Source organism: Streptomyces sp. NPDC102490, from assembly GCF_044765285.1.
GTDB lineage: Bacteria > Actinomycetota > Actinomycetes > Streptomycetales > Streptomycetaceae > Streptomyces.
In genome coordinates, this window is the sequence record NZ_JBIWJU010000014.1 from 230687 (window position 1) to 286958 (window position 56272).

The following is a 56272-nucleotide window of genomic DNA, read 5'->3' on the forward strand; positions in this document are numbered from 1 at the left end:
CGGACATGGCCAGCACCTCGGCGTGCACCTGGGAGGGCGGCAGGCCGCGCACCAGTTCCTGGGCGATGCCCAGTTCCCGCCAGCCGTCGCCGCGGCCCTGGGCCTGCACCAGCAGGGAGCGCTGGGTCCAGAACCAGGCGGCGCGCTGCGGGTCCCGGCCGCCCGCGCCCGCGCCGGCGCCGGTGTCCTGTTCGTCCAGCAGGCGCAGCGCCCGCTTGGTGATCTTCATGGCGCGCTCGCGCTCGCCGCACAGCCGCCCGGCGACGGCGGCCTCGGCCATCAGGTCCAGGTAGCGCAGGGGTGTGGTGGCGGGGTCGCAGCCGCAGGGCGGGTAGACCTCGGTGTAGTCCACGGGGCGCAGGGTGGCGCGTACGTCGTCGGGGACGGAGTCCCACAGCTCCATCGCGCGCTCGAGGAGTCGCAGTTGCTCGGAGTAGGCGTGCCGGCGGCGGGCCTCGACGGAGGCGTCCAGGACGGCGGGCAGGGCCTTGGCCGGGGCGTGGGCGTGGTACCAGTAGCTGGCCAGGCGCATCACGCGCTCGGCGGCGGGCACCAGCGTGGGATCGGCGTCCAGCGCCTCCGCGTACCGCCGGTTGAGGCGGGAGCGTTCGCCGGGGAGCAGGTCGTCGCCGACGGCCTCGCGGACCAGGGAGTGGCGGAAGCGGTAGCCGTCGCCGTCGGGCGCGGGGAGCAGGATGTTGGCGTTCACCGCGGAGCGCAGCGCCTCGATGAGGTCGTCCTCGGCGAGCCCGGCGACGGCGGCGAGCAGCCGGTACTCGACGGTGGAGCCGCCCTCGGCGACGATCCGGGCGACTCGCTGGGCGCTCTCGGGCAGGGCTTCGACGCGCACCAGCAGCAGGTCGCGCAGGGAGTCGGTGAGGCCGGTGCAGCTGCCCTCGTGGGCGGCGACGGCGAGTTCCTCGACGAAGAACGCGTTGCCGTCGGAGCGCTCGAAGATCGCGTCGACCTGGAGCGGGTCGGGTTCGTGGGCGAGGATCCCGGCGATCTGGCGGCCCACCTCGTCGCGGGTGAAGCGGCCGAGTTCGAGGCGGCGGACGGTGCGCAGCCGGTCCAGCTCGGCGAGCAGGGGCCGCAGCGGGTGGCGGCGGTGGATGTCGTCGGATCGGTAGGTGGCCAGGACGACGAGGCGGCCGGTGCGCAGGGTGCGGAAGAGGTAGGCGATCAGGTGGCGGGTGGAGGCGTCGGCCCAGTGCAGGTCCTCCAGGACGAGGACGACGGTGTGCCGGGCGGCGACGCGCTCCAGCAGGCGGGCGGTGAGTTCGAAGAGCCGGGCCATGCTCTCCTCGTCGTGCCGGCCGGTGCCGGGTCCGGGGGCGGCGCCCTCGCCCAGTTCGGGCAGCAGCCGGGCCAGCTCCTCCTCCTGTCCGGCGGCCGCGGCGGCCAGTTCCCCGGGCAGGTGGCGGCGCAGGGCGCGCAGCGCGGTGGAGAAGGGGGCGAAGGGCAGCCCGTCGGCACCGATCTCCACGCAGCCGCCCAGTGCGACGACGGCGCCCCGCCGGTCCGCCGCGGCGGCGAACTCCTCGACGAGGCGGGTCTTGCCGACGCCGGCCTCGCCGCCGAGCAGCAGGGCCTGCGGCTCTCCCCCGGTGGCGGACGCGCGGGCGAGCGCCTCGTTCAACGTGTCCAGTTCGCCGGTGCGGCCGACGAACACGGGACTGACGGACCTGGTCTCCACGGACCCGAGCATCGCACGCGGGTACGACAGCGGGTCACCGGTTTTCGGCAGGCGGACGGCGGCGGGAACGACGGCGGGGAGGGAGGCCGTGCGGCCTCCCTCCCCGGCTCCCCCGTTCACGCGGCCCGGGCGAACCGGGGCCGGCGCTGCCGCGGCGTATGGCTCTCCGCCTCGGCGGCGCCGTGCCGGGCCTGGCGGCGGGCGGCGCGCCGGGCCAGGATCGCCTCGCGGGCCAGCCGGGCCTCGTCGGCGCGGCGGATCAGTTCGGCGGAGCGGTATCGCTGGATCTCGTACTCGTACATGGTGTGCCCCTCGGTTCCTGTTCGGTTTCGGCTTCGCTCGGTTGCGATGCCTCAACCTTCGTCTCCCAGGGGGGTGGGCCACATCGGGTAAGTTCCGCATCTTCGGCCCCGCGGGGGGCCTTAGACGCGCGGGAGGGGTCTTAGGCCGCGCGCCACAGGCGGGCGACGGCCCTAAGACCCCTCGGACGTGCCCGGTCAGCCGGCGGAGGGCAGCCCCAGCAGGACGTCGGTGTACTTCAGGACGGCCAGCAGCAGGCCGATGACGCCGAGGGCGACGCCCGCCCAGGCGACCGACTTGATCCACGGGGCCTGCGGGCGGCCGGGCGCGCCGAACGCGGGGCGGGCCAGCACGACGACGCCGACGATCAGCGCGACCAGGGCGAAGATGCCGCCCCACATCGCGGTGGCCTGCCAGGCGTTGCCGTAGCCCTTCTCGATCAGCGTGCCGACGTTCGACGAGGAGGAGGTCTGCAGCTGGCCCATCAGCGACTCGCGCGCGGAGGCCACGGTGCCGACCCAGCTGCCGGTCAGGGAGACGATGCCGAGACCGGCGGAGACGACGGCGCCCGCGCCCTGGCCGACGCCGGTGGGGCCCGCCCCGGTCCGCTCGGCGGCGTCCGTATCCTCGTCCGTCGCCGCGTCGGCGCCCTGCGGTGTGTCGGTCTCGGCCGTCCCGGGGGCCTCGGCCGCCTTGGTGACCTCGGTGGACCCGGCGGCCTCGGTCGCCTCGGTCGCCCCGTCCGTCTTGTGCTCGTCGGTCTTCACGCCGGTCTCGTCCACTGTCTTCGTTCCCATGCCTCGCACCGTACGGACGCTGTCTGAGAGGTCCCTTAATGATCCTTGTGAGCGGCACGCGCGCGTGCCTCGCGTGCCGCACGCCACTCGGGTGCGAGCACCGCCCACACCTCCATGTCCTGGCGCGTGCCCCGGTGGGGGAAGCTCTCGCGCAGCACGCCCTCCCGCATCATGCCGAGTCGCCGCGCGGCGTTGACACTCGGGGTGTTCGCCGAGGAGGCGTACCACTCCACGCGGTGCATGCCGCGCTCGTCGAAGGCCCAGTCGATCAGCACGCGTGCGCCGCGGGTGACCAGGCCGCGCCCCGTGGCGGCGGGCTCCAGCCAGCAGCCGATCTCGCAGACGCCGGTGGCGGCGTCGAAGACCCGGTAGAGCAGGCCGCCGACCAGCCGGCCGTCCAGCCACAGCCCGTGCAGGAAGCCGCTGTCGGCGGCGTGCCGGTCGGCGTAGGTCTGGAGCACCTCGCGCGCCGAGTCGACGTCGGTGGCCTTCGCCCCGAACGGGATGTGCTCGGTGATGAAGTCCCGGCCCCGGTCCAGGTGGGCCAGGAACTCCTCGGCGTGCCAGGTCTCCAGGGGGCGCAGTTCGGCTCCGTCACCCAGTGGTATCGCGTACATCCCGCTGTCGTTCCTCCTCCGCGAGGACGTCCGCCACCCCGGCGTCCGTCACCGCGGCCAGCCTCTCATGGGCGGCCCGGCACTCGGGCGGCTCGATGCTGATGCGGGGCAGGACGGCGTCCAGGCGGCGCGGCAGCCACCAGTTGGCGCGGCCGAGCAGGTGCATCAGGGCGGGCACCAGGAGGGTGCGCAGCACGAAGGCGTCCAGGGCGACGGCGGCGGCGAGCGCGATGCCGAACATGGCGATCACCCGGTCGCCGCTGAGGACGAAGGCGAGGAAGACCGAGATCATGATGACGGCGGCGGAGTTGATCACGCGGCCGGTCTCGGCGAGTCCGACCCGGACGGCGCGGCGGTTGTCGCCGGTCTCCAGCCACTCCTCGTACATCCGGCTGACGAGGAAGACCTGGTAGTCCATGGAGAGCCCGAAGAGCACCGAGACCATGATCACGGGCAGGAAGGGTTCGATCGGTCCGGCGCTGCCGAGGCCGAGCAGTTCGCTCCCCCAGCCCCACTGGAAGATCGCCACCACCACGCCGAAGGCGGCGGCCACCGCGGCCACGTTCATGGCGGCGGCCTTGAGGGGGATGCCGACGGAGCGGAAGGCCAGCAGGAGCAGCAGGCAGCCGAGCCCGATGACGACGCCGACGAAGAGGGGCAGCTTGCCGACGATGACGCCGGCGAAGTCGTCGTAGCCGGCCGTCACGCCGCCCACGTGCACGTCGAGCGCGGTACCGGCCTCGGCGCGCGGCAGCACCTCGTCGCGCAGCCGTTCGACCAGGTCGCTGGTCTGCCGGGACTGCGGCGCCGACTCGGGTACGACGGTGAGGTACGCGGCGTCGCCGCCGGAGTTGTACATCACCGGTGTCACCGAGGAGACGCCCTCGGTGGTGCGCAGGGTGGCGTCGAGGTTGTCCAGGGCGAGGCGGTCCTCGGCGCCGCGGACCTCGGTGACCAGGGTGAGCGGGCCGTTGACGCCGGGTCCGAAGCCGTCGGCGAGGAGGTCGTAGGCCTGGCGGGTGGTGGTGCCCTTGGGGTCGTTGCCCTGGTCGGAGGTGCCCAGGCGCAGGCCGAGGGTGGGCAGGGCGATGACGGTGATGACGACGAGGGCGAGCGCGCCGAGCAGTTTCGGGTGGCGCTCGACGAAGGCCGACCAGCGGGCGGCGAACCCGGTCGGCACCTCGGGCTCGGGACCGTGCTCGGCGAGCCGGCGCCGCTCGCGCCGGTTCAGGGCGCGCGGGCCGATGTACGACAGCAGGGCCGGCAGCAGCGTCACGGAGGCCGCGACGGTGAGGAGCACGGTCAGCGAGGCGGCGACGGCGACGCCGTTGAGGAAGCTCAGCCGGAGGATCAGCATGCCCAGCAGGGCGATGCACACGGTGGCGCCGGCGAAGACGACTGCGCGTCCGGTGGTCGCCACGGCGTCGGCCGCGGCGTCCGCCACGGACAGGCCCCGTTTCAGTCCGCGCCGGTGTCTGGTGACGATGAACAGGGCGTAGTCGATGCCGACGCCGAGTCCGATGAGGGTGCCCAGCATGGGGGCGAAGTCGGCGACGGTCATGGCGTGGCCGAGGAGGGTGATGCCGGCGTAGGCGGTGCCGACGGAGACCAGCGCGGTGGCGATGGGCAGCAGCGCCGCGGCGACGGAGCCGAAGGCGAAGAACAGGACGACGGCGGCCACGGCCACGCCGACGGCCTCGGCGAGGTGGCCGCCGCCGGTCTCGGTGAGCGCTATGGCGCCGCCGCCCAGTTCGATCCGGAGTCCGTCGGTCTCGGCCGCCTCGACGGTGTCGACCACGGCCCGCGCCTGGCCCGCGTCGATGTCCTGGGGTGCGGCCTCGAAGGTGACGGTGGCGTACGCGGTGTCGGCGTTCTCGCTGATCAGGGGCGAGTCGCGGTCGTGGTACGGGTTGGTGACCGCGGCCACCCCGGGCAGGTCGGCGACCCGGTCAAGGGTGCGGGTCATGGCCTGTTCGACGTCGGCGGCGCGGACGGTGCCGGTCGTGGTGTGCCAGACGATCGTGTCGCTGTCGCCGCCGAGGTCGGGGAAGCGGGATTCGAGCAGCCGGGAGGCGCGGTCGGAGCCGGTGCCGGGGATGCCGTAGTCGTTGGAGTACGCGGAGCCGGTGAGCGTGGCGGCGGTGGCCACGCCGCCGAGGGCGAGCAGCCAGAGCAGGACGGCTACGAGGCGACGTCGAACACACCAGCGTGCGAGGGCTGCCACGAACGTGCTCCCAGGGGTGTCTGATTGTGGATCTTTGACCGGGAAGACCCGAAAAGCCGGGAACACCGGGAACAGACGTCCATGGTGTGAATCGCCCGCAAAGAACGCATGAGCAATGCGGGATCACTCTTGCAGGCAGAAATGATCCTTTGCGGACTTAGTGGCCTTATTCACAACAACGGCCCTGGGGGGACGCGCCGCGGTCGGCGTGTCCCCCCAGGGCTCGTGGTGCGCGCGGGTGTCAGCCCTCGGTGACGCCCAGCTTCTCCAGGATCAGCTCCTTGACGCGGGCCGCGTCCGCCTGGCCCCGGGTCGCCTTCATGACCGCGCCGACCAGGGCGCCGGCCGCGGCGACCTTGCCGCCGCGGATCTTGTCCGCGACGCCCGGGTTGCCGGCGATGGCCTCGTCGACGGCGGCGGTCAGCGCGCCCTCGTCGGAAACGACCTTCAGGCCGCGCCGGTCGACGACCTCGTCCGGCGAGCCCTCACCGGCGAGGACGCCCAGGATGACCTGGCGGGCCAGCTTGTCGTTCAGCTCGCCCTTGGTGACCAGTTCGGCGACGCGGGCGACCTGGACCGGCGTGATCGCCAGCTCGTCGAGCGTCTTGCCCGACTCGTTGGCGCTGCGGGCCAGCTCGCCCATCCACCACTTGCGGGCGGAGGCCGCGTCGGCGCCGGCGTCGATCGTGGCGACGATCGGGTCCAGGGCTCCGGCGTTGAGGATGGACTGCATGTCGTTGCCGGAGATGCCCCACTCCTCGCGGAGCCGGTTGCGGCGCACCAGCGGCAGCTCGGGCAGGGCGGACCGGATCTCCTCGACCCACTCGCGGGACGGGGCGACGGGCACCAGGTCGGGCTCCGGGAAGTACCGGTAGTCCTCGGCCTCCTCCTTCACGCGGCCCGAGGTGGTGGACCCCGTGTCCTCGTGGAAGTGGCGGGTCTCCTGGATGATCGTGCCGCCGTCGTTCAGCACGGCGGCGTGCCGCTGGATCTCGAAGCGGGCGGCCCGCTCGACGGAGCGCAGCGAGTTGACGTTCTTGGTCTCGCTGCGGGTGCCGAACTTCTCCCGGCCGTGCGGACGCAGCGACAGGTTCACGTCGCAGCGCATCTGGCCCATCTCCATGCGGGCCTCGGACACGCCGAGGGCGCGGATGAGTTCGCGCAGCTCGCGGACGTAGGCCCGCGCGACCTCCGGCGCCCGCTCGCCCGCACCCTCGATCGGCTTGGTGACGATCTCGATGAGCGGGATGCCGGCCCGGTTGTAGTCGAGGAGGGAGTGCGAGGCGCCGTGGATGCGGCCCGTGGCACCGCCGACGTGCAGCGACTTGCCGGTGTCCTCCTCCATGTGGGCGCGCTCGATCTGGACGCGGAAGGTCTCCCCGTCCTCCAGCTGCACGTCGAGGTAGCCGTCGAAGGCGATGGGCTCGTCGTACTGGGAGGTCTGGAAGTTCTTCGGCATGTCCGGATAGAAGTAGTTCTTCCGGGCGAAGCGGCACCACTCGGCGATCTCGCAGTTCAGCGCGAGACCGATCTTGATCGCCGACTCGACGCCGGTCGCGTTGACGACCGGGAGCGCGCCGGGCATGCCGAGGCAGACGGGGCAGGTCTGGGTGTTCGGGTCGGCACCCAGTGCGGTCGAACAGCCGCAGAACATCTTGGTGCGGGTGCCGAGTTCGACATGGACCTCGAGGCCCATGACGGGGTCGTACGACGCGAGTGCGTCCTCGTACGACACCAGGTCGGTCGTGGTGGTCACGGTGAAACTTCCCTCTCAGCCCAGCAGGACGTCGTCGTCGCCGAGACGCTTCAGCTCGCGGTACAGGATGGCGAGGTTGGTGACGACGGCGGCGCCGGTGACGACGGCGTCGAGCAGCCGCAGCGTGTCGCTCTCGCCCCGGGCCTTCTTGATCTGCTTGTAGACCCCGACGGCGCCGAACGCCGACGTGGCCATCGAGACGTACAGACCGGACTTGGACTTCTTGAAGCCCTTGGCCTTGGTCAGTGCACTCACAGCGACGGTGCCTCCTCGATCAGCGGGTGGCCCCACTTTTCCACGAAGGCGGCCTCGACGGCGGCGCCGACCTGGTAGAGCCGGTCGTCCTTCATGGCGGGGGCGATGATCTGCAGACCCACCGGCAGGTTGTCCTCGGGCGCGAGGCCGCAGGGCAGCGACATGGCCGCGTTGCCCGCCAGGTTGGTGGGGATGGTGCACAGGTCGGCCAGGTACATCGCCATCGGGTCGTCGGCACGCTCGCCGATCGCGAAGGCGGTGGTGGGGGTCGTCGGGGAGACGATCACGTCGACCTGCTCGAAGGCCCGCTCGAACTCCTGCTTGATGAGGGTGCGGACCTTCTGGGCGCTGCCGTAGTACGCGTCGTAGTACCCGCTCGACAGGGCGTACGTGCCGAGCATGATGCGGCGCTTGACCTCGGGGCCGAAGCCGGCCTCGCGGGTCAGGGAGGTGACCTCCTCGGCGGAGTGCGTGCCGTCGTCGCCGACGCGCGCGCCGTAGCGCAGGCCGTCGAAGCGGGCGAGGTTGGAGGAGCACTCGGACGGGGCGATCAGGTAGTACGCGGAGAGCGCGAGGTCGAAGGACGGGCAGTCCAGCTCGACGATCTCGGCGCCCAGCGACTTCAGCAGCTCGACGGACTCGTCGAAGCGCTGGACGACACCGGCCTGGTAGCCCTCGCCGCGGAACTGCTTGACGACGCCGACGCGCATGCCGTCGACGCTGCCGTTGCGGGCCGCCTCGACGACGGCGGGGACCGGGGCGTCGATGGAGGTGGAGTCCATCGGGTCGTGTCCGGCGATCACCTCGTGCAGCAGGGCCGCGTCCAGGACCGTGCGGGCGCAGGGGCCGCCCTGGTCGAGGGAGGAGGAGAAGGCCACCATGCCGTAGCGGGAGACGCCGCCGTACGTCGGCTTGACGCCGACCGTGCCGGTGACGGACGCGGGCTGGCGGATGGAGCCGCCGGTGTCGGTGCCGATGGCGAGCGGGGCCTCGAAGGAGGCGAGGGCCGCGGAGGAGCCGCCGCCGGAGCCGCCGGGGATCTTGGTGAGGTCCCAGGGGTTGCCGGTCGGGCCGTAGGCGCTGTTCTCGGTGGAGGACCCCATGGCGAACTCGTCCATGTTGGTCTTGCCGAGGATGACGACGTCGGCGTCCTTGAGGCGCTTGGTGACCGTCGCGTCGTACGGCGGGATCCAGCCCTCCAGGATCTTCGAGCCGACGGTGGTGGGGATGCCCTCGGTGGTGAAGATGTCCTTGAGCGCGAGGGGGACACCGGCCAGCGGGCCGAGCCGCTCGCCGCGCTCGCGCTTGGCGTCGACGGCGCGGGCCTGGGCCAGCGCGCCCTCGCGGTCCACGTGCAGGAAGGCGTGCACCTTCTCGTCGACGGCCTCGATGCGGGCCAGGTGGGCCTCGGTGACCTGGACGGCGGTCAGCTCGCCGGAGGCGATCTTCGCGGCGATCTCGGCCGCGGTGAGCTTGATGATGTCGCTCATGGCTTACTCCTCCCCCAGGATCTGCGGCACCTTGAAACGCTGCTGCTCCTGGGCCGGGGCGCCGGAGAGCGCCTGCTCGGGCGTGAGCGACGGACGGACCTCGTCCGGCCGCATGACGTTCGTCAGCGGGAGCGGGTGCGAGGTCGGCGGTACGTCTTGGTCGGCGACCTCGCTGACGCGGGCGACCGCGCCGATGATGTCGTCCAGCTGTCCCGCGAAGTGCTCGAGCTCTTCGGGCTTCAGCTCCAGACGCGCCAGCCGGGCGAGGTGGGCGACCTCCTCGCGCGTGATGCCAGGCATGCAGCGTTCCTCTGGGTGAGTGTGTGGTCCCAACGGGTTTGGCCCAATCCTATGGGGCCGGGCCCCGTGGCCGTTAAACGGTTTCCCCCGGGGCGTCCGCGCGGCGCCGCGCGTCCCATGCGGTACTGCGCAGGAAGTGGTTGTCGTACAGCTCCTGGACCTCCAGCAGGCTCTCCCGGGTGGCCTCGCCGAGGGCGATGCGCCGGAGGTGGCGGAAGTACTCGAAGCGCTCGACGCCCGGGGTGAGGACGATGAGCAGGTCGGCGTCGGCGCCCGGCACGGCGGCGAAGGCGTGCGGCTTGCTTGGCGGGACGACGACGAGGTCGCCGGGGCCCGCGGTGAGGACCTCGTCGCCGGAGAGGATGTCGGCGGCGCCGTCGAGCAGGAAGAACATCTCCGCGGAGTTGTCGTGCCAGTGCGGTGCGGCGCCGTCGGCGCCCGCGGTGAGGGTGACGCGCTGGGTGGACAGGGCGCCGCCGGTGGCGCTGCTGTCGGCCAGCAGGCGCACGGTGGTGGGCGCGCGGCCGACGACTTCGACCTCGGCCTCGCGGACGACCACGGACTCGTCGAACTTCGGAACGAACAGCGACATTCTCGAACCCCCTGGGACGGTACGGCGGACGGGCGCTCAGACCGCGAAGAGCAGGCCGGCACTGATCAGGACAACGATCGCGGTGGCGAAGTGGATCCCGAAGGCCACGGCCTTCGTACCCCCGTGGCGCAGCACTATGAGCGTGTCGGCGAGCGGCACGAGGGCGACGCAGAGCATGAACCACGCCTCGGGGCGGGCGCCGGCGAAGGCCAGCAGCGCCAGTCCCACCACGCCGAGCGTGCCGTCCCTGACGCCCTTGATCGTCAGGTAGGCGCCGGCGTCGCCGCCGGGGTCGGCCGGGACGCCGTAGCCCGTGGCGGCCGGGCCGGGCTGGAACAGGAAGCGGTACCCGAGGAACAGGCAGAACAGGTTGAGCACGATGGCCAGGCTGTACGCGGTCACGGTCACGACGACTCCTTGCTAGCAGCGCTAGGGACGAGAGTGACACTAGCAGAGCGGCGGCAGAATGGCTAGCACTGCTAGAAACGCGGTCATGATGACCCAGCCGGACGCAACGGGACCGGGTGGAGCCAGAACGGGCCAGGCCGGACGGGACGGGCCGGGCGGACGGGAAGGGCGCGGCGCCGGACCGCCGGGCGGACCGGTGGGTGGCGGGGCGCGCCATCGGGGTCGGTGACAGAGCGTGGCGCCAGCGGTGGGTGGGTGCGTGCCGCAGGCGGTGGGTGGCAGAGCGCGCCACCGGGGTGGGTGGGGGCGCGTGCCGCAGGCGGTGGGAGGGGCGCGTGCCACCGGCGGTGGGTGGCCGCGTGCCGCAGGCGGTGGGTGGCGGGGCGCGCCACCGGGGTCGGTGGAGGCGTGCCGCCGGCGGTGGGTGGCCGCGTGCCGCAGGGGTGGGTGGCGAGGCGTGCCGCCGGCGGTGGGTGGGGCGCGTGTCGCAGGGGGTTCAGGTCACTCGTCGGTCGCTGCTGCGGGCAGGGCCGCGGCGGTTCGGACCCAGCCGCAGGAGCCGCGGGCGAGCAGCCAGGCGGTGGTCTCCTCCGGGGGCATCGCGGCCGCGACCAGCCAGCCCTGTACGGCGTCGCAGCCGAGGTCCCTCAGGCGCTCCCAGGTCTCGTCGTCCTCCACGCCCTCGGCGACGACGAGCAGGCCGAGCGAGTGGGCGAGGTCGACGGTGCAGCGCACGATCTCGGCGTCCTCGTTGTCGATGGCCAGCCGGGCCACGAAGGAGCGGTCGATCTTCAGCTCGCTGACGGGGAGCCTGCGCAGGTGGACGAGGGAGGAGTAGCCGGTGCCGAAGTCGTCCAGGGACATCTTGACGCCGTGTCCGGTCAGCGCGTTGAGGGTGTCGGCCGCCCGCTGCGGGTCCTCCAGGAGGACGTGCTCCGTGATCTCGAGTTGGAGCGCTCCCGCGGGGACTCCGTGCCGGGCGAGCCGGGCGGCCACCGAGCCCGCGAAGCCGGGGGTGTGGACGTCGCGCGGGGAGACGTTGACCGCGACCGGCACGAACAGCCCCTGGGTGCGCCACCGGGCGACCTGGGCGAGCGCCGTCTCCAGCACGTACTCGGTGAGGTGGGGCATCAGCCCGGAGGACTCGGCGATGGCTATGAACTCGTCCGGCGGCACCTTGCCCCGCTCGGGGTGCACCCAGCGCACCAGCGCCTCCAGGCCCGCGACCTGGCCGTCGAAGCGGACCTTGGGCTGGTAGTGCAGCTGGACCTCGTGGGCGTCCAGGGCCCGGCGCAGATCGCCGAGGAGGCCGAGCCGGTCCGGGGTGTTGGAGTCCCGCTTGGACTCGTAGACCTCCACGCCGGTGCGGTCCCGCTTCGCCTGGTACATCGCCACGTCGGCGCGGCGCAGCAGCCCCTCGGCATCCAGCGCGTGGTCGGGGAAGACCGCGACGCCGGCGCTGGCCTCCAGGACCAGCGTGAGTCCGTCCAGGTCCATCGGGGAACTGAGCTCGGCCACCAGGCCCCGGGCGATCCGGGTCGCCGACGTGGTGGAGTCGGCGACGGGCAGTAAGACGGCGAACTCGTCACCGCCGAGCCGCGCGGCCTCCGCCCCGCGCGGCAGGGCCTGCCGCAGCCGGTCGGCGGTCTGCAACAGCAGCCGGTCGCCGGCGAGGTGTCCGAGGGTGTCGTTGACCGAGCGGAAACGGTCGAGGTCGATCAGCATCAGGGCGGCGCGGGCGCCGATGCGCTCGGCGTCGTCCAGCGCGGCCCAGGTGCGCTCCAGCAGCCACTGCCGGTTGGGCAGTCCGGTGAGCGGGTCGCGCAGCTGCTCCTCGGCGCGGGCGCGGGCGATCCACAGCGTGGAGTCGAGGGCGATGAGCGGAATGGCGAACAGCGGCAGCAGCAACGGCTTGGCGACGGCGACGACGCAGACCAGCGGGGCGATGCCGAGCAGGGCGACCGCGAGCAGTCCGTGCCTGACCAGGGCGGTGCGGGCGACGGTGGGCAGACCGGGGCGCGGGGTCTGGAGATACCACAGCAGGGCGCGGGTGACGGCGAGGTAGGCGACGGCGACGAGCACCACCTTGGGCGCCGCGTACACCCCCCAGGTGGCGGGGTCCCAGGGACGCTCCACCGACGGCAGCGAGCCGCTGACGCCGAGGATCAGGGCGCCCGCGGTGATGCCGAGGATGTCCACCGCGCCGTGCAGGACGCCCTGCCGCCAGCGGCCCCGGCGGGCTATGCCGACCAGGACGACGACGGTGAGGCTGACCATGCCGGCCGGGACCCAGCCGTACAGCAGCAGGACGGCGAGGGTGAGGGCGGCGCCCGAACCGGTGCCGCCCCACCAGCGGGAGCGGCCGAGCATGACCAGGTGGCCGACGACGATGCCGGCCAGCACGGCCAGGGACCAGCCGACCGTGCCGGCCGGGAAGAGGGCGTGTCCGTCGCTGAACGCCTGGTAGAAACCGGCGCCCAGGACGAAGGCGGCGGTCGCGACGATCGTGGCGGGCAACGCGGGCCAGGACAGGTGCCGTTCGCCGTCCGGGTCGGCCGGGCCGTGGAGGGGTCCGGGGGTGTGGCCGGCGGCCTGCGGCACCCGGGTGCCCGTCGCGGGATGCGGGACGCCACCCTCGCGTTGCCCGAGCCACCGGCTCACGTGCCACGCGTCCGCCATGCGACGCAGGCTCAGCCGTGAGCCCGCGGCGGCGCTCTCGGTCGGTTCCATTCCCGTCCCTCTCACAGCCGGCGGTGCCCACGCCACGCGGCCCCCGCCTCGACCACCTTCAACGGCTCCGCGTGGGAGACCCCTCCCCCTGTCACTCGGGGCAGGGGGGTGCCCCGACCGCAGCTGGGCACGGCGGGCGCACACCTCAACAGTAGGCCGCGGAAGGCTTCCAGGGGCACTGGTCGTCGACGGTTGCCCGAATGCCACCCGGCCACCCGTATGCATCTGATATGCGCCGATCGGGTGGCCTTCAACCGCTATTCCTCAGCCGAAAGCGCGACATCCGCCGCCGCTTCGGGTCCTTGTTCGAGCAGCACGCTGAAACCGTCCTCGTTCAGAACCGGCACTTTCAGTTGCATCGCCTTGTCGTACTTCGAACCGGGGTTGTCACCGACCACGACGAACGACGTCTTCTTGGACACCGATCCGGTCACTTTGGCGCCGCGGCTCTGCAGGGCGTCCTTGGCGCCGTCCCGGGTGAAGTTCTCCAGGGTGCCGGTGACGACGACGGTGAGTCCTTCGAGCGGGCGCGGCCCTTCGTCCTCCCCCGTCGAGCGGTCCTCCAGAGAGACCCCGGCCGCCTTCCACTTGCGCACGATCTCGCGGTGCCAGTCCACGGCGAACCACTCCTTGACGGCGGTGGCGATGGTGCCGCCCACGCCGTCCGTGCTCGCCAGCTCCTCCTCGGTGGCCTGCTCGATGCGGTCGATGGAGCGGAACTCCCGGGCGAGGGCCTGGGCGGCGACCGGTCCGACGTACCGGATGGAGAGGCCGTTGAGGAAGCGGGCCAGCGGGCGGGTCTTGGCCTCCTCGATGTGCTGGAGCAGCGCGAGGGTGTTCTTCTTCGGCTCGCCCTCCTTGTTGGCGAAGACCGTGGCGATCTTCTCCTCGCCGGTCTTGGGGTCGCGCTTGGGCAGCCCGCTGTCGGGGTCGAGGACGTACGCCTTGATGGGCAGCAGCTTCTCGACGGTGAGGTCGAACAGGTCGCCCTCGTCCACCAGCGGCGGCTCGGAGGGCTCCAGCGGCCCGGTCAGCGCGGCCGCCACGACCCCGCCGAAGTGCTCGATGTCCAGGCACTCCCGGCCCGCGAGGTAGGCGACCCGCTCGCGCAACTGGGCCGGGCAGGCACGGGCGTTGGGGCAGCGGAGGTCGATGTCGCCCTCCTTCATCGCCTTGAGCGGCGTCTGGCACTCGGGGCACTGGGCCGGCATCACGAACTCCCGCTCGCTGCCGTCCCTCAGATCGGCGACCGGCCCCAGGATCTCCGGGATCACGTCACCGGCCTTGCGCAGCACCACGGTGTCGCCGATGAGCACGCCCTTGGCCTTGACGACCTCCTGGTTGTGCAGGGTGGCGAACTCCACCTCGCTGCCGGCCACCGTCACCGGCTCGACCTGCGCGTACGGCGTGACGCGGCCGGTGCGGCCGACGCCCACCTTGATGTCGACGAGCTTGGTGTTGACCTCCTCCGGCGCGTACTTGTAGGCGATGGCCCAGCGGGGCGCGCGGGCCGTGGAGCCGAGCCGGCCCTGGAGGCGGATCTCGTCGAGCTTGACGACGACTCCGTCGATCTCGTGCGCGACGGAGTGCCGGTTCTCGCCGTAGTACGCGATGAAGTCCCGGACGCCGTCCAGGCCGTCGACCACCCGGTTGTGCGGGGAGGTGGGCAGGCCCCAGGTCTTCAGCAGGTCGTACGCCTGGGAGAGGCGGGTCAGGCCCGAGTACCCCTCCAGGGTGCCGATGCCGTGGACCACCATGTGCAGCGGGCGGGAGGCGGTGACCCGCGGGTCCTTCTGGCGCAGCGAACCGGCCGCGGCGTTGCGCGCGTTGGCGAAGGGCTTGTCCCCCGCCTCGTTCAACCGGGCGTTGAGCTCCTGGAACTTCTCCATCGGGAAGTAGACCTCGCCCCGGATCTCCACGAGGTCGGGGACCTTGTCGCCCGCCAGGCGCTCGGGGATCTCGGCGATGGTGCGGACGTTGGGGGTGATGTCCTCGCCGGTGCGGCCGTCGCCGCGGGTGGCGGCCCGGACGAGCCGGCCGCGCTCGTAGGTCAGGTTGACGGCGAGTCCGTCGACCTTCAGCTCGCACAGGAAGTGGTACTCCTGCTCGCCCAGCTCCCGGGCGATGCGCTCGAACCAGGCGGCCAGCTCGTCGTCGTTGAAGGTGTTGTCCAGGGAGAGCATCCGGGTGGGGTGCTCCACGGCCGTGAACTCGGTCGCGTAGGACCCGGCGACCTTCTGGGTCGGCGACTCGGGGGTGCGCAGCTCTGGATACCGCTCCTCCAGCTCCTCCAGGGTGCGCAGCAGCCGGTCGAACTCCGCGTCGCTGACGACGGGCGCGTCGTTCACGTAGTACCGGAAGCGGTGCTCCTCGATCTGCTCGGCGAGCCGCGCGTGCCGCTCGCGCGCCTCGGCGGGCACGCTCGTCGTCTCCGCCTGCTCGTCGCCCTGCTTGTCGCCGGCCACCGTATGGTCCTCCCGTTACTCTGGGTTGTCCGCGAGAGATCTTGCCGCCCGGACGCAGTGGGCGAGCGCGCGCCGGGCGTAGTCCGGGGAGGCACCCGCGAGTCCGCACGCCGGAGTGACGGTGACCGCCTCCGCGAGCAGCTCCGGACGCAGCCCCAGCCTGCGCCACAGCGTTCTGACACCCATGACGCTACCGGCAGGGTCTGACAACGCGGTGTCCGTGCCCGGCACGACACCGGCGAAGAGCCGGGTGCCGCCTTCGACGGCCTCGCCGATCGCGTCGTCGTCACGCTCGGTGAGGAGCGAGAAGTCGAAGGAGACGCCCGCGACGCCCGCCCGCCGCAGCAGGGCGAACGGCACGTCCGGCGCGCAGGAGTGGACCACGACGGGCCCGCCGTCGTGCGCCCCGGCGACCTCGCGCAGGGCCGCCTCCACGACCTGGCGGTCGACGGCGCGGTGGGTGCGGTAGCCGCTGGCGCTGCGCACCTGGCCGCGCAGGACGGCGGTGAGGGAGGGTTCGTCGAGCTGGAGCACGGGCCGGGCGCCGGGCACCCGGCGGCGCAGCTCGGCCAGGTGCAGGCGCAGGCCCTCGGCGAGCGAGGCGGCGAGGTCGCGGCAGGCGCCGGGGTCGGAGAGGACCGCCTCGCCGCCCCGCAGTTCCAGGGCGGCGGCGAGGGTCCACGGGCCGACGGCCTGAACCTTGAGCGGGCCCTCGTAGCCCTGGGTGAACTCCTCCAGGGCGTCGAGATCCTCCCGCAGCCAGGCCCGGGCCCGCTTGGTGTCCCGCCCCGGCCGGTCGCCGAGCCGCCAGCCGCTGGGCTCCACGCGCGCGTACAGCTCGACGAGCATGCCGGCGGTGCGGCCGATCATGTCGGCGCCGGGGCCGCGGGCGGGCAGCTCGGGGAGGAAGGGGAAGTCCTCGAAGCTGCCGGTGGCGGTCTTGGCGGCCTCGCGGGTGTCGTGGCCCGGGAGGCTGCCGATGCCGGTGGCGGGACCGAAGCGCGGGCTGGTCTGGCTGTTGTCGCTCACCCGGCCAGCCTAAGCCGCCGTCATCGCCCCGGGCGCACCGTCAGGTCGTTGACCTCCGCGTCCCTGGGGAGGTCCAGGGCCATCAGGATCGTGGTGGCGACGGATTCGGAGTCGATCCACTTGCCGGGGTCGTACTCCTTGCCCTCCTGCTGGTGGACCTTGGCCTGCATCGGGCTGGCGGTGCGGCCGGGGTAGACCGAGGTGACGCGGACGCCGTTCGCGTGCTCCTCCTGGCGCAGGGCGTCGGCGAGGGCCTTCAGGCCGTGCTTGGAGGCGCCGTACGCGGCCCAGCCGGCGTGGGCGTTGAGTCCGGAGCCGGAGTTGACGAAGAGCACCTGGCCCTGGGCGACGCGGAGCTGGGGCAGCAGCAGGCGGGTCAGCTCGGCGGGGGCGACCAGGTTGACGTTCAGCTGGTTGAGCCAGCTCTTCGGGGTCAGGTCGCCGACCGCGCCGAGGTCGACGACCCCGGCGATGTGCAGCAGCGAGTCCACCCGCTCGGGCAGGCTCTGGTGGGAGAGGGCCCAGGACAGCTTGCCCGGCTCGGCGAGGTCTCCGACCAGGGTCTTCGCGCCGGGGAGCGCGGCGGCCAGTTCCTTGGCGCGGCCCGCGTCGCGCGCGTGCAGCACGATCTGGTCGCCGCGTTCGTGCAGGCGGCGGGCGACGGCCGCGCCGATGCCGGAGCCCGCTCCGGTGATCACATGTGTAGCCATGCCCGTCATGCTCGCACCACCGGCGTCCTACTCGATGCCCTGGCTCTCCTCCAGGTAGGCGAGCGCGCCGACCGGCTCCTCGGCGAAGAACACCAGCTCGGTGAGGGGGCGGGGCAGGAAGCCCTCGTCCTCCATGCGGCGGAACTGCTCCTTGAGGCCGTCGTAGAAGCCCGCGGTGTTGAGCAGGACGACCGGCATGTCGGTGTGCCCGTGCTTCTTCAGCTCCAGGATCTCGGTGGCCTCGTCGAGCGTCCCGGTGCCGCCCACCATGATGACCACGGCGTCGGCCTTCTCCAGCAGCAGCCGCTTGCGCTCGGCCAGGTCCTTCGCGATCACCATCTCGTCGGCGCCCTGGCGTGCCTTGGCCGCGAGGAAGTCCACCGAGACCCCGAGCAGCCGTCCGCCGGCCTCCTGCACGCCGTCGGCGACCACCTTCATCAGGCCGACGTCGGAGCCGCCCCAGACGAGGGTGTGCCCGCCCTTTCCGAGCAGTTCGGCGAACTCCTCGGCGGGGCCCGTGTAGCGCTCGTCGAGGTCGGCGGCGGAGAGGAAGACGCAGATTCTCATGGCGTCCACCGTACGGCCCGGCCCCGAGGGGAAGAATCCTGCCGCCCGGGACGCTGTAGCGACGTGACGCAGACCACTGCCAACAGGAGGACGACCGTGACCAAGGGACTCAAGGGACACGTCATCACCGTCGAGCCGAGCGACCGCCACGTGCGCGGGGTGCACGGCGGGCAGGTGCTGGCGGAGAGCGACGGGGCGCTGGTCCTGCACGAGACGGGCTGTCCGGACCGGTACTACATCCCGCCCCGGGACGTACGCCTCGACCTGCTGACGCCGTCCGACACGCAGACGCACTGCCCCTTCAAGGGCGACGCGTCCTACTGGTCGCTGCCGGACGCGGCGGACCTGGTCTGGGCGTACCCGGACCCGAAGCCGGAGGTCGCGGAGATCAAGGACCACTTCTGTTTCTACGAAGTCGAGGTGTCCTGAGCGATGAGTTCCGTTCCGTGCGGCAGTCTGCTCAGGCATGGAGAAGACGACTGTTTCGCGTGACGGCACCCGTATCGCCTACGAACGCTCCGGGCGGGGACCGGCGGTCGTGCTCGTCAGTGGCGCCATGTCGACGGGTGCCACCACGGCGCCGCTGGCCGCCGAGCTGTCGGGCCGTTTCGACGTCACCGTGTACGACCGCCGGGGGCGCGGCGAGAGCGGCGACACGGCGCCCTACGCGGTGGAACGCGAGATCGAGGACCTGGCGGCGCTGATCGAGGCGGTGGGCGGCGAGGCGTCGCTGTTCGGCATGTCCTCGGGCGGCGCGCTGGTGCTCCGGGCGGCGGCGAGCGGTCTGCCGGTGCGCCGCGCCGCCGTGTACGAGGTGCCGTACGCCGCGGACGAGGCCGCCGCGCGGGCCGCGGCCGCGTACACCGAGCGGCTGACCGAGGTGCTGGGGCAGGGCCGGCGCGGGGACGCGGTGGAGCTGTTCCTGCGGCACACCGGGCTGGGTGAGGAGATGATCCAGGGTGCCCGGCAGTCCCCCATGTGGGCCGGGATGGAGTCGGTGGCGCCGAGCCTGGCGTACGACGACGCCGTGCTGGGCGACAGCCGGGTGCCCACGTCGGTGATCGCGTCGATCCCCGCTCCCCTGCTGGTCCTCGCGGGCGGCGCGAGCGACGCGTGGTGGCACGAGACCGCCCGTGCGATCGCTCAGGCGGCGCCCGAGGGCCGGTACGGCACCGTGGCCGGGCAGACCCACAGGGTGGAGCCGGGCGTCCTGGCGCCGGTGCTGACGGAGTTCCTCGCCGGGTGAGCCGACGGCGTGGCGGCCGCCGGCACCGTCGCCGGCGTGCGCCCCGGCGGGCGGCTCAGGCCGCGCCGGCCGTCGCGCGCGTGGTGGACGCGATCGTCGCCGAGCCCACCACGCGGGTGCCGTCGTACAGCACGATCGCCTGGCCGGGGGCGACGCCGCGGACGGGCTCGGTGAAGGCCACCTCCAGGGTGCCGTCGACCAGTTCGGCCCGTACCTCGGTCTCGCCGCCGTGCGCGCGGAGCTGGGCGGTGTAGGTGCCGGGGCCGGTGGGGGCGGCGCCGCACCAGCGGGGCTTGATCGCGCGGAGGGCGTCGACGTCGAGCGCCTCGGCCGGGCCGACCGTCACGGTGTTGTCCACCGGGGAGATGTCCAGCACGTAGCGCGGCTTGCCGTCGGGGGCCGGGGTGCCGATCCTGAGGCCCTTGCGCTGGCCGATGGTGTAGCCGTACGCGCCCTCGTGGGTGCCGAGCCGGTTGCCCGCCTCGTCGACGATGTCGCCCTCCGCCTTGCCGAGACGGTCCGCCAGGAAGCCCTGGGTGTCGCCGTCGGCGATGAAGCAGATGTCGTGCGAGTCGGGCTTCTTGGCGACCGCGAGGCCCCTGCGCTCGGCCTCCGCGCGGATCTCGTCCTTGGTGGTGACCGTGTCGCCGAGCGGGAACATCGCGTGGGCGAGCTGCCGGTCGTCGAGCACCCCGAGGACGTAGCTCTGGTCCTTGGCCATGTCGGAGGCGCGGTGCAGCTCGCGGACGCCGTCCTCGCGGAGGATCACCTTCGCGTAGTGGCCGGTGCAGACGGCGTCGAAGCCCAGCGCGAGGGCCTTGTCGAGGAGGGCGGCGAACTTGATCTTCTCGTTGCAGCGCAGGCACGGGTTGGGGGTGCGGCCGGCCTCGTACTCGGCGACGAAGTCCTCGACCACGTCCTCCCGGAAGCGGTCGGCGAGGTCCCACACGTAGAACGGGATGCCGATGACGTCGGCGGCGCGGCGGGCGTCGCGCGAGTCCTCGATGGTGCAACAGCCCCGGGCGCCGGTGCGGAAGGACTGCGGGTTCGCGGAGAGCGCGAGGTGGACGCCGGTCACGTCGTGCCCCGCCTCGGCCGCGCGGGCGGCGGCGACGGCGGAGTCGACTCCGCCCGACATGGCGGCGAGGACGCGGAGGGGACGGGTGCGCTGCGGAGTGTCAGTCATAGCCCCTCCAGGGTACGGGGAGGCGGGAACCGGAGCGCGCGGATATGCGTTGAAGATCGTATGGGGGCGAAGCAGGGTTCCACGAGCGGGTCCACCCCGGGCGGGTCCGGGGACGCGGACCGGCGCATCGGCCGCCGCGCGCTGATCGTCGGCGGTGCGGCGGCGGCCGTGGGCACCGGTGTGCTGGCCCGTGACGAGCTGTCCCGGCTGTGGTGGCGGGTGCCGGGCGTGGAGCGGCCCCGCGAGGAGGGCGCGGTCGACTTCGCGGGCGCGCGCTGGGTGGCGGCGTCGGACGCGAACTGGCGGCGGGCGGACCGGCCGGACGACTTCGGCATCGACCTGGTGATCGTCCATGTCACGCAGGGCAGCTTCGACAGCGCGGTGCGGGCCTTCCAGGACCCGGGGCACAAGGCGGCCGCGCACTACATCGTCGGGCAGGACGGGCGCGTCACCCAGATGATCCGCGAGTTGGACGTGGCGTACCACGCGGGCAACCGCGACTACAACGAACGCAGTGTCGGCATCGAGCACGAGGGCTTCGTGGACCGCCCGCGGGACTTCACCGGCGCGATGTACGCCGCCTCCGCGCGGCTGACGGCGGGGATCTGCGCGCGGTACGACATACCCGTGGACCGCGAGCACATCCTCGGCCATGTGGAGGTGCCGGGCACCGACCACACCGACCCGGGGCCGCACTGGGACTGGGACCGGTACCTGAAGCTGGTGCGGCGGGCGGCCACGAGCACCCCGTCGAAGGCGCCGACCAAAGCCTGAGCCCTGAGGGCGTCGCCTACGACAGCCCCGCCGCCCGGGCGCGTTCCACCGCGGGGCCGATCGCCTTGGCGAGCGCCTCCACGTCGGCCTCGGTCGAGGTGTGGCCCAGGGAGAAGCGCAGGGTGCCGCGGGCCAGGTCGGGGTCGGTTCCGGCGGCCAGCAGGACGTGGCTGGGCTGGGCGACGCCCGCGGTGCAGGCGGAGCCGGTGGAGCACTCGATGCCCTGGGCGTCGAGCAGGAGGAGGAGCGAGTCGCCCTCGCAGCCCGGGAAGGTGAAGTGGGCGTTGGCCGGCAGGCGGCCCCCGGGCGACGGGTCGCCGCCGAGGATCGCGTCCGGGACGGCGGTGCGGACGGCGTCGACCAGGTCGTCGCGCAGGGCGCCGATCTCGCGGGCGAACCACTCGTGCTGCCCGGCGGCGAGACGGCCGGCGACCGCGAAGGAGGCGACGGCGGGGACGTCGAGGGTGCCGGAGCGCACATGGCGTTCCTGGCCGCCGCCGTGCAGCACGGGGACCGGGGTGTACTCCCGGCCGAGCAGCAGCGCGCCGATGCCGTAGGGGCCGCCGATCTTGTGGCCGGAAACGGTCATGGCGGCGAGCCCGGAGGCGGCGAAGTCGACCGGCAGCTGGCCGACGGCCTGGACCGCGTCGGCGTGCAGCGGCACGTCGAACTCGGCGGCCACGTCGGCGAGTTCCCGGACCGGCATGATCGTGCCGATCTCGTTGTTGGCCCACATGACGGTGGCGAGGGCGACGTCGCCGGGGTCGCGGGCGACGGCCTCGCGCAGGGCCTCGGGGTGGACGCGGCCGTAGGCGTCGACCGGCAGGTACTCGACGGTGGCGCCCTCGTGCTCGCCGAGCCAGTGGACGGCGTCGAGGACGGCGTGGTGCTCGACGGGGCTGGCCAGGACCCGGGTACGGGCCGGGTCGGCGTCGCGGCGGGCCCAGTACAGGCCCTTGACGGCGAGGTTGTCGGCCTCGGTGCCGCCGGAGGTGAGGACCACCTCGCTGGGGCGGGCGCCGAGCGCCTCGGCGAGGCTCTCGCGGGCCTCCTCGACGGTGCGCCGCGCCCGGCGGCCGGACGCGTGGAGGGAAGAGGCGTTGCCGGTGACGCTCAGGTGCGCGGTGAGTGCCTCGACTGCCTCGGGAAGCATCGGGGTCGTCGCGGCGTGGTCGAGGTAAGCCATGGTGCGGCCGATTCTACGGGGCCGTTCCGCCCGGTCTCAGACCAAGGCCGGACTCGTCGCGCGGCGGCCGGGACCGGAGGGCGCGGTGGCTCACAGGCTCCACGACATGGTGTTGTCGGCGGACATGAACGCCACCAGGACCAGCAGGTCGGCGACGCCCAGGCCGAGGCCGAGGAGGGCCCGGCCGCGGCGGGCGGTGCCGCGCCACAGGGCGACGCCCGCCAGGGCGATGGCGATCGGGCCGAGGAAGACGTTGAGGACGAGCAGGCCGAGCAGACCGAGGACGAACGAGGCGACAGCCATGCCGTCGGTGTCGTGGATACCCACACGACGGGTGGTGCGGGTGGTGTCGGTGCCGCGGTCGGCCGGTGCGGTGAGCTGCATGGTGTTCTCCCTGCCGTGCGTCGGTGGGCCGTGCGCCGGTGGGCGCGGGTCAGTGGGCGGAGGTGCTCCGTCGGCGGCCGTGCCGCTCGCGGAGGGCGAAGATGCCGAGCCAGACGGCGATGACCAGACCGGCCGCGACGGAGAAGGTGAGCGGTGCGTGGGCGATGGCGCCCAGGACCACACCGAGGAGCAGCAGTGCGACGACGAGAAACAGCATGGTGCGGATCCCCCAATCTTCGGTGAACGATTGTGGTTACAGTTGTTCACCGAGTTCCCAGTCTAGCGCGCCCCATGACTTTTCAATTCCGGAGAACAGTTGTTAACTGCATGGCATGAGTCACACCTCCGGCGTTCGGCAGGCGCAGAAGCGGAAGACCCGGCAGGCGCTCCTCGACGCGGCGCTCGGCCTGCTGGAGGAGCAGAGCCTGAGCAGCCTGGGCCTGCGTGAGGTCACCCGCGCCGCGGGCGTCGCCCCGACCGCCTTCTACCGGCACTTCCACTCCACGGCGGATCTCGGCGTGGCGCTGGTCGAGGAGGCGCTGGGCAGCCTGCACCCGATGATCCGGACGACGATGTCACCGGGCGAGCACGACGACGACGAACGCATCGCCCGCGCGGTCGAGTTGATCGCGGGTCATGTGGCCGCGCACCCGGCCCACGTCCGCTTCATCGCGCGCGAACGGCACGGCGGGGTGCAGCCGGTGCGCCGGGCCATACGGGAGCAGCTGGCGCGGTTCGCCGAGGAGGTGCGGGCCGAGCTGGCCACGGACGCGTCGGCGGCGGGCTGGAGCGAGACCGATCTGCGCATGCTGGCGGGTCTCTACGTGGACCAGATGCTGATCACGGCGTCCCTGTTCCTGGAGACGCTGGACGCCCCGGAAGAGGAACGCCGCCGGGCCGTCGAGACGGCACGGCGGCAACTGCGGCTGATCAGCGTCGGCCGCAGGCACTGGCTGGACTGAGTGGCCGCGGGGTCAGCCGAGGCGGACCCGGGCCAGCTGGCGGGACTGGGCGACCAGGCGGTCGGCGCTGTCCCAGACCTCGGCGTCCTCCTCCAGGAAGCCGCCGGCGAGGTTGCGGGTGGTGATGGAGACCCGCAGCGGGCCCGGCGCCGGGCGGCACCGCACGTGCGCGGTCAGCTCGACCGTCGGCACCCAGCCCTTGAGCCCCAGCTCGAAGGCGGTCGGGGGCAGCGCGTCCACCGCGAGGAGCAGCGAGAGCGGGTCCGCGTCGCGGCCGTCGGCGAGGCCGAACCAGGCCCGCATCTCACCCCGGCCCGAGGGCTGCCCCAGCGCCCAGCCCAGGGTGGCGGGGTCGAGCTTGAGCATCAGCCGGTCGGCGATGGCCGAGCTGCCGTCGACGGGGGCGGGGCCGTCCTCCGGGCCGAAGCACTGGTCCATCGGCGGGATCGCGGGCGGTTCGGCCGAGGTGCGGACGTCGTCGGGCAGCGTGTCGAGGTCGCCGTAGGACGCCAGGACCCGGATGCGCTCGACCTCGTGGCCCTCGTCGTCGTACTGGAAGAGGGAGGCCTGGCCGGTGGAGAGGGTACGCCCCGTGCGGACGGTCTCGGTGCGCACGACCGCCGGGCCCGGACGGGTGGCGGTGAGGTAGTGCGCGGAGATGATGAAGGGGTCGGGGTGCGGGAGTGCGTCGCCGAGGGCCCGGCCCAGGACGGCCAGCAGATAGCCGCCGTTGACGGCGTTGATGATCGTCCAGCCGGCGGACAGGTCAAGGTCGTAGACGCCGGGGGCGCGCGGGGTGACGGCGGTGTCGCGGTCGAACTCGCTGTCGCCGATGGTGGCCCGGACGGCCGCTGCGGAGGCTGCTTCTGGCATGCCTGCACGGTACAACAGGAAAATACTAAGCGGTAGCTTTCTCTGCTCGCTCCCGGGTGCGCAGATACGTCTCCAGTTCCGCCGCCCCGGTGACCATCGCCCGGCCGCGGGCGGCCACCCGGTCGTGCCACTCGCGCAGGGCGGCCTCCAGCGGCTCCAGCCCGCCGGCCGACCGCACCCGGTCGAGGACGGCCGCGATCCGCTCCAGCGGGTAGCCGCCCCGCCTGAGCTGGTGGGCGAGGCGGGCGTCCCGGACGTCGGCCGCGTCGTAGCGGCGGTAGCCGGTCACCGGGTCGCGGCGTGGGCGCACCAGGCCGACGCGCTCCCACGCGCGCAGGGTCGCGGGCCTGATGCCCAGCTCCCCCGCGAGCGCCCCGATGAATCCGCCCGGCGGCCCCGGCGCACCCGCGTCGGGCTCGGGCACCAGCTCCCGCAGCGCGCCCGCCACGGCCTCCAGCGTCCGCCGGTCGTCAAGCAACTGGGCGTGGCTCTCGTCGATCAGTCGGAACGCCTCGTCCGGCGCCCCCTCGTTCACAGCCCGCAGCACCGCGGCCGCCGTCCCGTGGCCGTGGCCCGCCACCAGGGCGAGGAACGCGGCCAGGGCCCGGGCGTGCAGCGTGGTGTAGCGGCGGTAGCCGTGGGCGGTGCGAGCGGCGGCCGGGAGGATGCCGGCCGCCTCGTAGTTCCTGATGGCCTGCGCCGACAGACCGTGCGCACGGGCCAGATCGACGGGCCTGAGTCTTCCCTCGCTTTGAAGGTTGACGGCCATCGGTCCCACGCTCCCAAGGGCAAAGTCTCCACCGAAAGTTCAACGATACCGTTGAGGCCATGGTTGACCGCATCCAGGACATCGCCCGTCCCCTCGACGCCGCCGCCGTCATGCGGCTGCTGCCCGCCCCGCCCCGGCTGCTCGCCCTGGGCGAGCCCACCCACGGCGAGGACGCCCTGCTCGACGTGCGCAACGACGTCTTCCGGCAACTCGTCGAACGGCACGGCTACCGGACGATCGCGATCGAGAGCGACTGCCTGCGGGGGCTGGTCGTGGACGACTACGTCACCCGGGGCACCGGCACCCTCGACGAGGTCATGGCGCACGGGTTCAGCCACCCCTGGGGCCCGAGCGCGCCCAACCGGGAGCTGGTGCGCTGGATGCGCGCGTACAACGAGGACCGGCCCGCGCACGAGCGGGTCCGCTTCGCCGGTTTCGACGGCCCGCTGGAGATCACCGGCGCCGCCAGCCCCCGGCAGGCGCTCACCGCGCTTCACGACTGCCTCTCGGCCGCGGTGGACCCGGCCCTGCTCCCCTGTACCGCTCAGACCCTGGACCGCCTGCTCGGCGCCGACGACCGGTGGACCGAGCCCGAGGCGATGACGGACCCGGCGCGGTCCGTGGGGCGGTCGGCCGAGGCCGGGGAGCTGCGGACGCTCGCCGCCGACCTGGTGTCGCTGCTCGACGAGCAGACGCCGCGCCTGCTCGCGACGGCCTCGCGGGACGCCTGGGACCGGGCGCGCCTGCACGGACGTACCGCGACGGGCCTGCTGAGCTACCACTACTGGATGGCCGACACCACCCCGGCCCGCATGGCCCGGCTGCTGGGCGTGCGGGACCGGATGATGGCCGACAACCTCCTCGCCCTCGCCGGCCGGGCGCCGACGTTGGTCCACGCCCACAACGCCCACCTCCAGCGCGAGAAGAGCTCGATGCGGATGTGGCAGGGGCCGGTGGAATGGTGGAGCGCCGGCGCCCTCGTCGGCGCCCGGCTCGGCGGGGAGTACGCCTTCGTCGCCACGGCGCTCGGCACGATCCGGCACCAGGGGGTGGACACCCCGCCGCCGGACACCGTCGAGGGGCTCCTGTACGCACTCCCGCAGGACCCCTGCGTCGTGGACGCCGGACGACTGGCCGACGCCCTCGGCGACCCGCGGCCCGCACCCCGGGTGTCCCCCTGGTTCGGCTACGCCCCGCTCGACCCCGGCCACCTGGACTCGGTCGACGGCGTCGTCTTCGTCAAGGACATGCCGCGGCCCTGACGGAAGCCGGGGTCAGTCCCCCTCCACCACCGTCGACCGGCGGTTCCAGGCGCGCGGCGCCCGCCAGTGGAAGCGCAGCGCGAGCAGTCGCAGGACGAAGGCCGTGACGACCGCGAGCCCGCTGGTGACCGGGGTGAGCGCCTCGTAGCGGATGCACAGCGCGACCATCGCGGAGCCGACGATCGCCGGGACGGCGTACAGGTCGCGGTCCCAGCGCAGCAGGGAGGGCACCTCGTTGGCGAGCACGTCGCGCAGGACGCCGCCGCCGACCGCGGTGGTCAGGCCCAGGCAGGCGGAGGCGGTCAGGCCGAGGCCGTAGTCGTACGCCTTGGTGGTGCCGGCGACGCAGAACAGGCCGAGCCCGGCCGCGTCGAAGATGTTCACGCCGGTCTGGAGGCGCTCCACGTGGGGATGGAGGAAGAAGACCAGCAGGGTGGCCAGCAACGGGGTGAGGAAGTACCCGAGGTCGGTGAAGGCGGCGGGCGGCACCGCGCCGATCACCAGGTCCCGGAACAGCCCGCCGCCGAGCGCGGTGACCTCGGCGAGGACGGCGATGCCGAAGACGTCGAAGTTCTTGCGTACGGCCAGCAGCGCGCCGGAGATGGCGAAGACGAAGATGCCGACCAGGTCGAGCGTGTGCTGGACGGTGGGGCTGAAGAGTTGCTCGTACACCCTTCCATTCTTACTCGACAGCGAGCCCCTGCCTTACAAACGAAGGCAGGGGCTCGCTGTCGGGTGAGGTGGGCGAGGTCACTTCTCCTTGGCGGGAGGCTCCTCGGCGGCCGGCTCGTCACCGTCCGACGCGGCGCCCTCGGACGCCTCGGTCCCGGACGCCTCGGTCGCCGGCGCTTCCGCCTCGGTCTCCGACGTCTCGGTCGCCGACGTCTCCGGCTCGGTCGCCTCGGTCTCCGACGTGTCCGCCTCGGTCGCCCCGATCTCCGCGGCCACCGCCGCCGAGGTCGCCGCCGACTCGGCCAGCGCCTCCTCGGACACCAGCTCCGCGGCCTCCTTGGCGGCGCTGAGCAGGACGACGTCCTGCGGGGCCTGGTCCTCGAAGTTCTCCGGGTGGTGGCAGGCCACCTGCTGGCCCGGCCGCAGCTCCTTCAGCGGCGGCTCGGTGGTCGTGCAGATCTGCGTCGCCTTCCAGCACCGGGTGTGGAAGCGGCAGCCGCTCGGCGGGGAGATCGGCGAGGGCACGTCGCCCTTGAGCAGGATGCGCTCGCTCTTGGCCGACTTGCGGGCCGGGTCCGGGATCGGGACGGCCGACATCAGCGCCTTGGTGTACGGGTGCATCGGCGACTTGTAGAGCAGGTCGCGGTCGGCCAGCTCCATGATCTTGCCGAGGTACATCACCGCGATGCGGTCCGAGACGTGCCGCACGACGGACAGGTCGTGCGCGATGATCACGTACGTCAGGCCCAGCTCGCTCTGGAGGTCGTCGAGCAGGTTGACGACCTGGGCCTGGATCGACACGTCGAGCGCGGAGACCGGCTCGTCGGCCACGACCAGCTTCGGGTTGAGCGCGAGCGCGCGGGCGATGCCGATGCGCTGGCGCTGGCCGCCGGAGAACTCGTGCGGGTAGCGGTTGTAGTGCTCGGGGTTGAGGCCGACCACCGACAGCAGCCGCTGCACCTCCTTCTTGACCCCGCCCTCGGGCTGGACGCCCTGGAGCTTGAAGGGGGCGCTGACGATCGTGCCGATGGTGTGGCGCGGGTTCAGCGAGGAGTACGGGTCCTGGAAGATCATCTGCACGTCGCGGCGCAGCGGACGCATGCCGCCGACCCCGAGGTGGGTGATGTCCTTGCCCTCGAACTCGACCTTGCCCGCGGTCGGCTCCAGCAGCCGGGTGATCAGCCGGCCCATGGTCGACTTGCCGCAGCCGGACTCGCCCACGACGCCCAGCGTCTCGCCGGCCTTGACCTCGAAGTCGATGCCGTCGACGGCGCGGACCGCGCCGACCTGGCGCTGCAGCAGCCCCTTCTTGATCGGGAAGTGCTTCTGCAGCCCGGTCACCTTCAGCAGGGTGTCGCCGGGGGCGGCGTCCTTGGTGAGGGTGGTGCCGCTGGTCTGTGCGGGGATGGTCACCGCTTTGTCCTCTGCCTGGTCGCTCACAGCTTCGGCGCAATCTCTTCGGTCCAGATACGCTCCCGCTGCTCCTGCGACATGTGGCAGGCGGCCCAGTGCTTGCTGCCGACCTCGGTCAGCTCGGGGCGGACCGTGCGGGTGACGTCGTCCTTGGGCACGTCGGCGTACGGGCAGCGCGGGTTGAAGGCGCAGCCGGACGGGAGGTTGATGAGGGAGGGCGGCGAGCCCTTGACCGGGATGAGGCGTTCCTGCTGCTCGCGGTCGAGCCGCGGCATCGAGCCGAGCAGGCCCCAGGTGTAGGGGTGCCGGGGCTCGTAGAACACCTTCTCCGCCGGACCGCGCTCCACGCACCGGCCGCCGTACATCACCAGGAGGTCGTCGGCCAGCTCGGCGACGACGCCCAGGTCGTGGGTGATGACGATGACCGCGGAGCCGAACTCCTTCTGAAGGTCCCGGATGAGGTCGAGGATCTGCGCCTGGACGGTGACGTCCAGGGCGGTGGTCGGCTCGTCCGCGATCAGCAGCTCGGGGTTGTTGACCAGCGACATCGCGATCATCGCGCGCTGGCGCATACCGCCGGAGAACTCGTGCGGGTAGCTGTCCACCCGCTTGTCCGGCTGCGGGATGCCGACCCGGTCGAGCATCTCCACGGCGCGGCGCTTGGCGGTCTTCTTGTCCACCGGGTGGTGGATGCGGTACGCCTCCACGATCTGCTGGCCGATCGTGTAGTACGGGTGCAGCGCGGACAGCGGGTCCTGGAAGATCATCGCCATCTCCCGGCCGCGCAGCTTGCGCACGTGGTCGGGGTCGGCGGACAGCAGCTCGGTGCCGTCCAGCCAGATCTCGCCGGATATCCGGGCCTTGCGCTTGCCGTACTGGCCGGCGGTGTGCAGGCCCATGATGCCGAGCGAGGTCACCGACTTGCCGGAGCCGGACTCGCCCACGATGCCGAGGGTCTTGCCCTTCTCCAGCTGGAAGGAGAGCCCGTCGACGGACTTGACCAGGCCGTCGTCGGTCGGGAAGTGGACCTTGAGGTCGCGTACTTCCAGGAAGGCGGTCGGCGCGGGCGAGGCGGCGGCGGGCTCGCCCACCGCTGCCCCGCTCTTGCTCAGTTCGGTCATGCGAGCCTCACTCGGGGGTCGATCACGGCGTACAGGACGTCCACCACGAGGTTGGCGATGAGCACCGCGAGAGAAGTGATCAGGGTAACGCCCAGGATGACGGGGAGGTCCTGGTTCTTGATCGCGTTGAGCACGGCCTGGCCGAGGCCGGGGAGGCTGAACGTGGTCTCCGTCAGGATCGCGCCGCCGATGAGGGCGCCCAGGTCCATGCCGAGCATGGTGAGGATGGGCGTCATCGTCGAGCGCATGGCGTGCTTGCGGATGACGACACTTTCCCTGAGCCCCTTGGCGCGGGCGGTGCGGATGTAGTCCTCGCCGAGGATCTCCATCATGGTCGCCCGGGTGATCCGGGCGTACATGGCCGCGTACAGGAAGGCCAGGGTGATCCAGGGCAGGATCATGCCGCCGAGCCAGCCGGAGAAGCTGTCCGAGAGCGGCACGTACTGGGCGTCGAGCCAGCCCAGTCCGTAGGAGAAGGCCGCGAGGCTCAGCAGGCCGGTGAAGTAGATGGGCAGCGAGACGCCGGCCAGGGCGACGATCATCGCGCCGCGGTCCCACAGGGTGCCCCGCTTGAGGGCGGAGAGCACACCGGCGGCCAGGCCGAAGATCAGCCACAGCACGGCGGCACCGAGCGCGAGACCCAGGGTCACCGGGAAGCGGTCGGTGAGCACCGGCCAGATGGCCTGCTCACTGCGGAAGGAGTAACCGAAGCAGGGGGCGGCGCACTCGGTGACGTCGCCGCCGCCCGAGTAGGTGCGGCCCACGAAGATGCCGCGGAAGAACTCCCAGACCTGGGCGTAGATCGGGTCGTTGAGACCCAGCTTCTCCCCCACGGCCTTGATCGAGGCGGGGTCGGCCTGCTTGCCCACGAAGCTCGCGGCGATGTCGACGCCTGCCCACTTGGGGATCAGGAAGAAGATGCTGAAGACCACCATGACGATGACCACGAGCATCACAGCGGCGGCGAACAACCGCCTCAAGAGGTAAGCGAGCACAGCTAACGGCCCGCCGCGGACCGCGGGCCACCGGAGGTCGTCCGATGGCCCGCGGTCACGCCGCGCCGGCCTTCACCTGCCTTTCGTGCCGTTCGGCGGGTGTACCGGTTACTTCGTGGACTTCAGACCGAGGTTGACGAAGTCGTACATGCCGCTGTAGCCGTCGGTGGTGTAGACGTTGGCGAGACGGCTGGAGCGGAAGTTCAGGAACTTCTCGAAGACGAAGGGCAGGTAGTAGCCGCCCTCCATCACCTTGTGGTTGATCTCGGTCGCGATCTTGGCCTTGCCGGCGTCGTCGAGCGTCTTGGCGTACGTGTCGAAGAGACCGTCGATCGCCTTGTCCTTGATGAGCGCGTAGTTGTTGTTGCCGCTCTCCAGGATGAACCGGCTGTCCCACAGCGGCTGGCCGTAGCCCTGCACCGACGGGAAGTCCGGGCCCCAGCCCATGATGATGATGCCGTAGTTCTTCTTCTTCACGTTCGCGGGGCTGCCGATGATGCCGGCGGTCTGCGAGCCGTCGTACTGGTCGATGTCGACGGTGATGCCGACCTTCTTCAGCGACGCCTGGAGCGACTCGGCGGTGGCCACCTCGACCGGCTTGTTGTTGCGGACCGCGATGGTGGTCTTGAAGCCCTCGGGCTTGCCGCAGGCCTTCAGCTCTTCCTTGGCCTTGGCGACGTTGCCGGTCTTGTTCTCACCGGCGATGCCGTACGGGTCGTACTTCTGGCCCTCGGCGCCCGGGACACCCGGGGGCAGCATGTTGGTGCCGATGTCACCGCCGGCGACCGGGCCGCCGCGCGCGGTCTGCAGCGAGACGTGGTCGGCGCCGTAGATCGCGGCCTTGCGGCAGTGCTCGTTGTCGAACGGCTTCACGTTCTGCGGGAAGACGGCGTAACGGACGTAGCCGGAGACCGGGTTGTCCAGGTTGTTCTTGTGCTCCTTGAGGGCGGTGGAGCGGCCCTGCGGGGAGAGGCTGGTCTGGGCGAGGTCCAGGTCGTAGTCGCCGGCGATCAGACGGGAGTCCAGGTCGTTGGCGTTGGAGAAGAACTTGACGGAGATCTTGTCCGGGTAGGCCTTGCGGACCGGGTCGGAGGCCTGCTTCCACTCGGTGTTGCGGACCAGGACGAGGTCCTTGCCCGGGCTGTACGACTGGAACTTGTACGGGCCCGAGGAGAACGGGTGCAGACCGTACTTGGACTTGGTGTCCTTGTCCTGGCGGACCGGGGAGGCCGAGGTGAGCGCGAGCATCTCCTCGAAGTCCGAGTTGGCCTTCGGCAGCTTGAAGACGATGGTCTTGTCGTCCGGCGTCTCGATCGCCTTCAGACCCAGCTTGTCCGCGGACTTGTCCTTGTACGGGCCCTGGTACGTGCCCTCGGGGTCGAGCACCTCCTTGAGGTACGTCGGACCGCCGGACAGCACGTCCTGCGCCCAGACGCGCTCGATGCCGTACTTGATGTCCTTGGAGGTGATCGGCTTGCCGTCCTCCCAGGTGACGCCGTCACGCAGGGTGTACGTGTAGGTCTTGCCGTCGTCCGAGACCTTGGCGGTGGCGGTGGCCAGGTCCGGCACCACGCCGGCGCCGGCCTTGCCCGGCTCCGTGGCGTTGGTGACGAGCTGACGGGAGTAGTAGCGCGAGAAGTTCCACATGAAGCCGTAGTAGCCGCGGGTGGTGTCCCACGAGTCGGCGTCCTGCGCGCTGGCGAACTTCAGCTCGCCGCCCTTCTTGGCCTGGTCGGCCTGGGCGACCTTGTTGTTGGCGGCGTCGAAGCCGGCAGCGCCATTCTTCGAGCCCCCGTTGCCGCCGTCGCCGTCGCCGCCGCACGCCGCCGTGGTCAGCAGCGCGGCCACCACCGCGGCAGCGGCCAAAACCTGCTTGCGCCGCCCTGAGGTGCGTTGGGTAGTCACGATCTCGGATCCTCCGGATTAGATGAGAGACCCCGTGCAGGTGCCACGGGTCGCTTTGCGGTACGGCAGTTCAGCGGGAGCCCTTCGGGTCCAGCGCGTCACGCACGCCGTCGCCGAAGAGATTGAAGGCGAGCACGGTGATGAAGATCGCTACACCCGGGATCACCATGTACATGGGGTCCGAGTCGTAGTAGTCGATCGCGCTCGAGAGCATCTGCCCCCACGAGGCCGTGGGGGGCTTGACGCCCACACCCAGGAAGCTGAGTGCCGCCTCGGTGAGGATGTTGGTGGGGATCATCATCGTCGTGTAGACGATGATCGGCGCGACCAGGTTGGGCAGCAGTTCCTTGAAGAGGATGTAGAACCGCCCGGCGCCCAGGGAGCGGGCGGCCTCGACGTACTCCCGTTCGCGCATCGACAGGGTCTGGCCGCGGACCACGCGGCCGATGTAGGGCCAGCCGAAGAAGCCGATGACCAGGATCATCACGAACAGGCGGACACCGGTGCCGGTGAGGCCCAGCATGTTGTTCGGCATGACCGAGACCAGGGCGATGATGAACAGCAGCTGCGGGAAGGCGAGCAGACCGTCCATGACCCGGCTGATGAGGGAGTCGACCCAGCCGCCGAAGAAGCCGGCCAGGACACCGAGGACGGTGCCGATGACCACGGCGACGATCGCGGACAGGAAGCCGACGAGCAGCGAGATGCGGGCGCCGTAAAGGATGCGGGCGAAGATGTCGCGGCCGTTGACGGGCTCGACGCCCAGCCAGTGGTCGCCGCTGATGCCGCCCAGGGAGCCGGTGGGGGTGCCGAACAGCGGGTCGATCAGGTCCTCGTGGTGCGCCTCGGGGTCCTGCCCGACGAGGTTGGCGATCACGGGGGCCAGCAGGGCGACCACGATGAGGAGGAGCACCACCGTGCCACCCGCGAGGGCCAGCTTGTCCCGTTTCAGCCGCTCCCAGGCGATACGCCCCAGGGAACGCCCCTGTACCGCCTTGGCCTCGGCGCCGGCAACCGCCGCTTCCTCGGCCGCACTCGGGGCCGCTTCCGCGGTCGGCTCGTGCAATGGTGCCGTCATCTGGCAGGGACCCCTCTCAACCGGCGGTAGCCGGCCCGCACTTGCCGCTGTAGCGGCGTGATCAGTCCGTCGTACACAGGAGCGAGCTTCCACCCCTTACTTGCGGGAGTCTTCAACGCTTTGGCGATCTGTAGCCAGACTTGACGGGGAATGGATGCGCAACCGTGATGCTGTTTGAGGTGTTCCGTTATCCGGACACTGGGTAACGGGGGCCGGACACGGGCGAGTTGGGACATCAGGGACAAGAGGGCGCTTTGCGTCGCCATCTACGCGCGAAGATCGCCTCTTCCGGCGGGGTCCGCGGGGTCCCCGGACCTCGCGGCCGTCAGTACCGGCTACCGGCCGGAGGGTATCCGTACCCGCCCGCCGGCGCCTGGGCGGGGGCGGGCGCGTGGGCCTCGCGGTCGTAGAACGGGCGCGCGTTGGCGCGCAGCCACAGGGCGACCGGGTCGTGGGCGTCGGTCATCGCCACCGTCGACACCGGCAGCCCGTCCGGCACCGCGCCGACGGACTGCTGCATCATCGCGCGCACCGCGTCGACGGCGGGCGGGGAGGTGTCGTACACGTCCAGGCCGATGGCCAGGTACGGCGCCCCCAGCGCCGGCTGCACCCAGGCGCGGCGCAGCGCGCGGACGGCCGGGGTGCGATGGGCGTTCTGCGCGAGCAGGGCGTAGAACTGGGGGATCTCGATGGCCGGTTCGGACAGCCGCAGGGGCCCGGCGGGCTGGCGGTCCAGGCCGGAGGCGATACGGCGCAGGTCGAGCCAGGGGATGCCGACCCCGCCGCCGGGGGCGTGCGGGTTGAGCCACAGGCCGTAGTGGTCCGGGTAGAGGGCGCGGGCGACCTCCAGGCCGTCGACCACTTCGTACGACCGGTTCCAGCCGCTGGCCGAGAGCTCCTGGGCGGAGGTCACGCAGGGGGCGTAGCCGTAGCCCTCGACCTCCATGTTCCCGTATTGGGCGTCCGGGGAGCCGGCCTGGCCGTGCCACAGCAGCATCCAGACCTGGCCGGAGGTGGGGTTGGCGAGGGCGCGCAGCAGGGCCTCGTAGGCGTCGTAGCGCCCGGGCGTCACCTGGCGCAGCATGTGCTCGACCTGTCCGGTCGTGGTGCCGCTGGCGCTCACGTGTATCGCCCCTTCGAGAAGTTCCCCCGGTGTTGGAACCAGCTTAAGGCTCCGCCGGGTGCGGAGGGCCTTCCAGCTCGGGGTGTGCTGCCGTCGTGCGGGTGCGGCGCCGCGGTGGCTGGTCGCGCCGTTCCCCGCGCCCCTTGGGTGCGTTTTCCTTGCCGGCGACTACAGGGTGCCGCCGTAGAACGGCCTGACCTTTTCCCGCATCCAGTCGCAGACCGGGTCCTGGGCTGCTTCCAGGAGGATCAGGTTGACCTGCCACTTCAGGGGGGACGCGGCGAGGGCGCGGCCGAGGGCGTCCAGGGGGAGGGTGCGGGCGTCGCCCTCCCAGTGGGTCAGTTCGACGCCGACGAACAGGACCGGGTCGGCGGTCTCCACGGCGGCCAGGCAGCGGCGCGCGCTGCGGACGACGCCGGTGGCGGCGAACTCGGCGGAGGCCGCGGCGAGGAAGTCCACCGGGTCGTCCTGCCAGTCCGGCTCGAAGAGGCGGACCCGGCCGCCGGAGGAGGGCCCGTCCAGCGGGGTGCGGCCGGCCCGGCACAGCTCGGCCACGGCGGGCGGCGGCAGCGGGATGCCGACCACGCCCTCCGGGTTCACCGCGATGCCGACCTGCGGGGGCAGGCCGCGGGCGAACTCCGCGGCGGGGGCGATGGTGTACGCCATGTGCGCCCCCGCGACCTGGCGCAGCTGCTCCTCCGAGCTGAACACCGGCACATACGCCTGGCCGTCGATCTCCAGCGAGGGCAGGTCGAGGGGGCCGCTGTGCGGGCCGCCGCCGTTGGGCAGGGGTATCCACAGGAAGCTGCGGCCGAGGACCTCCACGATCCGGCCGCCGGCCGACGGGATGCCGAGGGAGGCGGACAGCACCTCCTCCAGCTCGTTGCCTGGCCACCCGCCGTGCGGGTGGGGGTGCGCCTGTGCCGGGAAGTCCATCTGCCTACCTACCGCCTGCCTGGTACCGCCGTTCGTGGCTGAAAGGCTAACCCGTTCGATCCCGGGGCCCTACCCTGCGTCACCCCGTGAAGGCGATGCGGCGGAGGGTGTCGGCCGCCGCCCGGTCGAGGACCACCGCCGAGGCGCAGCCGGCGGGCAGGGTGCCGTCGGTCACCGCGCGCAGCAGGCGGGAGTTGGCCGTGCGGTGCCGCAGGAACGCGTACCGCGAGACGCCCCGGCCGCGCTCGCGCTGGCCGGCCAGGGCTTCGCCGGGAGCGACGTCGAGGAGCAGCAGGTGCAGGGTGCCGTCCCGGCGGCGGGCCTCGCGGGCCAGCCAGCCGCGCACCCAAGCCTGGGTGCCGCAGTCGTGCACGACGACGCCCTCGCCGGAGCGCAGCGCGCGGCGCAGCCCCGCGTAGTGGGCGAGGCGGACGAGCGGGCGGTAGAGCGCGTACGGCAGGAAGCGCGGCATGCGGCGCTCCCAGCGGTCGCGGGTGTCCTGGGAGTCGACGCGGCCGCCGCGCACGGTGCGCCGCATCAGCGTGGACTTGCCGCTGCCGGGCAGGCCGGTGATCACCACCAGGTCCCGGGGTCCGAAGAGCAGGGCGTGCGGGCTGCGGCCGTCGCGGTCCCTCAGGTCGCGGACGACGGGTGCGGTCAGTGGGGCACATGCCTCGGAGGCCGGAGCGGCGGGCTGCTCGGGCAGCGCGAGTCCGGAGGTCGTGGCGTACGCCGTGGTCCTGTTCACCGTGATCGTCCTCCCCTGGGGCGGTACACGAGTACCTCCCCGTCGAGTGTAAAGAGAAGGTAATGCGCGGGTCTCGCGTTTTCGTTCGCTTACTGCCACAAGCCGGTTACAGATCACGGTCTGCCACGGATGAGCCGGGCGTGCAATGATGGCGGCGCCAACTGCATACCGGCCGTTTGAATCCGCGCGGGAGAGTCCCCGGCCGCGCCGGGGCGCCGAAGGAGCAAGTCCCTCCCTTGAATCTCTCAGGCCCCGTTACCGCGCGGGCGAGGCACATCTGAAAAGCGGACCGCCCCCGACGGCGGTCCCACCCAAGGTGCAAGCCCTGATCGCCGTACTCCGGTGGCCGTGGCGAACCTCTCAGGTTCCGATGACAGATGGGGAGGACCGACCTCGCCCCGTCCTGTCCTGGGAGACGACCGACCGATGAGCAGTACCGAACCGCGCCGTACCGCGCTCGACGCCACGCATCGCGCGCTCGGCGCGACGATGACCGACTTCGCCGGCTGGGACATGCCCCTGCGCTACGGCTCCGAGCGCGAGGAGCATGTCGCGGTGCGCACCCGCGCCGGTCTCTTCGACCTCTCGCACATGGGTGAGATCACCGTCACCGGGCCGCAGGCGGCCGAGCTGCTGAACTACGCGCTGGTCGGCAACATCGGCAGCGTCAAGCCGGGCCGGGCCCGCTACACCATGATCTGCCGCGAGGACGGCGGCATCCTGGACGACCTGATCGTCTACCGGCTGGGAGAAGCCCGGTACATGGTGGTCGCCAACGCCTCCAACGCCCAGGTCGTGCTGGACGCGCTGACCGAGCGGGCGGCGGGCTTCGACGCCGAGGTGCGCGACGACCGCGACGCCTACGCGCTGCTGGCGGTGCAGGGCCCGAAGTCCCCGGGCATCCTCGCCTCGCTCACCGACGCCGACCTGGACGGACTGAAGTACTACGCCGGGCTGCCCGGCACGGTCGCCGGGGTCCCGGCGCTGATCGCGCGCACCGGCTACACCGGCGAGGACGGCTTCGAGCTGTTCGTGGAGCCGGAGCACGCCGTCGAGCTGTGGCAGGCGCTGACCGAGGCGGGCGAGGGCGCCGGGCTGGTCCCGTGCGGCCTGTCCTGCCGGGACACGCTCCGCCTGGAGGCGGGCATGCCGCTGTACGGCAACGAGCTGTCGACCGCGCTGACGCCGTTCGACGCCGGTCTGGGCCGGGTGGTGAAGTTCGAGAAGGAGGGCGACTTCGTCGGGCGCGCCGCGCTGACCGAGGCCGCCGAGCGCGCCGCCTCCGAGCCGCCCCGCGTCCTGGTCGGCCTGGTGGCCGAGGGCCGCCGGGTCCCGCGCGCCGGCTACCCGGTCGTCGCCGGCGGCGAGGTGATCGGCGAGGTCACCTCCGGCGCCCCGTCCCCGACGCTGGGCAAGCCGATCGCCATGGCGTACGTCGACCCCGCGCACGCGGCCCCGGGAACCGAGGGTGTCGGTGTGGACATCCGGGGCAGTCACGAGCCGTACCAGGTCGTGGCGCTGCCGTTCTACAAGCGTCAGAAGTAGCCACCGGGCGGCACCGGCCCCCTGTGTCCCGGGCGGCGTCGCCCCCGTGTGACGTACCGCCCCACCACCCCCTTCACCAGCCACTTCCTCGCGTACAGGAGAATTCAGGCCATGAGCAACCCCCAGCAGCTGCGCTACAGCAAGGAGCACGAGTGGCTGTCGGGCGCCGAGGACGGCGCCTCGACGGTCGGCATCACGGAGCACGCGGCCAACGCGCTCGGTGACGTCGTCTTCGTCCAGCTCCCCGAGGTCGGCGACTCGGTGACCGCGGGCGAGACCTGCGGCGAACTGGAGTCGACCAAGTCCGTCTCCGATCTGTACTCCCCCGTCTCCGGTGAGGTCACCGAGGTCAACGAGGACGTCGTCAACGACCCGTCGCTGGTGAACAGCGCCCCCTTCGAGGGCGGCTGGCTGTTCAAGGTGCGGATCACGGACGAGCCGGCCGACCTGCTCTCCGCCGACGAGTACACCGCCTTCACCGCCGGCTGAGGAGTCCCGACCGCATGTCGCTTCTGAACACACCCCTGCACGAACTGGACCCCGACGTCGCCGCCGCCGTCGACGCCGAGCTGGACCGCCAGCAGTCCACCCTCGAGATGATCGCCTCGGAGAACTTCGCCCCGGTCGCGGTCATGGAGGCCCAGGGCTCGGTCCTCACCAACAAGTACGCCGAGGGCTACCCCGGCCGCCGCTACTACGGCGGCTGCGAGCACGTCGACGTGGTCGAGCAGATCGCCATCGACCGGGTCAAGGCGCTCTTCGGCGCCGAGCACGCCAACGTGCAGCCGCACTCGGGCGCCCAGGCCAACGCGGCGGCGATGTTCGCGCTGCTCAAGCCCGGCGACACGATCATGGGTCTGAACCTCGCCCACGGCGGGCACCTGACCCACGGCATGAAGATCAACTTCTCCGGCAAGCTCTACAACGTCGTGCCCTACCACGTCGGCGACGACGGCCAGGTCGACATGGCCGAGGTGGAGCGCCTCGCCAAGGAGTCCAGGCCGAAGCTGATCGTGGCCGGCTGGTCGGCGTACCCTCGTCAGCTGGACTTCGCCGCCTTCCGCAAGGTCGCGGACGAGGTCGGCGCGTACCTGATGGTCGACATGGCGCACTTCGCCGGTCTGGTCGCGGCGGGCCTGCACCCGAACCCGGTCCCGCACGCGCACGTGGTCACCACCACCACGCACAAGACCCTGGGCGGCCCGCGCGGCGGTGTGATCCTCTCCACGGCCGAGCTGGCCAAGAAGATCAACTCTGCCGTCTTCCCCGGTCAGCAGGGTGGCCCGCTGGAGCACGTGGTGGCCGCCAAGGCCGTCGCCTTCAAGGTCGCCGCGAGCGAGGACTTCAAGGAGCGCCAGGGCCGTACGCTGGAGGGTGCCCGCATCCTGGCCGAGCGCCTGGTGCGGGACGACGCGAAGGCGGCGGGCGTCTCCGTCCTGACCGGCGGCACGGACGTCCACCTGGTCCTGGTGGACCTGCGTGACTCCGAGCTGGACGGGCAGCAGGCCGAGGACCGTCTCCACGAGGTCGGCATCACGGTCAACCGCAACGCCGTCCCGAACGACCCGCGTCCGCCGATGGTGACCTCCGGTCTGCGCATCGGTACGCCGGCCCTGGCGACCCGCGGCTTCACCGCCGAGGACTTCGCCGAGGTCGCGGACGTGATCGCCGAGGCGCTGAAGCCGTCCTACGACGCCCAGGCCCTCAAGGCCCGGGTGAAGGCCCTGGCCGACAAGCACCCGCTGTACCCGGGTCTGAACAAGTAGACACCACGCCCGAGGGTGGGGCGCCGCATCCGCCACAAGCGGCCGGGCGCCCCGCCCCTCGGCACCCCCTCCGCACCACCCCCGTTCTGAGGAGTCCCCGTGGCCATCTCGGTCTTCGACCTGTTCTCGATCGGCATCGGCCCGTCGAGCTCGCACACGGTCGGCCCGATGCGCGCGGCCCGCATGTTCGCCCGCCGCCTGCGCAACGAGGAGCTGCTGGACTCCGTCGCCTCGGTCCGCGCCGAGCTGTACGGCTCGCTCGGCGCCACCGGCCACGGCCACGGCACCCCCAAGGCGGTGCTGCTCGGCCTGGAGGGCGACTCACCGCGCACGGTCGACGTGGAGACCGCCGACGACCGCGTCGAGACGATCAAGACGTCCGGCCGCATCAGCCTCCTCGGCGACCACGAGATCGCCTTCTCCTACGACGACGACATGGTCCTGCACCGCCGCAAGGCCCTCCCCTACCACGCCAACGGCATGACGCTGTGGGCGTACGACGCCGAGGGCGCCGAGGTGCTGACCAAGACCTACTACTCGGTCGGCGGCGGCTTCGTCGTCGACGAGGACGCGGTGGGCGCGGACCGCATCGTCCTCGACGACACCGTCCTGAAGTACCCCTTCCGCACCGGCGACGAGCTGCTGCGCCTGGCCCGGGAGACGGGCCTGTCCATCTCCGCGCTGATGCTGGAGAACGAGCGGGCCTGGCGCGACGAGGACGAGATCCGCGAGGGCCTGCTGGAGATCTGGCGCGTGATGCGGGCGTGCGTGGAGCGCGGCATGACCCGCGAGGGCATCCTGCCGGGCGGCCTGAAGGTCCGCCGCCGCGCCGCGAACACCGCGCGCAAGCTGCGCTCCGAGGGCGACCCGCTGGCCCTGTCGATGGAGTGGATCACGCTCTACGCGATGGCCGTGAACGAGGAGAACGCGGCCGGCGGCCGGGTCGTCACCGCCCCGACCAACGGCGCGGCCGGCATCATCCCGGCGGTCCTGCACTACTACATGAACTTCGTGCCCGGCGCCGACGAGGAGGGCGTGGTCCGCTTCCTGCTCGCCGCGGGCGCCATCGGCATGCTCTTCAAGGAGAACGCCTCCATCTCCGGCGCCGAGGTCGGCTGCCAGGGCGAGGTCGGCTCCGCCTGCTCGATGGCGGCCGGTGCCCTCGCCGAGGTGCTCGGCGGCTCCCCGGAGCAGGTGGAGAACGCCGCCGAGATCGGCATGGAGCACAACCTCGGCCTCACCTGCGACCCGGTCGGCGGCCTGGTCCAGATCCCCTGCATCGAGCGCAACGGCATGGCCGCGGTCAAGGCGGTCACGGCGGCCCGGATGGCGATGCGCGGCGACGGCTCGCACAAGGTGTCCCTCGACAAGGTCATCAAGACCATGAAGGAGACCGGCGCCGACATGTCGGTCAAGTACAAGGAGACGGCGCGGGGCGGGCTCGCGGTGAACATCATCGAGTGCTGAGGAAACCGCGGGCGTCTCACATCGTGACATCCGCTTTCCGAAAAACAAGACGGCTGAGATCGTTGCAGGGCCCATGTTTCGCACGTGAAAGACCGAGCCATGCCCGCACCGGCCTCCGGCCCAGCAGCCCAGACACCCGTCAACCCCCGGTCGCGCGTCCTCATCGCGAGCCTCATGGGCACGACGATCGAGTTCTACGACTTCTACATCTACGCGACCGCCGCCGTCCTCGTCTTCCCGAAGCTCTTCTTCCCGAGCAGCGACCCCACCACGGCCCTGCTGTCGTCGTTCGCGGTCTTCGGCGCCGCGATGGTCGCCCGGCCGGTCGGCGCCGTCTTCTTCGGGCACCTCGGTGACCGGCTCGGCCGCAAGAAGACGCTGGTCGTCTCGCTGCTCACCATGGGCATCGCCACCTTCCTCATCGGCGCGCTGCCGACCTACGCGCAGGCCGGCTGGGTCGCCACCGCGCTGCTCGTGCTGATGCGGATCGCGCAGGGCTTCGCGCTCGGCGGCGAGTGGAGCGGGGCCGCGCTGGTCGCCACCGAGAACGCGCCCCGGGGCAAGCGCGCGCTGTACGGGACCTTCCCGCAGCTGGGCGCCCCGCTCGGCTTCATCATCGGCAACGGCCTGTTCCTGATCATCGGGGCGCTGCTGCCCTCCGGCTCCGGCGCCGACCCCACCCAGCCGTCCGAGGCGTTCGCGAGCTGGGGCTGGCGCATCCCGTTCCTGTTCTCCGCCGTGATGGTCGCGATCGGCCTGTGGGTGCGCTCGCGGCTCGTGGAGTCCACGGTGTTCGCCAGGACCCGGGAAGCGGGGCAGGTGCGGAAACTGCCGCTGGCCACGGTCGTCCAGGGCCACTGGCGGCAGCTGGTCCTCGGCACCTTCATCATGCTGGCGACGTACGTGCTCTTCTACCTGATGACCACGTTCTCGCTGAGCTACGGCCGCGCCGCGAAGGACGCCGACGTGCCGGGGCTCGGCTACAGCTACACCACGTTCGTCCTGATGATGATCTTCGGCGTGCTGTTCTTCGCCGTCTTCACCCTGGTCTCCGGTCCGCTCGCCGACCGGTACGGGCGCCGCACCACCCTGGTCTGGATCACCGCCGCGATCGTGGTCTTCGGTCTGGTCTGGGTGCCGCTGATCGGTCTGGGCACGCTCGGCGTGGTGCTGTGGCTGGTGCTCGGCTTCACGCTGATGGGCATGACGTTCGGCCCGATGGGCGCGCTGCTGCCGGAGCTGTTCCCGACGAGTGTGCGCTACACCGGCTCCGGCATCGCGTACAACGTCAGCTCGATCCTCGGCGCGGCCGTCGCCCCGTTCATAGCGGTGGCGCTGTGGGAGGCCGGCGACGGATCGCCGTGGCTGGTCGGCGTCTACCTCTCCGCGATGGCCGTGCTGACGCTGACCGCCCTGCTGCTCGGCAAGGAGACCAAGGACGTCTCCCTGGACGAGGGCGAGCCCGACGCCGCCGAGGAGAGCCCCCGGGCGGCCGCGGTCGTCTCCTGAGCCCGGTGCTCCGCCCGGCGCCGTTCACGACCGGCGTTCACCACCGCCGTACGCCGGGCGCTCCCCCGCCCGGCGTACGGTCACCGGTGGCTCAGATGCCGCAGGTCGGGGCCGACCAGTACGGCGACGGGTCGAAGGCCACGTGGGTGTGGTCGTTGTGGCCGGGGTAGCCCGGGCCGAGGATCTCCGAGAAGCCGTGGGTCCTGGACTGCTGGGCGAGCCGGCAGAAGCTGGGCGAGCCGGTGAGGTCGGCGGCGTCGCCGTAGAGGTGGCGGCTGGTGGACGAGCCGCCCACCGCGCTGTTGCAGGCGCGGGAGCGGAAGCCGCTGGAGATCGTGATCGGCACGTCGCCGAGGGCGTGCCGCATCGCCTCCAGCTTCCACATGGTCTTCAGCGCGTTCGCCTTGGCGGTGGCGGCGGAGACCGCGCCGCCCGACCAGTCCGCGTTGCACTTGTTCAGCTCCGCGTAGGAGAAGTGCACGGGCGTGCAGTCCGCGTCCTGGAGGGCGTAGATCTTGCTGAAGGTCGCGGAGCCCGCGACGCCGTCCGCGGCCAGTCCGTAGGCGGCCTGGAACTTCTTGACGGCGGCGGCGGTCCGGGCGCCGTACTGGCCGTCGTAGGAGAGCCGTTCGCCGGAGGTGACCCAGCCGGCGACGCGGATCTGGAGCTGCGTCACGTCGCTGCCGGAGGAGCCCTCGGAGAGCGTGCGGTTCCAGGTGTAGCAGGAGTCGGCGTGCGCGGCGCCGGCGGTGGCGCCCACCCCGGCCACCACTCCAGCCATGAGCATGACAAAAGAGAGAAGGAGACGTGACACGCGTCTGAACATCCCGGCCTCCCGACCGTCGAGTCGTCCGTGAACCGGAGCCCAGCGTGGGGCACCGCGCTACGCGCGTCAATGGCGCCCGGGCGAAGCGAAGTCGACGTTTCCGCTTCCGGTGGGGATCGGCCGTGCCATCGTGGGGAATAACCAACTCCCGTCCCCCCACCGCCCCTCAGGGAGGCCCCATGCTGCGCGGCATCGACGTCAGCGCGTACCAGTCCTCCAGCTACGCCACCGACGGTCTCTCCTTCGTCTTCGTGAAGGCGACGGAGGGCCGTTCGTACGTCAACCCCAGGCTCTCGGCCCAGACGAAGCGGGCCCGCGACGCCGGACTCGTCGTCGGCTTCTACCACTTCCTGTGGCCGGGCAACCTCACCGCCCAGGCCGAGTACTTCGTCTCCAAGGCCCCGGACCGCAAGGGCGACATCCTCGCCGTCGACTGGGAGACGAACGGCGAGGGCACCCATCCGAGCAACGCGGAGAAGGACAGCTTCATCCGCAAGCTGAAGGCACTGCGGCCGGACAACAGGGTCGTCCTCTACTGCAACCGGCACTTCTGGCTGAACGTCGACACCACCTCGTACGCCGGTGACGGCCTCTGGATCGCCGACTACGTCTCGGCGGGCAAGCCGCGCATCCAGGCCAAGTGGCGCTTCCACCAGTACACGGACGACCCGGTCGACACCAACGTGGCGGACTTCGCGAGCAGGGCCGCGCTGAAGGAGTGGGCCCAGAGCGCCTGAGGGCGGGGTCAGCCCCGGAAGGCCGCGGGCCGCTCCGGGGACGCCTGGGCCAGCGCCTCGGTGACGCCGTCGACGCCCTCGCGCAGGCCGTAGACCGGGGTGTCCGGCTGCTGGCGCCAGGAGTCGTCGATGCCGCCGGCGTCGACGGTGTCGAAGCCCAGCTCGTCGATCAGGGCGCGCACCTTCGCCTTGGCCGCCTCGTCGTCGCCGGCCACCGGGAGGGCCATGCGGTCGGCCGCGCCGGCCGGACGGGGGCGGTCGAGGATGTCCTGGGCGTAGGTGCCGTTGAAGGCCTTGACCACCGGGTGGCCGAGGTGGCGTTCGGTCCAGCGGCTCTCGGTGAGGCCCTCGTCCTCGATGCCCGCGATCCGGCCGTCCCGCTGCTGCGGGTAGTAGTTGCCGGTGTCGATGACCGCGACGCCGTCGGCCGCCCCGTCCAGGACGCCGGACGGCAGGTCCGGGACCCGCTTCAGCGGGACCGTCACGACGACGATCTCGGCGCCGCGCGCCGCCTCCTCCACCGGTACCGGGGTGGCGCCGGTCTCCTCGGCCAGCGCGGTGAGCGTGTGCGGCCCGCGCGAGTTGGCGACGGAGACGTCGTGTCCGAGGGCGGTGAGCCGACGGGTGAGGTTGCCGCCGATGTTGCCCGCGCCGATGATGCCGATCTTCATGATGCTGACTCGCCTGGCCCTTCGGAGGTCGTGTCGCGCGCGGCCCCGCGGCTCGCGCCCGTGACCAGCTCCAACCTCCGGCCGGGGTGGGCTATTCCGGGAAAGGGGCGCCCGTCCGGGTGACCGGTGGGCGCCCCTTTCGCGGGGGTGTCGCTCACTTGTTCAGGTGGGCCCAGAACTCGTCGAACGACAGCTGCTTGTCGCCGTCGAGGTCGCGGCCGGCGATGATCGCCTCGGCCACCGACTCGGTGACGTTCCAGTCGCCGCCCTGGGCGAGCGCGGTCTTGAACTCGGCGGCGGTGATGAGGCCGTCACCGTCCGTGTCGATCCGCTCGAACTGCTTGCGTGCTTCCTCGATGTCGGCCACCGGTCCGCCCCTCGTTCCGTGCATTGGGTCCATCTGACGCAGGTCAGATTAACCGGCCGCCCGGGCGCCCAGTGCGGCGACCACCCACCTGAACTGCTCCTCGTGGGCGGACGGCGGCTCCAGGCCGTTCACGATCGCCGACAGTTCCCGGTAGCGGGCGAGCCGGACGTTGGACACCGCGGTGAGGCGTTCGCGTACGACGGCCGGGTCGGCGTCGCCGATCAGCGCGCGCACGATGTCGGCGGCCCGCGGCGAGTTCGGTGCGACGCCCTCGCGCAGCGCGTCGCCCGCGAGCCGCACCAGGCGGCTCATGAACCACAGCGAGGAGCCCGCGGGGACGTCCGGCCCCCGGTCCGCCGCGTTGAACTCGATCATCCGGCGCATCGTCGCCCGGAACTCCGGGTCCTGGATCAGCTCGGCCAGCTCCACCCAGGCGTCCACCTGCTCCGAGGTGGGGTCGTCGGGCAGGTCGGCGGCGGCGAAGCGCAGGCGGGTGCGGATGTCGGGGTCCGCGGTGTCGATGCCCGCGAAGACCTCCGCCATGAAGTCCTCGATGATCCGCCGCCGTTCGGCGGTGGACAGCCGTGCCAGCTTGTTCATCAGCGTCGTCTCCTCAGCGGTCGAGCCGCGTCGCGCCACGGTGGACAGCACCGCGCGGGTCACCCTCAGCGAGCTGATCTGCGCGTCCAGCGCGCTCACGTGCGCCGCCGCGACCTGCGCGACCGTGGTCTCGCCGGCCAGGACGCGGCGTACGGCGTCCAGGCCGAGGCCCAGTTCGCGCAGGGTGCGGATCAGCTCCAGGCGGGCGACGGACTCGGCGTCGTAGAGCCGGTAGCCGCCCGCGGAGCGGGTGACCGGGGGCAGGGCGCCCTCGTCGGACCAGTAGCGGATGGTGCGCACCGTGAGTCCGGTGGTCCGCGCCAGTGCGCCGATGGTCATCAGGCCGGTGCCGTCGTCGGTCATGTCCCGGAGTCTGCGCCTTCCAGCGGGTGGAGACTCAAGGGGCACGCTGTGACGGAGGGCCCGGCACCGGGGCCGGGGCTGACGAGCCGGTGCGGGCGCGGGGGCCGGCGGGGAACGCCCGCGGTGGGCGGGCGTTCTGGGCGGCGGGTTGCCGGGCGGGGCCGGTCAGTGCCAGGGCTGGTAGTGCGGGTTGCTCTCGCACTCGCTCATGATCTCGGTCTTGGTCTGCCGGTCGACCGGGCAGACGCCGATGATGTACTTCCGCTGGATGCCGCCGGGGAAGGCGACCTCGACCTGGTCGGCCCACTTGTGGGTGTCGCCGATGGTCTTGTTGACGTCGATGCCGCCGGGGGCGTCGATGTAGTAGTTGTAGCCGGACTTGTACCAGGTCTTGTAGAGGTCGTGGTCGTAGCTCGTCGAGACGTACGGCGAGGGCTGGTTGACCAGGACGTACTTCTCGACGTCGTACTGCCCGTTCTGGACGTCCTTGGCGTGGAAGCCCTCTTCGAAGACGACCTGCGGGCCGCGGCTGTCGCTGCGGTAGAGGGTGCCGCAGGTGGTGCGCCAGACCGGCTCGGGGGTGATGCGGTCGAGGTCGACACCGCGGTCGGCGGCGGCCTTGGTCTTGTCGTCGAACTGGGGGCAGGCCGGGGCGGCCTTGGCGGGGGCGGCCGACGGGGCCGGGGCGGCCGCGGGGGCGGTGGCGGCGGTGGCGGCGAGGACCGCGGAGAGCGACAGGACGGCGGCGGCGGTCCGCCGGCGCAGGCGAGTGGTGATCATGCCGATACGATCCCGGCTCCGGAAGGGCGCGTTCCGGATTCTCACCCGTAGGTGGCGTGTCCCGCGAACCGGCTTGCCTTCGACGGCAGATGGACGCTCAGCGGTCCACGACCCGCATCTCGAACCAGGTGGTCTTCCCGCGCGGCAGCAGGTCCACGCCCCAGCGGTCGGAGAGCTTGTCGACGAGGAAGAGGCCGCGTCCGCTGATGTCCGTCTCCTGCACCGGCATCAGGCAGGGCAGCCCCCGGGAGGGGTCGCGGACCTCGACGCGGATCCAGCCGGGGCGGCGGCGCATGTGCAGGCCGAAGATCCGGGCGCCGGTGTGGCGTACGGCGTTGCCGACCAGCTCGGAGACGAGCAGGACGGCGTCCTCCGTGATCTTGGGGCCGAGCTGCCACTGGCGCAGGGCGACGACCTGGGCCAGCCGGCGGGCGGTGGCGGCGGACTCGGGGCGGGAGGGCAACGGAACCTCGCGCTCCGTCGGGTTGCCGAACAGGTCCAGCACCTGGAGCGCGCGTTCGTCCTCGACCGCCGGCGACCAGCGCGCCGCGGTCGCCCGTCCGGCTCCCCGCGGCAGTTCCGTACCATCCAGCCCCGCCATGCCCCCATCATGGCCGCCCGCCGCGGGCTCCGGGGCCGTTCCCGGGGAATACGCCTGCGCGGGGGCCGGGCCGGGTGACGGTCGATCGGCATATGCCGCAGGCAGTTCGGAGCCGGAAACGGCCCCACTGACCTGCGTGAACGGCTCGGCCGGAGACAAGCGGCGGACTCCCTCGACAAGGCGCGCTTAATGGTGCGTTAAGGCTGCCATAAACCGCCCCATCGAGGGACCCGGATCAGACATCGCGTCAATTGCAAGGGGTACAGGGCGACTTCGTACCAGACGCCGTCACAGGAACGTGGCCTTGCCGGGGCCCTCTTCCACGAAGCTGCGCATCCCGCGCTCGCGGTCCTCCGTGGCGAACAGGCCCGCGAACCAGTTGCGCTCGACCGCGAGGCCGGTCTCGATGTCCGTCTCCAGACCCGTGTCGATCGCCTCCTTCGCCGCGCGCAGCGCGATGGCGGGGCCCTTGGCGAGCCGCGCGGCCCAGGCGTGCGCCTGCTCGTAGACCTCGGCGGCCGGGACCACCCGGTCCACCAGGCCGAGCGCCAGCGCCTCCTCGGCCTTCACCTGGCGGCCGGTGAAGACGAGGTCCTTGGCCTTGGAGGGGCCGATCAGCCGGGACAGCCGCTGGGTGCCGCCCGCGCCGGGGATCAGGCCGAGCAGGATCTCGGGCTGGCCCAGCCTGGCGTTCTCCCCCGCGATGCGGAAGTCGGCGCAGAGCGCGAGTTCGCAGCCGCCGCCCAGCGCGTAACCGGTCACCGCGGCGACCACCGGCTTGGGGATGCGGGCCACCGCGGTGAAGGAGTCCTGGAGGGCACGGGACCGCGCGATCATCGCCGCGTGGTCCATCCCCTGCATCTCCTTGATGTCCGCGCCCGCCGCGAACACCTTCTCGCCGCCGTGGATCACCACGGCGCGTACGTCCTCGCGCCGGGTGACCTCCTCGGCCAGCTCCTTCAGCCGGTCCTGGGTGGCGACGTCCAGTGCGTTCATGGGCGGGCGGTCCAGGCGCAGCGTTCCGACGCCGTCCGCGACTTCGAGATGTACGGTCATGCCCCGCAGGTTAGCGGGCGTTCACGTGCGGTGGCAGTCGGCCCCTTACGCCTTCCACTTCTCCCAGGACATGTTCCAGCCGTTGAGGCCGTTGTCGGGGGCGATGGTGGCGTCCTCGGAGTTCTTGACCACGACCACGTCGCCGACGATGGAGTTCTCGAAGAACCAGCGGGCCGGTGCCTTCTCGTCCCAGCCGCCGCGCACGTCGCGCAGGCCGATGCAGCCGTGGCTGGCGTTGCGGTTGCCGAAGGCGTCGCCGCCCCAGTAGTTGCCGTGGATGAAGGTGCCGGAGGTGGACAGGCGCATGGCGTGCGGGACGTCCTTGATGTCGTACTCGCCGCCGTAGCCGACGGTCTCGCCGTTCATCCGGGTCACCGCGAGCCGCTCGGTGATGACCATCTGGCCGTTCCAGGTCTCGTAGCCGGGCGCTCCGGTGGTGACGGGGATCGTCTTGAGGGTCTTGCCGTCCCGCACGACCTTCATCGTGTGCTTCTTGGCGTCCACGACGGAGACCTGGCTGCGGCCCACGGTGAAGGAGACGGTCTTGGTCTGCTCGCCGTAGACGTCCTCGCGGCCTTCGACGCCGTCGAGGTTGAGGTCGACGGTGACCTTGGTGCCGGGCTTCCAGTACTTCTCGGGGCGGAAGTCGAGGCGGTCGTTGCCGAACCAGTGGCCCTCGACCTCGACGGCCGGCTCGGTCTTGACGGTGATGGCCTTCTCGACGTCCTCGGGGTGGGTGATGCCCCGGGTGAAGCGGATCGAGAACGGCATGCCGACGCCGACCTTCGAGCCGTCCTCCGGCGTGAAGGCGCCGACGAAGGTGTTCTTCGGCGTCAGGGTGGTGAAGCGGGAGTCCTCGGCGGCGGTGCGGCCCTCGGAGTCCTTGGCGACCGCGTGCACGCTGTACGTGGTGGCGGCGGCCAGGTGGGTGGACGGCGTCCAAGTGGCGCCGTCCCCGGATATCTTCCCGTCGACCTTCGCGCCCTTGCCGTCCTTGACGACGACCTCGGTGAGCTTGCCCTTGGCGGCGCCGACCTTCAGGGCGCCGCTGGTGTCGACGCCCTTGGCCCCGTTCACGGGGGCGACGGTGACGACGGCCTCGGACTGCTCGCTCTGTGCCGCGGTGGCGTCCTTGCCCTTCTCCCCCTTGCCGTCCCCGGCCCCCGAGCCGCTCCCACCGCACGCGGTGACGGTCAGCATCAGCAGCCCGAGTACCGCCCCCGCTATCGGACGCACGTTCACCTTGTTCTCCCCTCGCCGGGCCCGGTCGGGCCCGCGCCCCAGTGCGCCCGCGCGCACCGGCGCATCGTAACCGCAGGCCAGGGGGTCGAGGGACAGGGCAATTGTCACTGTTCCGTACCGAGTTGGCGGGAGGGTGCCGCGAGCGCGGCCGGCGTCACGTCACCGCGCCGCCGGCCTTCCACCGCTTCCAGTTCATGTTCCAGCCACCCAGACCGTTGTCGGCGGCCACGGTTGTGTCCTTGCTGTGGACGACCTCGACGACGTCGCCGATGAGGCTGCGGTCGAAGAACCAGCCCGCCGGGGTGTCGGAACCGCCGCCCTTGTCGTCGCGCAGCCCGACGCAGCCGTGGCTGACGTTGGCCCGGCCGAAGGTGTCGGCGGGCGCCCAGTAGTTGCCGTGCAGGAAGGTGCCCGAACTGGTCAGGCGGATGGCGTGCGGGACGTCGGGGATGTCGTACTCGCCGCCGAAGCCGACCGTGCGGCTGTTCATGCGGGTGACCTCCAGCATCTCGGTGATCACCATCCGGCCGTTGTAGGTGGGCGTCGTCGGCGCTCCCGCGGTGATCGGCACGGTGGCCAGCAGGGTGCCGTCCCGGCGCACCTGCATGGTCCGCTCGGCCGCGTCGACGCGGGAGACCTGGCTGCGGCCGACGGTGAAGGAGACCTTCTTGTGCTGGAGCCCGTAGACCCCCTTGGCGCCCTCGACGTCCCGCAGGTCCAGGTCGACGGTGACCTCGGTGCCGGGCTTCCAGTACTCCCTCGGGCGGAAGTCGAGGCGGTCCTTGCCGAACCAGTGGGGGCGGATCTCGACGGCGGGCTTGGCGGTGACCGTGATAGCGCGTTCGACGGCGGCGCGGTCGGTGATCTCCCGGTTGAAGTCCAGCGAAACGATCATGCCGGTGCCGACGACCGAGCGGTTCTCGGGGGCGACGTAGGCGATGAAGCGTTCCTCGGGGACCTCGGTGGTGAACGTGGTGTGCCGGGCCGAGCGGTGTCCGCCGCCGTCCAGGGCGACGGCGTCGACCGTGTACTTGGCGGCGAGGGCGAGCCGGTCGTCGTCGGGCCGCCAGCTGAGGCCGTCCTCGGAGATCCGGCCGGGCACCGGGGTCTCCTGCGCGTCCTGCGACCTGACCACCTTCACCGACTCCAGGCGCCCGTCGGGCACCCGCACCGACAGCTTCCCGTCCGGGCGCACCGACTTGCTCCCGTCGTCCGGGGTGACGCGGATGACGTCCTCGGCGGCGGGTTGTTTGCCGAACATCTCGCCGATGCCCGAGCCGATCCCGGACCCGGCGCCGCCGCCGTCCGAGGTGCATCCCGCGGCCCCGGCCAGCAGTCCTGCCCAGGTCAGTAGGGCGGCCAGCGCGGCGCCCGCGCGCCGTGCGCGCTCGTGTACGTGCCTCACATCCACCCGTAACGACCGGCCGGCCCCGGGGAAACGTGAGTGCGAGCCACCCGGTGGGCAGAACTCTGGGCAGAACTGTGGGGAGGACGACGCGATCGGGGAGCAGCGGCCGGGACGCCGTACGCCCTCCTGCCGGACGTCGTTCCACGAGCCGTGGGAGGCCGACAGGTGTCCAGCGCAGCCGAGCAGGAGGCGGTGCCCGGGGAGCGGGCCGCCGCGGACGGCCACCCCGCCGTCGTGGTCAACGGCGCGCGGCGCGCCGCGCCGCCGCCCGCCGTACCGGCCCGCCCTGGCACCCCGGTGCCGCTGGGCGCCCGGTTCCGGACCGGGCCCGGCCAGGTGGCGGGGACCAACTTCGCCCTGTGGGCGGGCGGGGCGGAGGCGGTGGAGCTGTGCCTGTTCGACGGGCCGGGCCCCGCCGCCCGGGAGAGCCGGGTGCGGCTGACCGAGCTGACCCACGAGATCTGGCACGGCTTCGTGCCGGGCGTGGGGCCCGGGCAGCGCTACGGCTACCGGGTGCACGGCCGCTGGGACCCCTGGACCGGCGCCCGCTGGAACCCGGCGAAGCTGCTCCTCGACCCGTACGCCCGCGCCGTGGACGGCGACTTCGGCCTGCCGCCCGAGGTGTACGGCCATGTGCGGGACTGGCCGGAGCAGCGGGTGGCGGACACCGTGCGCGACGACCGGGACTCGGCGCCGTACGTCCCCAAGGGCGTCGTGGTGCACGACGACGACGACTGGTCGGACGACCGCAGGCCCAAGACGCCGTGGGCGGACTCGGTCATCTACGAGCTGCACGTGCGCGGTTTCACCAAGCTCCACCCCGGCATACCGCCCGAGGAGCGCGGCACGTACGCGGGCCTCGCGCACCCGGCGGCGATCGAGCACCTGACGCGGCTGGGCGTGACGGCGGTGGAGTTGCTGCCGGTGCACCAGTTCGCGCACGAGAGCCACCTGCTGGACCGCGGCCTGAAGAACTACTGGGGCTACAACTCGGTCGGCTACTTCGCCCCGCACGCCGGCTACGCCGCCTCCGGCACCACCGGTGAGCAGGTCGGCGAGTTCAAGCGGATGGTGCGCGCGCTGCACGCGGCCGGCATCGAGGTGATCCTCGACGTGGTCTACAACCACACGGCGGAGGCGGGCGAGCTGGGCCCGACGCTCTCCCTGAAGGGCATCGACAACCGCGGCTACTACCGCCTCCAGCCCGACGCCCGCCGGTACGCCGACTACACCGGCTGCGGCAACACCCTGCACGTCGTCCAGCCGCACGTGCTGCGCCTGATCACCGACTCGCTGCGCTACTGGGTCACCGAGATGGGCGTGGACGGCTTCCGCTTCGACCTGGCGGCGGCGCTGGCCCGCTCGATGCACGACGTCGACATGCTCTCCCCGTTCCTCGCGGTGATCGCGCAGGACCCGGTGCTGCGCCGGGTGAAGCTGATCGCCGAGCCGTGGGACGTGGGCTCGGGCGGCTACCAGGTGGGGGCCTTCCCGCCGCTGTGGACGGAGTGGAACGACCGCTACCGCGACGCGGTGCGGGACTTCTGGCGGCACGCGCTGCCGGACGTGCGGGAGATGGGGTACCGCCTGTCGGGCTCCAGCGACCTGTACGCGTGGGGCGGGCGGCGGCCGTACGCCTCGGTCAACTTCGTCACCGCGCACGACGGCTTCACGCTGCGGGACCTCGTGTCGTACGAGCGCAAGCACAACGAGGCCAACGGCGAGGGCAACCGGGACGGCACGGACGACAACCGGTCCTGGAACTGCGGCACGGAGGGCGAGACGGACGACGCCCGGGTGCGTGCGCTGCGCCGCCGCCAGCTGCGCAACCTGCTGACCACGCTGCTGCTGTCGACCGGGGTGCCGATGCTGGTCGCGGGCGACGAGATGGGCCGCACCCAGCGCGGGAGCAACAACGCCTACTGCCAGGACAACGAGACCAGCTGGGTGGACTGGAGCCTCCTGGACGACCCGGAGTGGCGCCCGCTGTTCGCCCTGGCCTCGCGTCTGATCGCCCTGCGCCACCGGCACCCGGTGCTGCGCAGCCGGGCCTTCTTCTCCGGCCGCGCGCACTCCGCGGACGGCCTGCGCGACCTGGCCTGGTTCACCGCGGGCGGCACGGAGATGACGGAGCGGGACTGGTACGCCCCCGCCGCCACCCTGGGCATGTACCTGTCCGGGCGGGACATCCCGGGCCGGGACGAGCACGGCGACCCGATCACCGACGACAGCTTCCTGGCCGTCCTGCACGCGGGCGAGGAGCCGGCCGGCGTCGTCCTGCCGGGCGCCCCGTGGGCGGAGCGGTACGAGGTGGTCGTCGACACCGGCCGGGAGGAGCAGGACGAGGCGCCCGGGGCCGTGCATCCGGCGGGCGCGGAGATCACGGTGCCGGGGCGGACGGTGCTGCTGCTGCGGGCGAGCGGCTGAGCAGCGCGGTTCCGGGCGGTTTGTTGCGGCCCGTTGCGGCTCATTGCCACCCGTTGCGGCCCGTTGCGGCTGCGTGAACTCGGCGGCGATCTTCTTGACCGGGTCTCCGCGTGCCTGGAAGCGTCCCTGGTCGGCGCCGCTTCGGCGCACCTCCGACCTCGTCCTCCAGGGGATCACGCATGCCCGAGATGTCCCGCCGCCTCTTCGGCGGCCTGGTCGGCGGCGGTGCGGTGAGCGCCGTCGCCGGTGCGTCCGCCACCGCCGGGGCCGCCACGCCCGCCCCGGCCACCGCTCCCGCCGAGCGCCCGTTCGCGGCCCGCACCGGGGCCCGGCCCGGCAGGCGCCCCAACATCCTGTTCATCCTCGGCGACGACCTCGGCTGGGCGGACCTGTCCTCGTACGGCGCCCCGCACATCAGGACGCCGCACCTGGACCGGCTCGCCGCCCAGGGCGTGCGGTTCACCCAGGCGTACGCGGGGTCGGCGACCTGCTCCCCCACCCGGTTCAGCCTCTACACCGGACGCTACCCGGGCCGTACGAAGGGCGGGCTCGCGGAGCCGATCGGCGACCGCGGCCAGGGACTGGACCCGAACCACCCGACCCTCGCGTCCCTGCTGAAGCGGGCCGGTTACGCCACCGCGCTGATCGGCAAGTGGCACTGCGGCTGGCTCCCCGACTACAGCCCGACCAAGTCCGGCTGGGACGAGTTCTTCGGCAACTTCGGCGGGGCGCTGGAGTACTTCTCCAAGCTGGGCCAGCTCGGCGACTACGACCTGTACGAGGGCGACGCCACGTACAAGGACCTGCGCTACTACACCACCGTCCTCACCGAGCGGGCCGTCGAGTACGTGGGCCGCGGCCACGACCGGCCCTGGCTGCTCAACCTGAACTTCACCACGCCGCACTGGCCGTGGCTGGGCGAGGACGACGAGGAGACCGGCGCCGCGATCGCCGCCGAGGTGCGCGCCGGGAACGTGCTGGGCGCGCTGCTGCACAAGGACGCGGCTCGGTGGAGAAGTACCGGGAGATGGTGGAGAACCTGGACGCCTCCGTCGGCACGGTGCTCGCCGCGCTGCGCCGCTCCGGCCAGGAGGAGAACACCGTCGTCGTCTTCGCCAGCGACAACGGCGGCGAACGCTTCTCGTACCAGTGGCCGCTCAGCGGCGGCAAGTCGCAGCTGCTGGAGGGCGGCATCCGGGTGCCGACCGTGTTGCGCTGGCCGGCCCGCGTCGACGGACGGCAGGTCAGCCACGAGCCGGTCTACTCGCCCGACTGGACGGCCACCCTGCTGGAACTGGGCGGAGCGCGCCCGGACCCGGCGTACCCCCTCGACGGCCACAGCCTCGCCGACTACCTGCTGCGGGGCCGGAGGCTGCCCGAACGCGACCTGTTCTGGCGGGTGCGGGGCAACCGGGCGCTGCGGCGGGGCGACTGGAAGTACTACCAGGACGCGCAGGGCCGCGACCACCTGTACGACCTCGCCGCCGACGCCCGGGAACAGGCGGATCTCGCGGCCGACCGGCCACAGCTGCTGGCCGAGTTGAAGGCGGCCTGGGAGCGCACCGACCGGCAGCTGCTGCCCTATCCGACGGCCTGAGTCCGGGCCGGGGCGTCAGCCGAGGATGCCCCGGTCGTACGCCGTCGCGACGGCCGCCGCGCGGTCGTTCACGCCGAGCTTGGCGTACAGGTGGGTGAGGTGGGTCTTCACGGTCGCCTCGCTGATGAACAGCTCCCGGGCGATCTCCTTGTTGGAGGTGCCGCGCGCCACCAGGGCGAGCACCTCGCGCTCGCGGGCGGAGAGGGGCTCGCCGCCGGGGGCCTTCGGGGCGCGGACGGCGGAGACCAGCCGGGAGGCGACCGCCGGGGAGAGGACCGAGCGGCCCTGGGCCGCCGCGCGGACCGCGGTGAACAGCTCGTCGCGGGGCGCGTCCTTGAGGAGGTAGCCGGTCGCTCCGGCCTCGATCGCGGGCAGGGTGTCGGAGTCGGTGTCGTACGTGGTGAGCACGAGGACCCTCGCGCGGGCTCCGCGCCGGGTCAGCTCCCGGATGGCGTCCACGCCCGAACCGCCCGGCATCCGCAGGTCCATGAGGATCACGTCGGGGTCGAGCACGGCCGCGCGGGCCAGCGCCTCCGTGCCGCCCGCCGCCTCGCCGAGGACGCGGAAGCCGGGCGCGGACTCGAACATGCCGCGCAGGCCGTCGCGGACCACGGGGTGGTCGTCGACGATGAGGAGGGAGATCACGGCGTCATCGGCGGTCGGGGCGTCGGTCGGGGCGTCATCGGTCATGGCGGACCAACGGTACGCGAGCCGAGACGGCCGTGCCGTGTCCCGGTTCGG

The 56272-nt window shown here is 72.1% G+C and carries 53 protein-coding genes, 2 pseudogenes and 1 riboswitch (2 of these 56 cut by a window edge); of the genes and pseudogenes, 13 read left to right on the top strand and 42 right to left on the bottom strand.

Annotation, left to right across the window (positions count from 1 at the left end):
- The 16 genes from ACIRGB_RS30280 to ACIRGB_RS30355 form a co-directional block, all read right to left on the bottom strand.
- Nucleotides 1-1708, bottom strand: partial view of an AAA family ATPase gene (locus ACIRGB_RS30280; protein ID WP_403871740.1) — the 5' portion only. 1400 nt of this gene lie to the left of the window's left edge; only the first 1708 of its 3108 coding nucleotides appear in the window; the start codon lies at nt 1706-1708; the stop codon falls past the left edge of the window.
- Between the two features lie 104 nt (nt 1709-1812).
- Nucleotides 1813-1998: a hypothetical protein gene (locus ACIRGB_RS30285; RefSeq protein WP_403871741.1), complete on the bottom strand. Its 186-nt coding sequence runs from the start codon at nt 1996-1998 to the stop codon at nt 1813-1815.
- Between the two features lie 195 nt (nt 1999-2193).
- Nucleotides 2194-2793: a hypothetical protein gene (locus ACIRGB_RS30290; protein WP_403871743.1), complete on the bottom strand. Its 600-nt coding sequence runs from the start codon at nt 2791-2793 to the stop codon at nt 2194-2196.
- A 35-nt stretch (nt 2794-2828) separates the two neighbouring features.
- Nucleotides 2829-3410, bottom strand: a complete 582-nt coding sequence (locus ACIRGB_RS30295; protein WP_403871745.1) for a GNAT family N-acetyltransferase — start codon at nt 3408-3410, stop codon at nt 2829-2831.
- A complete protein-coding gene (locus tag ACIRGB_RS30300; protein ID WP_403871747.1) occupies nt 3388-5634 on the bottom strand; it encodes an MMPL family transporter in 2247 nt (748 codons plus the stop codon). Before ACIRGB_RS30300 ends, ACIRGB_RS30295 begins: the two co-directional genes overlap by 23 nt.
- Before the next feature lie 241 nt (nt 5635-5875).
- Nucleotides 5876-7390 (bottom strand): Asp-tRNA(Asn)/Glu-tRNA(Gln) amidotransferase subunit GatB, encoded by a 1515-nt coding sequence (gene gatB, locus ACIRGB_RS30305; RefSeq protein WP_403871749.1) that lies wholly within the window; start codon nt 7388-7390, stop codon nt 5876-5878.
- A 15-nt stretch (nt 7391-7405) separates the two neighbouring features.
- Complete coding sequence (locus ACIRGB_RS30310) at nt 7406-7645, bottom strand: hypothetical protein (RefSeq protein WP_007444751.1); 240 nt, start codon at nt 7643-7645, stop codon at nt 7406-7408.
- On the bottom strand, nt 7642-9135 hold the full coding sequence (gene gatA / locus ACIRGB_RS30315; RefSeq protein WP_403871751.1) for an Asp-tRNA(Asn)/Glu-tRNA(Gln) amidotransferase subunit GatA: 1494 nt from the start codon (nt 9133-9135) through the stop codon (nt 7642-7644). Before gatA ends, ACIRGB_RS30310 begins: the two co-directional genes overlap by 4 nt.
- 3 nt (nt 9136-9138) lie before the next feature.
- Complete coding sequence (gene gatC, locus ACIRGB_RS30320; protein WP_003973500.1) at nt 9139-9435, bottom strand: Asp-tRNA(Asn)/Glu-tRNA(Gln) amidotransferase subunit GatC; 297 nt, start codon at nt 9433-9435, stop codon at nt 9139-9141.
- A gap of 73 nt (nt 9436-9508) precedes the next feature.
- On the bottom strand, nt 9509-10027 hold the full coding sequence (locus tag ACIRGB_RS30325; RefSeq protein WP_403871753.1) for a cupin domain-containing protein: 519 nt from the start codon (nt 10025-10027) through the stop codon (nt 9509-9511).
- A 36-nt stretch (nt 10028-10063) separates the two neighbouring features.
- On the bottom strand, nt 10064-10435 hold the full coding sequence (locus ACIRGB_RS30330; protein WP_403871755.1) for a DUF4267 domain-containing protein: 372 nt from the start codon (nt 10433-10435) through the stop codon (nt 10064-10066).
- Between the two features lie 501 nt (nt 10436-10936).
- Nucleotides 10937-13165: a cyclic Di-GMP phosphodiesterase RmdB gene (gene rmdB, locus ACIRGB_RS30335; RefSeq protein ID WP_403871757.1), complete on the bottom strand. Its 2229-nt coding sequence runs from the start codon at nt 13163-13165 to the stop codon at nt 10937-10939.
- Between the two features lie 257 nt (nt 13166-13422).
- Nucleotides 13423-15630, bottom strand: coding sequence for an NAD-dependent DNA ligase LigA (gene ligA / locus ACIRGB_RS30340; protein WP_403871759.1), 2208 nt, complete (start codon nt 15628-15630; stop codon nt 13423-13425).
- Nucleotides 15631-15645: 15 nt separating this feature from the next.
- A complete protein-coding gene (locus ACIRGB_RS30345) occupies nt 15646-16659 on the bottom strand; it encodes a methionine synthase (protein ID WP_403871761.1) in 1014 nt (337 codons plus the stop codon).
- Nucleotides 16660-16679: 20 nt separating this feature from the next.
- Nucleotides 16680-17369: an SDR family oxidoreductase gene (locus ACIRGB_RS30350; protein ID WP_403871763.1), complete on the bottom strand. Its 690-nt coding sequence runs from the start codon at nt 17367-17369 to the stop codon at nt 16680-16682.
- Between the two features lie 27 nt (nt 17370-17396).
- Entirely contained in the window at nt 17397-17936 is a 540-nt protein-coding gene (locus ACIRGB_RS30355) for a TIGR00730 family Rossman fold protein (protein WP_403871765.1), read from the bottom strand.
- A 96-nt stretch (nt 17937-18032) separates the two neighbouring features.
- Between ACIRGB_RS30355 and ACIRGB_RS30360 the strand changes: the two genes are divergently transcribed.
- Both ACIRGB_RS30360 and ACIRGB_RS30365 read left to right on the top strand, forming a co-directional pair.
- On the top strand, nt 18033-18365 hold the full coding sequence (locus tag ACIRGB_RS30360) for a DUF427 domain-containing protein (protein ID WP_403871767.1): 333 nt from the start codon (nt 18033-18035) through the stop codon (nt 18363-18365).
- 37 nt (nt 18366-18402) lie between these two features.
- Nucleotides 18403-19182, top strand: a complete 780-nt coding sequence (locus ACIRGB_RS30365; protein WP_403871769.1) for an alpha/beta fold hydrolase — start codon at nt 18403-18405, stop codon at nt 19180-19182.
- 55 nt (nt 19183-19237) lie between these two features.
- Here the strand turns inward: ACIRGB_RS30365 and mnmA are convergent, their stop codons facing one another.
- Complete coding sequence (mnmA, locus tag ACIRGB_RS30370) at nt 19238-20368, bottom strand: tRNA 2-thiouridine(34) synthase MnmA (protein WP_403871771.1); 1131 nt, start codon at nt 20366-20368, stop codon at nt 19238-19240.
- Between the two features lie 60 nt (nt 20369-20428).
- On the opposite strand from mnmA, the gene ACIRGB_RS30375 reads away from it, so the two are divergent.
- A complete protein-coding gene (locus ACIRGB_RS30375) occupies nt 20429-21142 on the top strand; it encodes an N-acetylmuramoyl-L-alanine amidase (RefSeq protein ID WP_403871773.1) in 714 nt (237 codons plus the stop codon).
- A 16-nt stretch (nt 21143-21158) separates the two neighbouring features.
- Here the strand turns inward: ACIRGB_RS30375 and ACIRGB_RS30380 are convergent, their stop codons facing one another.
- The 3 genes from ACIRGB_RS30380 to ACIRGB_RS30390 all read right to left on the bottom strand — a co-directional run bounded on the left by ACIRGB_RS30380 (nt 21159) and on the right by ACIRGB_RS30390 (nt 22929).
- On the bottom strand, nt 21159-22328 hold the full coding sequence (locus tag ACIRGB_RS30380; protein WP_403871775.1) for a cysteine desulfurase family protein: 1170 nt from the start codon (nt 22326-22328) through the stop codon (nt 21159-21161).
- Between the two features lie 90 nt (nt 22329-22418).
- Nucleotides 22419-22712: a DUF4190 domain-containing protein gene (locus ACIRGB_RS30385; protein WP_403871777.1), complete on the bottom strand. Its 294-nt coding sequence runs from the start codon at nt 22710-22712 to the stop codon at nt 22419-22421.
- Between the two features lie 49 nt (nt 22713-22761).
- Nucleotides 22762-22929, bottom strand: a complete 168-nt coding sequence (locus ACIRGB_RS30390) for a hypothetical protein (protein WP_356367464.1) — start codon at nt 22927-22929, stop codon at nt 22762-22764.
- Between the two features lie 115 nt (nt 22930-23044).
- Here ACIRGB_RS30390 and ACIRGB_RS30395 point away from each other — a divergent pair, with 115 nt between their 5' ends.
- Nucleotides 23045-23674 carry a TetR family transcriptional regulator gene (locus ACIRGB_RS30395; RefSeq protein WP_403871779.1) on the top strand — a complete coding sequence of 210 codons (630 nt, stop codon included), beginning with the start codon at nt 23045-23047 and terminating at the stop codon, nt 23672-23674.
- A 12-nt stretch (nt 23675-23686) separates the two neighbouring features.
- Here the strand turns inward: ACIRGB_RS30395 and ACIRGB_RS30400 are convergent, their stop codons facing one another.
- Nucleotides 23687-24547: a thioesterase family protein gene (locus ACIRGB_RS30400; protein WP_403871781.1), complete on the bottom strand. Its 861-nt coding sequence runs from the start codon at nt 24545-24547 to the stop codon at nt 23687-23689.
- Nucleotides 24548-24572: 25 nt separating this feature from the next.
- Nucleotides 24573-25316 (bottom strand): TioE family transcriptional regulator, encoded by a 744-nt coding sequence (locus tag ACIRGB_RS30405; RefSeq protein WP_403871783.1) that lies wholly within the window; start codon nt 25314-25316, stop codon nt 24573-24575.
- A 59-nt stretch (nt 25317-25375) separates the two neighbouring features.
- Here ACIRGB_RS30405 and ACIRGB_RS30410 point away from each other — a divergent pair, with 59 nt between their 5' ends.
- A complete protein-coding gene (locus tag ACIRGB_RS30410; protein ID WP_403871785.1) occupies nt 25376-26578 on the top strand; it encodes an erythromycin esterase family protein in 1203 nt (400 codons plus the stop codon).
- A gap of 12 nt (nt 26579-26590) precedes the next feature.
- On the opposite strand, the gene ACIRGB_RS30415 is transcribed toward ACIRGB_RS30410, so the two are convergent.
- From ACIRGB_RS30415 to ACIRGB_RS30455, 9 genes are all read right to left on the bottom strand, one after another.
- Nucleotides 26591-27250 (bottom strand): trimeric intracellular cation channel family protein, encoded by a 660-nt coding sequence (locus ACIRGB_RS30415; RefSeq protein ID WP_361465028.1) that lies wholly within the window; start codon nt 27248-27250, stop codon nt 26591-26593.
- A 78-nt stretch (nt 27251-27328) separates the two neighbouring features.
- Nucleotides 27329-28663 (bottom strand): dipeptide ABC transporter ATP-binding protein, encoded by a 1335-nt coding sequence (locus ACIRGB_RS30420; protein ID WP_403871788.1) that lies wholly within the window; start codon nt 28661-28663, stop codon nt 27329-27331.
- 23 nt (nt 28664-28686) lie between these two features.
- Nucleotides 28687-29784 carry an ABC transporter ATP-binding protein gene (locus ACIRGB_RS30425; RefSeq protein ID WP_059302277.1) on the bottom strand — a complete coding sequence of 366 codons (1098 nt, stop codon included), beginning with the start codon at nt 29782-29784 and terminating at the stop codon, nt 28687-28689.
- Nucleotides 29781-30779 carry an ABC transporter permease gene (locus tag ACIRGB_RS30430; protein ID WP_052838482.1) on the bottom strand — a complete coding sequence of 333 codons (999 nt, stop codon included), beginning with the start codon at nt 30777-30779 and terminating at the stop codon, nt 29781-29783. The genes ACIRGB_RS30425 and ACIRGB_RS30430 overlap by 4 nt, the downstream gene beginning before the upstream one ends.
- Before the next feature lie 108 nt (nt 30780-30887).
- A complete protein-coding gene (locus ACIRGB_RS30435; RefSeq protein ID WP_403871791.1) occupies nt 30888-32684 on the bottom strand; it encodes an ABC transporter substrate-binding protein in 1797 nt (598 codons plus the stop codon).
- A gap of 70 nt (nt 32685-32754) precedes the next feature.
- Nucleotides 32755-33762 (bottom strand): ABC transporter permease, encoded by a 1008-nt coding sequence (locus tag ACIRGB_RS30440; protein WP_059302274.1) that lies wholly within the window; start codon nt 33760-33762, stop codon nt 32755-32757.
- A 325-nt stretch (nt 33763-34087) separates the two neighbouring features.
- Complete coding sequence (locus tag ACIRGB_RS30445) at nt 34088-34885, bottom strand: enhanced serine sensitivity protein SseB C-terminal domain-containing protein (protein WP_403871793.1); 798 nt, start codon at nt 34883-34885, stop codon at nt 34088-34090.
- A 168-nt stretch (nt 34886-35053) separates the two neighbouring features.
- Nucleotides 35054-35821 carry an enhanced serine sensitivity protein SseB gene (locus ACIRGB_RS30450; RefSeq protein WP_403871795.1) on the bottom strand — a complete coding sequence of 256 codons (768 nt, stop codon included), beginning with the start codon at nt 35819-35821 and terminating at the stop codon, nt 35054-35056.
- Nucleotides 35822-35900: 79 nt separating this feature from the next.
- A complete protein-coding gene (locus tag ACIRGB_RS30455; protein WP_403871797.1) occupies nt 35901-36569 on the bottom strand; it encodes an AAA family ATPase in 669 nt (222 codons plus the stop codon).
- 177 nt (nt 36570-36746) lie between these two features.
- A riboswitch (glycine riboswitch) is annotated at nt 36747-36840 on the top strand.
- Nucleotides 36841-36995: 155 nt separating this feature from the next.
- Here ACIRGB_RS30455 and gcvT point away from each other — a divergent pair.
- The 5 genes from gcvT (at nt 36996) to ACIRGB_RS30480 (ending at nt 42856) form a co-directional block, all read left to right on the top strand.
- Entirely contained in the window at nt 36996-38114 is a 1119-nt protein-coding gene (gene gcvT, locus ACIRGB_RS30460) for a glycine cleavage system aminomethyltransferase GcvT (RefSeq protein WP_403871798.1), read from the top strand.
- A 111-nt stretch (nt 38115-38225) separates the two neighbouring features.
- Entirely contained in the window at nt 38226-38603 is a 378-nt protein-coding gene (gene gcvH, locus ACIRGB_RS30465) for a glycine cleavage system protein GcvH (protein WP_104633323.1), read from the top strand.
- A gap of 14 nt (nt 38604-38617) precedes the next feature.
- Complete coding sequence (gene glyA / locus ACIRGB_RS30470; RefSeq protein WP_403871800.1) at nt 38618-39880, top strand: serine hydroxymethyltransferase; 1263 nt, start codon at nt 38618-38620, stop codon at nt 39878-39880.
- A gap of 99 nt (nt 39881-39979) precedes the next feature.
- A complete protein-coding gene (locus ACIRGB_RS30475; protein WP_403871802.1) occupies nt 39980-41347 on the top strand; it encodes an L-serine ammonia-lyase in 1368 nt (455 codons plus the stop codon).
- Between the two features lie 99 nt (nt 41348-41446).
- Entirely contained in the window at nt 41447-42856 is a 1410-nt protein-coding gene (locus ACIRGB_RS30480) for an MFS transporter (RefSeq protein ID WP_403871853.1), read from the top strand.
- Nucleotides 42857-42947: 91 nt separating this feature from the next.
- Here the strand turns inward: ACIRGB_RS30480 and ACIRGB_RS30485 are convergent, their stop codons facing one another.
- Entirely contained in the window at nt 42948-43682 is a 735-nt protein-coding gene (locus ACIRGB_RS30485) for a D-Ala-D-Ala carboxypeptidase family metallohydrolase (RefSeq protein ID WP_403871804.1), read from the bottom strand.
- A gap of 179 nt (nt 43683-43861) precedes the next feature.
- On the opposite strand from ACIRGB_RS30485, the gene ACIRGB_RS30490 reads away from it, so the two are divergent.
- Nucleotides 43862-44419, top strand: coding sequence for a glycoside hydrolase family 25 protein (locus ACIRGB_RS30490; protein WP_403871805.1), 558 nt, complete (start codon nt 43862-43864; stop codon nt 44417-44419).
- A gap of 8 nt (nt 44420-44427) precedes the next feature.
- On the opposite strand, the pseudogene ACIRGB_RS30495 reads toward ACIRGB_RS30490, so the two are convergent.
- The 8 genes and pseudogenes from ACIRGB_RS30495 to ACIRGB_RS30530 all read right to left on the bottom strand — a co-directional run.
- A pseudogene (locus ACIRGB_RS30495) lies at nt 44428-45114 on the bottom strand (NADPH-dependent F420 reductase); the annotation flags it as partial.
- 130 nt (nt 45115-45244) lie between these two features.
- Nucleotides 45245-45457 carry an EF-hand domain-containing protein gene (locus tag ACIRGB_RS30500; RefSeq protein ID WP_003973534.1) on the bottom strand — a complete coding sequence of 71 codons (213 nt, stop codon included), beginning with the start codon at nt 45455-45457 and terminating at the stop codon, nt 45245-45247.
- 48 nt (nt 45458-45505) lie between these two features.
- Nucleotides 45506-46420 (bottom strand): MerR family transcriptional regulator, encoded by a 915-nt coding sequence (locus tag ACIRGB_RS30505; RefSeq protein WP_403871807.1) that lies wholly within the window; start codon nt 46418-46420, stop codon nt 45506-45508.
- Between the two features lie 165 nt (nt 46421-46585).
- Nucleotides 46586-47200: an ADP-ribosyltransferase gene (locus ACIRGB_RS30510; protein WP_403871809.1), complete on the bottom strand. Its 615-nt coding sequence runs from the start codon at nt 47198-47200 to the stop codon at nt 46586-46588.
- A gap of 97 nt (nt 47201-47297) precedes the next feature.
- The gene (locus ACIRGB_RS30515) at nt 47298-47801 is read right to left on the bottom strand and encodes an ATP-binding protein (RefSeq protein WP_403871811.1); all 504 of its coding nucleotides are present in this window, start codon (nt 47799-47801) and stop codon (nt 47298-47300) included.
- Between the two features lie 288 nt (nt 47802-48089).
- Nucleotides 48090-48857: an enoyl-CoA hydratase/isomerase family protein gene (locus ACIRGB_RS30520; RefSeq protein ID WP_403871812.1), complete on the bottom strand. Its 768-nt coding sequence runs from the start codon at nt 48855-48857 to the stop codon at nt 48090-48092.
- 45 nt (nt 48858-48902) lie between these two features.
- Complete coding sequence (locus ACIRGB_RS30525; RefSeq protein WP_403871814.1) at nt 48903-50099, bottom strand: Ig-like domain-containing protein; 1197 nt, start codon at nt 50097-50099, stop codon at nt 48903-48905.
- Between the two features lie 154 nt (nt 50100-50253).
- Nucleotides 50254-51504 (bottom strand): Ig-like domain-containing protein, encoded by a 1251-nt coding sequence (locus ACIRGB_RS30530; protein WP_403871816.1) that lies wholly within the window; start codon nt 51502-51504, stop codon nt 50254-50256.
- 168 nt (nt 51505-51672) lie between these two features.
- On the opposite strand from ACIRGB_RS30530, the gene glgX reads away from it, so the two are divergent.
- Entirely contained in the window at nt 51673-53934 is a 2262-nt protein-coding gene (glgX, locus tag ACIRGB_RS30535) for a glycogen debranching protein GlgX (protein WP_403871817.1), read from the top strand.
- Between the two features lie 179 nt (nt 53935-54113).
- Nucleotides 54114-55531: pseudogene (locus tag ACIRGB_RS30540) on the top strand (sulfatase).
- Between the two features lie 15 nt (nt 55532-55546).
- Here the strand turns inward: ACIRGB_RS30540 and ACIRGB_RS30545 are convergent.
- Together ACIRGB_RS30545 and ACIRGB_RS30550 are read right to left on the bottom strand one after the other, a co-directional pair.
- Nucleotides 55547-56221, bottom strand: a complete 675-nt coding sequence (locus ACIRGB_RS30545) for a response regulator (protein WP_403871819.1) — start codon at nt 56219-56221, stop codon at nt 55547-55549.
- Nucleotides 56211-56272 carry the 3' portion of a sensor histidine kinase gene (locus ACIRGB_RS30550; RefSeq protein WP_403871855.1) on the bottom strand. The gene runs 1192 nt beyond the window's last position, so only the last 62 of its 1254 coding nucleotides appear in the window; its start codon lies beyond the right edge, outside the window; its stop codon occupies nt 56211-56213. The genes ACIRGB_RS30545 and ACIRGB_RS30550 overlap by 11 nt, the downstream gene beginning before the upstream one ends.

Coding starts and splice junctions, on each gene's coding strand:
- ACIRGB_RS30385 (WP_403871777.1), bottom strand. CDS start 22,712: ATGCAGCTCACCGCACCGGCCGACCGCGGCACCGACACCACCCGCACC.
- ACIRGB_RS30295 (WP_403871745.1), bottom strand. CDS start 3,410: ATGTACGCGATACCACTGGGTGACGGAGCCGAACTGCGCCCCCTGGAG.
- ACIRGB_RS30545 (WP_403871819.1), bottom strand. CDS start 56,221: ATGACCGATGACGCCCCGACCGACGCCCCGACCGCCGATGACGCCGTG.
- ACIRGB_RS30375 (WP_403871773.1), top strand. CDS start 20,429: ATGGGGGCGAAGCAGGGTTCCACGAGCGGGTCCACCCCGGGCGGGTCC.
- ACIRGB_RS30365 (WP_403871769.1), top strand. CDS start 18,403: ATGGAGAAGACGACTGTTTCGCGTGACGGCACCCGTATCGCCTACGAA.
- gatA (WP_403871751.1), bottom strand. CDS start 9,135: ATGAGCGACATCATCAAGCTCACCGCGGCCGAGATCGCCGCGAAGATC.
- ACIRGB_RS30505 (WP_403871807.1), bottom strand. CDS start 46,420: ATGACCGACGACGGCACCGGCCTGATGACCATCGGCGCACTGGCGCGG.
- ACIRGB_RS30380 (WP_403871775.1), bottom strand. CDS start 22,328: ATGGCTTACCTCGACCACGCCGCGACGACCCCGATGCTTCCCGAGGCA.
- rmdB (WP_403871757.1), bottom strand. CDS start 13,165: ATGGAACCGACCGAGAGCGCCGCCGCGGGCTCACGGCTGAGCCTGCGT.
- ACIRGB_RS30425 (WP_059302277.1), bottom strand. CDS start 29,784: ATGACCGAACTGAGCAAGAGCGGGGCAGCGGTGGGCGAGCCCGCCGCC.
- ACIRGB_RS30400 (WP_403871781.1), bottom strand. CDS start 24,547: ATGCCAGAAGCAGCCTCCGCAGCGGCCGTCCGGGCCACCATCGGCGAC.
- ACIRGB_RS30440 (WP_059302274.1), bottom strand. CDS start 33,762: ATGACGGCACCATTGCACGAGCCGACCGCGGAAGCGGCCCCGAGTGCG.
- ACIRGB_RS30285 (WP_403871741.1), bottom strand. CDS start 1,998: ATGTACGAGTACGAGATCCAGCGATACCGCTCCGCCGAACTGATCCGC.
- ACIRGB_RS30410 (WP_403871785.1), top strand. CDS start 25,376: ATGGTTGACCGCATCCAGGACATCGCCCGTCCCCTCGACGCCGCCGCC.
- ACIRGB_RS30355 (WP_403871765.1), bottom strand. CDS start 17,936: ATGAGAATCTGCGTCTTCCTCTCCGCCGCCGACCTCGACGAGCGCTAC.
- glyA (WP_403871800.1), top strand. CDS start 38,618: ATGTCGCTTCTGAACACACCCCTGCACGAACTGGACCCCGACGTCGCC.
- gcvT (WP_403871798.1), top strand. CDS start 36,996: ATGAGCAGTACCGAACCGCGCCGTACCGCGCTCGACGCCACGCATCGC.
- gatC (WP_003973500.1), bottom strand. CDS start 9,435: ATGCCTGGCATCACGCGCGAGGAGGTCGCCCACCTCGCCCGGCTGGCG.
- ACIRGB_RS30395 (WP_403871779.1), top strand. CDS start 23,045: ATGAGTCACACCTCCGGCGTTCGGCAGGCGCAGAAGCGGAAGACCCGG.
- ACIRGB_RS30390 (WP_356367464.1), bottom strand. CDS start 22,929: ATGCTGTTTCTCGTCGTCGCACTGCTGCTCCTCGGTGTGGTCCTGGGC.
- ACIRGB_RS30515 (WP_403871811.1), bottom strand. CDS start 47,801: ATGGCGGGGCTGGATGGTACGGAACTGCCGCGGGGAGCCGGACGGGCG.
- gcvH (WP_104633323.1), top strand. CDS start 38,226: ATGAGCAACCCCCAGCAGCTGCGCTACAGCAAGGAGCACGAGTGGCTG.
- ACIRGB_RS30520 (WP_403871812.1), bottom strand. CDS start 48,857: ATGACCGTACATCTCGAAGTCGCGGACGGCGTCGGAACGCTGCGCCTG.
- mnmA (WP_403871771.1), bottom strand. CDS start 20,368: ATGACTGACACTCCGCAGCGCACCCGTCCCCTCCGCGTCCTCGCCGCC.
- ACIRGB_RS30485 (WP_403871804.1), bottom strand. CDS start 43,682: ATGTTCAGACGCGTGTCACGTCTCCTTCTCTCTTTTGTCATGCTCATG.
- ACIRGB_RS30450 (WP_403871795.1), bottom strand. CDS start 35,821: ATGGACTTCCCGGCACAGGCGCACCCCCACCCGCACGGCGGGTGGCCA.
- ACIRGB_RS30350 (WP_403871763.1), bottom strand. CDS start 17,369: ATGGCTACACATGTGATCACCGGAGCGGGCTCCGGCATCGGCGCGGCC.
- ACIRGB_RS30490 (WP_403871805.1), top strand. CDS start 43,862: ATGCTGCGCGGCATCGACGTCAGCGCGTACCAGTCCTCCAGCTACGCC.
- ACIRGB_RS30510 (WP_403871809.1), bottom strand. CDS start 47,200: ATGATCACCACTCGCCTGCGCCGGCGGACCGCCGCCGCCGTCCTGTCG.
- ACIRGB_RS30290 (WP_403871743.1), bottom strand. CDS start 2,793: ATGGGAACGAAGACAGTGGACGAGACCGGCGTGAAGACCGACGAGCAC.
- ACIRGB_RS30405 (WP_403871783.1), bottom strand. CDS start 25,316: ATGGCCGTCAACCTTCAAAGCGAGGGAAGACTCAGGCCCGTCGATCTG.
- ACIRGB_RS30325 (WP_403871753.1), bottom strand. CDS start 10,027: ATGTCGCTGTTCGTTCCGAAGTTCGACGAGTCCGTGGTCGTCCGCGAG.
- ACIRGB_RS30480 (WP_403871853.1), top strand. CDS start 41,447: ATGCCCGCACCGGCCTCCGGCCCAGCAGCCCAGACACCCGTCAACCCC.